The 57,671-nt window shown below is 34.5% G+C and carries 56 protein-coding genes, 2 riboswitches and 1 other annotated feature (2 of these 59 cut by a window edge); of the genes, 8 read left to right on the top strand and 48 right to left on the bottom strand.

Annotated features, from left to right (window positions below; translation table 11 throughout):
* From EC501_RS02035 to EC501_RS02000, 8 genes are all read right to left on the bottom strand, one after another.
* On the bottom strand, positions 1-276 hold the 5' portion of the coding sequence (locus tag EC501_RS02035; protein ID WP_122970627.1) for a CcdC family protein. It extends 216 nt beyond the left edge of the window; only the first 276 of its 492 coding nucleotides appear in the window; its start codon is at positions 274-276; its stop codon lies beyond the left edge, outside the window.
* A gap of 130 nt (positions 277-406) precedes the next feature.
* Positions 407-766 carry a response regulator gene (locus tag EC501_RS02030; protein WP_122970626.1) on the bottom strand — a complete coding sequence of 120 codons (360 nt, stop codon included), beginning with the start codon at positions 764-766 and terminating at the stop codon, positions 407-409.
* A 48-nt stretch (positions 767-814) separates the two neighbouring features.
* Complete coding sequence (locus tag EC501_RS02025) at positions 815-1,525, bottom strand: cytochrome c biogenesis CcdA family protein (protein ID WP_122970625.1); 711 nt, start codon at positions 1,523-1,525, stop codon at positions 815-817.
* A 191-nt stretch (positions 1,526-1,716) separates the two neighbouring features.
* Positions 1,717-2,643, bottom strand: a complete 927-nt coding sequence (gene rarD / locus EC501_RS02020; RefSeq protein ID WP_122970624.1) for an EamA family transporter RarD — start codon at positions 2,641-2,643, stop codon at positions 1,717-1,719.
* A gap of 173 nt (positions 2,644-2,816) precedes the next feature.
* Positions 2,817-4,586 (bottom strand): ABC transporter ATP-binding protein, encoded by a 1,770-nt coding sequence (locus EC501_RS02015; RefSeq protein WP_122970623.1) that lies wholly within the window; start codon positions 4,584-4,586, stop codon positions 2,817-2,819.
* Positions 4,583-6,340 (bottom strand): ABC transporter transmembrane domain-containing protein, encoded by a 1,758-nt coding sequence (locus EC501_RS02010; protein ID WP_122970622.1) that lies wholly within the window; start codon positions 6,338-6,340, stop codon positions 4,583-4,585. The genes EC501_RS02015 and EC501_RS02010 overlap by 4 nt, the downstream gene beginning before the upstream one ends.
* A gap of 215 nt (positions 6,341-6,555) precedes the next feature.
* Positions 6,556-7,794, bottom strand: a complete 1,239-nt coding sequence (locus tag EC501_RS02005) for an ABC transporter permease (RefSeq protein WP_122970621.1) — start codon at positions 7,792-7,794, stop codon at positions 6,556-6,558.
* On the bottom strand, positions 7,787-8,686 hold the full coding sequence (locus EC501_RS02000; RefSeq protein ID WP_122970620.1) for an ABC transporter ATP-binding protein: 900 nt from the start codon (positions 8,684-8,686) through the stop codon (positions 7,787-7,789). Before EC501_RS02000 ends, EC501_RS02005 begins: the two co-directional genes overlap by 8 nt.
* A gap of 515 nt (positions 8,687-9,201) precedes the next feature.
* Here EC501_RS02000 and EC501_RS01995 point away from each other — a divergent pair.
* The gene (locus tag EC501_RS01995) at positions 9,202-9,558 is read left to right on the top strand and encodes a CotD family spore coat protein (protein ID WP_122970619.1); all 357 of its coding nucleotides are present in this window, start codon (positions 9,202-9,204) and stop codon (positions 9,556-9,558) included.
* A 49-nt stretch (positions 9,559-9,607) separates the two neighbouring features.
* On the opposite strand, the gene EC501_RS01990 is transcribed toward EC501_RS01995, so the two are convergent.
* The 5 genes from EC501_RS01990 to EC501_RS01970 all read right to left on the bottom strand — a co-directional run bounded on the left by EC501_RS01990 (position 9,608) and on the right by EC501_RS01970 (position 14,665).
* Positions 9,608-10,756, bottom strand: coding sequence for a toxic anion resistance protein (locus EC501_RS01990; protein ID WP_122970618.1), 1,149 nt, complete (start codon positions 10,754-10,756; stop codon positions 9,608-9,610).
* 248 nt (positions 10,757-11,004) lie between these two features.
* Positions 11,005-11,787 (bottom strand): SDR family NAD(P)-dependent oxidoreductase, encoded by a 783-nt coding sequence (locus EC501_RS01985; RefSeq protein ID WP_122970617.1) that lies wholly within the window; start codon positions 11,785-11,787, stop codon positions 11,005-11,007.
* Positions 11,788-11,857: 70 nt separating this feature from the next.
* The gene (locus tag EC501_RS01980) at positions 11,858-13,993 is read right to left on the bottom strand and encodes a DUF2339 domain-containing protein (protein WP_122970616.1); all 2,136 of its coding nucleotides are present in this window, start codon (positions 13,991-13,993) and stop codon (positions 11,858-11,860) included.
* Positions 13,994-14,223: 230 nt separating this feature from the next.
* Positions 14,224-14,340: a YjcZ family sporulation protein gene (locus EC501_RS01975; protein ID WP_122970615.1), complete on the bottom strand. Its 117-nt coding sequence runs from the start codon at positions 14,338-14,340 to the stop codon at positions 14,224-14,226.
* A gap of 148 nt (positions 14,341-14,488) precedes the next feature.
* Positions 14,489-14,665, bottom strand: coding sequence for a YjcZ family sporulation protein (locus EC501_RS01970; protein WP_122970614.1), 177 nt, complete (start codon positions 14,663-14,665; stop codon positions 14,489-14,491).
* 463 nt (positions 14,666-15,128) lie between these two features.
* Here EC501_RS01970 and serC point away from each other — a divergent pair, with 463 nt between their 5' ends.
* On the top strand, positions 15,129-16,226 hold the full coding sequence (serC, locus tag EC501_RS01965) for a 3-phosphoserine/phosphohydroxythreonine transaminase (RefSeq protein ID WP_122970613.1): 1,098 nt from the start codon (positions 15,129-15,131) through the stop codon (positions 16,224-16,226).
* A 315-nt stretch (positions 16,227-16,541) separates the two neighbouring features.
* Here the strand turns inward: serC and proS are convergent, their stop codons facing one another.
* From proS to EC501_RS01905, 12 genes are all read right to left on the bottom strand, one after another.
* On the bottom strand, positions 16,542-17,978 hold the full coding sequence (gene proS / locus EC501_RS01960) for a proline--tRNA ligase (RefSeq protein ID WP_122970612.1): 1,437 nt from the start codon (positions 17,976-17,978) through the stop codon (positions 16,542-16,544).
* A gap of 114 nt (positions 17,979-18,092) precedes the next feature.
* Positions 18,093-18,316, bottom strand: a binding site (T-box leader).
* An 87-nt stretch (positions 18,317-18,403) separates the two neighbouring features.
* Positions 18,404-19,168, bottom strand: coding sequence for a coiled-coil domain-containing protein (locus EC501_RS01955; RefSeq protein ID WP_122970611.1), 765 nt, complete (start codon positions 19,166-19,168; stop codon positions 18,404-18,406).
* An 89-nt stretch (positions 19,169-19,257) separates the two neighbouring features.
* Positions 19,258-20,076 carry an MBL fold metallo-hydrolase gene (locus EC501_RS01950; protein ID WP_122970610.1) on the bottom strand — a complete coding sequence of 273 codons (819 nt, stop codon included), beginning with the start codon at positions 20,074-20,076 and terminating at the stop codon, positions 19,258-19,260.
* 286 nt (positions 20,077-20,362) lie between these two features.
* The gene (gene thiE, locus EC501_RS01945) at positions 20,363-20,992 is read right to left on the bottom strand and encodes a thiamine phosphate synthase (RefSeq protein WP_122970609.1); all 630 of its coding nucleotides are present in this window, start codon (positions 20,990-20,992) and stop codon (positions 20,363-20,365) included.
* Positions 20,982-21,806 carry a bifunctional hydroxymethylpyrimidine kinase/phosphomethylpyrimidine kinase gene (gene thiD / locus EC501_RS01940; RefSeq protein ID WP_122970608.1) on the bottom strand — a complete coding sequence of 275 codons (825 nt, stop codon included), beginning with the start codon at positions 21,804-21,806 and terminating at the stop codon, positions 20,982-20,984. The genes thiE and thiD overlap by 11 nt, the downstream gene beginning before the upstream one ends.
* Positions 21,791-22,555 (bottom strand): hydroxyethylthiazole kinase, encoded by a 765-nt coding sequence (gene thiM, locus EC501_RS01935; protein WP_122970607.1) that lies wholly within the window; start codon positions 22,553-22,555, stop codon positions 21,791-21,793. Before thiM ends, thiD begins: the two co-directional genes overlap by 16 nt.
* A gap of 117 nt (positions 22,556-22,672) precedes the next feature.
* A riboswitch (TPP riboswitch) is annotated at positions 22,673-22,772 on the bottom strand.
* A gap of 95 nt (positions 22,773-22,867) precedes the next feature.
* The gene (locus EC501_RS01930) at positions 22,868-23,404 is read right to left on the bottom strand and encodes a GNAT family N-acetyltransferase (RefSeq protein WP_122970606.1); all 537 of its coding nucleotides are present in this window, start codon (positions 23,402-23,404) and stop codon (positions 22,868-22,870) included.
* A gap of 82 nt (positions 23,405-23,486) precedes the next feature.
* Positions 23,487-24,389: an NAD(P)/FAD-dependent oxidoreductase gene (locus tag EC501_RS01925; RefSeq protein ID WP_122970605.1), complete on the bottom strand. Its 903-nt coding sequence runs from the start codon at positions 24,387-24,389 to the stop codon at positions 23,487-23,489.
* A gap of 154 nt (positions 24,390-24,543) precedes the next feature.
* A complete protein-coding gene (locus EC501_RS01920) occupies positions 24,544-25,161 on the bottom strand; it encodes a nitroreductase family protein (protein ID WP_122970604.1) in 618 nt (205 codons plus the stop codon).
* A gap of 93 nt (positions 25,162-25,254) precedes the next feature.
* Positions 25,255-25,689: a MarR family transcriptional regulator gene (locus EC501_RS01915; protein WP_122970603.1), complete on the bottom strand. Its 435-nt coding sequence runs from the start codon at positions 25,687-25,689 to the stop codon at positions 25,255-25,257.
* A 272-nt stretch (positions 25,690-25,961) separates the two neighbouring features.
* Positions 25,962-26,618 (bottom strand): potassium channel family protein, encoded by a 657-nt coding sequence (locus EC501_RS01910; RefSeq protein WP_122970602.1) that lies wholly within the window; start codon positions 26,616-26,618, stop codon positions 25,962-25,964.
* A 17-nt stretch (positions 26,619-26,635) separates the two neighbouring features.
* Positions 26,636-27,973 (bottom strand): TrkH family potassium uptake protein, encoded by a 1,338-nt coding sequence (locus EC501_RS01905; protein ID WP_122970601.1) that lies wholly within the window; start codon positions 27,971-27,973, stop codon positions 26,636-26,638.
* Positions 27,974-28,145: 172 nt separating this feature from the next.
* Positions 28,146-28,284, bottom strand: a riboswitch (cyclic di-AMP (ydaO/yuaA leader).
* A 173-nt stretch (positions 28,285-28,457) separates the two neighbouring features.
* Between EC501_RS01905 and EC501_RS01900 the strand changes: the two genes are divergently transcribed.
* A complete protein-coding gene (locus EC501_RS01900) occupies positions 28,458-29,057 on the top strand; it encodes a YitT family protein (RefSeq protein WP_122970600.1) in 600 nt (199 codons plus the stop codon).
* 45 nt (positions 29,058-29,102) lie between these two features.
* Here the strand turns inward: EC501_RS01900 and EC501_RS01895 are convergent, their stop codons facing one another.
* Entirely contained in the window at positions 29,103-29,306 is a 204-nt protein-coding gene (locus tag EC501_RS01895) for a hypothetical protein (protein WP_122970599.1), read from the bottom strand.
* A 103-nt stretch (positions 29,307-29,409) separates the two neighbouring features.
* Positions 29,410-31,362 (bottom strand): elongation factor G, encoded by a 1,953-nt coding sequence (locus EC501_RS01890; RefSeq protein WP_122970598.1) that lies wholly within the window; start codon positions 31,360-31,362, stop codon positions 29,410-29,412.
* A 191-nt stretch (positions 31,363-31,553) separates the two neighbouring features.
* Here EC501_RS01890 and EC501_RS01885 point away from each other — a divergent pair, with 191 nt between their 5' ends.
* A complete protein-coding gene (locus tag EC501_RS01885; RefSeq protein ID WP_122970597.1) occupies positions 31,554-32,009 on the top strand; it encodes a GNAT family N-acetyltransferase in 456 nt (151 codons plus the stop codon).
* 38 nt (positions 32,010-32,047) lie between these two features.
* Here EC501_RS01885 and EC501_RS01880 read toward each other — a convergent pair whose 3' ends face one another.
* The 3 genes from EC501_RS01880 to EC501_RS01870 all read right to left on the bottom strand — a co-directional run bounded on the left by EC501_RS01880 (position 32,048) and on the right by EC501_RS01870 (position 35,266).
* Positions 32,048-33,556 (bottom strand): succinate CoA transferase, encoded by a 1,509-nt coding sequence (locus EC501_RS01880; RefSeq protein WP_122970596.1) that lies wholly within the window; start codon positions 33,554-33,556, stop codon positions 32,048-32,050.
* A 187-nt stretch (positions 33,557-33,743) separates the two neighbouring features.
* On the bottom strand, positions 33,744-34,400 hold the full coding sequence (locus EC501_RS01875; RefSeq protein ID WP_122970595.1) for a ribonuclease H family protein: 657 nt from the start codon (positions 34,398-34,400) through the stop codon (positions 33,744-33,746).
* A gap of 128 nt (positions 34,401-34,528) precedes the next feature.
* The gene (locus EC501_RS01870) at positions 34,529-35,266 is read right to left on the bottom strand and encodes a hypothetical protein (RefSeq protein WP_122970594.1); all 738 of its coding nucleotides are present in this window, start codon (positions 35,264-35,266) and stop codon (positions 34,529-34,531) included.
* A gap of 164 nt (positions 35,267-35,430) precedes the next feature.
* Between EC501_RS01870 and EC501_RS01865 the strand changes: the two genes are divergently transcribed.
* Positions 35,431-36,258 carry an EcsC family protein gene (locus EC501_RS01865; protein WP_122970593.1) on the top strand — a complete coding sequence of 276 codons (828 nt, stop codon included), beginning with the start codon at positions 35,431-35,433 and terminating at the stop codon, positions 36,256-36,258.
* 68 nt (positions 36,259-36,326) lie between these two features.
* Here the strand turns inward: EC501_RS01865 and purU are convergent, their stop codons facing one another.
* Positions 36,327-37,226: a formyltetrahydrofolate deformylase gene (gene purU / locus EC501_RS01860; RefSeq protein WP_122970592.1), complete on the bottom strand. Its 900-nt coding sequence runs from the start codon at positions 37,224-37,226 to the stop codon at positions 36,327-36,329.
* 128 nt (positions 37,227-37,354) lie between these two features.
* Here purU and EC501_RS01855 point away from each other — a divergent pair, with 128 nt between their 5' ends.
* The 3 genes from EC501_RS01855 (at position 37,355) to pabB (ending at position 40,056) form a co-directional block, all read left to right on the top strand.
* Positions 37,355-37,573, top strand: coding sequence for a hypothetical protein (locus tag EC501_RS01855; RefSeq protein ID WP_122970591.1), 219 nt, complete (start codon positions 37,355-37,357; stop codon positions 37,571-37,573).
* Positions 37,574-37,727: 154 nt separating this feature from the next.
* A complete protein-coding gene (locus EC501_RS01850; RefSeq protein ID WP_122970590.1) occupies positions 37,728-38,291 on the top strand; it encodes an anthranilate synthase component II in 564 nt (187 codons plus the stop codon).
* Between the two features lie 16 nt (positions 38,292-38,307).
* Positions 38,308-40,056, top strand: coding sequence for an aminodeoxychorismate synthase component I (pabB, locus tag EC501_RS01845; RefSeq protein WP_122970589.1), 1,749 nt, complete (start codon positions 38,308-38,310; stop codon positions 40,054-40,056).
* Positions 40,057-40,221: 165 nt separating this feature from the next.
* Here pabB and EC501_RS01840 read toward each other — a convergent pair whose 3' ends face one another.
* The 17 genes from EC501_RS01840 to EC501_RS01760 form a co-directional block, all read right to left on the bottom strand.
* The gene (locus EC501_RS01840) at positions 40,222-40,821 is read right to left on the bottom strand and encodes a DUF1062 domain-containing protein (protein WP_122970588.1); all 600 of its coding nucleotides are present in this window, start codon (positions 40,819-40,821) and stop codon (positions 40,222-40,224) included.
* A 464-nt stretch (positions 40,822-41,285) separates the two neighbouring features.
* On the bottom strand, positions 41,286-41,861 hold the full coding sequence (locus EC501_RS01835; protein ID WP_122970587.1) for a TetR/AcrR family transcriptional regulator: 576 nt from the start codon (positions 41,859-41,861) through the stop codon (positions 41,286-41,288).
* A gap of 45 nt (positions 41,862-41,906) precedes the next feature.
* Positions 41,907-43,082: a thiolase family protein gene (locus tag EC501_RS01830; protein ID WP_122970586.1), complete on the bottom strand. Its 1,176-nt coding sequence runs from the start codon at positions 43,080-43,082 to the stop codon at positions 41,907-41,909.
* 26 nt (positions 43,083-43,108) lie between these two features.
* Positions 43,109-43,882, bottom strand: a complete 774-nt coding sequence (locus EC501_RS01825; protein ID WP_122970585.1) for an SDR family oxidoreductase — start codon at positions 43,880-43,882, stop codon at positions 43,109-43,111.
* 88 nt (positions 43,883-43,970) lie between these two features.
* Entirely contained in the window at positions 43,971-44,369 is a 399-nt protein-coding gene (locus tag EC501_RS01820; RefSeq protein WP_122970584.1) for a MaoC/PaaZ C-terminal domain-containing protein, read from the bottom strand.
* On the bottom strand, positions 44,366-44,815 hold the full coding sequence (locus tag EC501_RS01815) for a MaoC family dehydratase N-terminal domain-containing protein (RefSeq protein WP_122970583.1): 450 nt from the start codon (positions 44,813-44,815) through the stop codon (positions 44,366-44,368). Before EC501_RS01815 ends, EC501_RS01820 begins: the two co-directional genes overlap by 4 nt.
* 21 nt (positions 44,816-44,836) lie before the next feature.
* Positions 44,837-45,601: a 3-oxoacyl-ACP reductase FabG gene (fabG, locus tag EC501_RS01810; RefSeq protein WP_122970582.1), complete on the bottom strand. Its 765-nt coding sequence runs from the start codon at positions 45,599-45,601 to the stop codon at positions 44,837-44,839.
* 106 nt (positions 45,602-45,707) lie between these two features.
* The gene (locus EC501_RS01805) at positions 45,708-46,697 is read right to left on the bottom strand and encodes an MBL fold metallo-hydrolase (RefSeq protein ID WP_241559250.1); all 990 of its coding nucleotides are present in this window, start codon (positions 46,695-46,697) and stop codon (positions 45,708-45,710) included.
* Positions 46,698-46,815: 118 nt separating this feature from the next.
* Entirely contained in the window at positions 46,816-48,438 is a 1,623-nt protein-coding gene (locus tag EC501_RS01800; protein ID WP_122970580.1) for an ABC transporter substrate-binding protein, read from the bottom strand.
* Positions 48,439-48,475: 37 nt separating this feature from the next.
* Positions 48,476-49,381 (bottom strand): ABC transporter permease, encoded by a 906-nt coding sequence (locus EC501_RS01795; RefSeq protein ID WP_122970579.1) that lies wholly within the window; start codon positions 49,379-49,381, stop codon positions 48,476-48,478.
* A 43-nt stretch (positions 49,382-49,424) separates the two neighbouring features.
* Entirely contained in the window at positions 49,425-50,372 is a 948-nt protein-coding gene (nikB, locus tag EC501_RS01790; RefSeq protein WP_122970578.1) for a nickel ABC transporter permease, read from the bottom strand.
* Entirely contained in the window at positions 50,365-52,410 is a 2,046-nt protein-coding gene (locus EC501_RS18710) for an ABC transporter ATP-binding protein (RefSeq protein ID WP_122970577.1), read from the bottom strand. Before EC501_RS18710 ends, nikB begins: the two co-directional genes overlap by 8 nt.
* 31 nt (positions 52,411-52,441) lie before the next feature.
* On the bottom strand, positions 52,442-53,992 hold the full coding sequence (locus tag EC501_RS01780) for a class I adenylate-forming enzyme family protein (protein WP_122970576.1): 1,551 nt from the start codon (positions 53,990-53,992) through the stop codon (positions 52,442-52,444).
* Between the two features lie 118 nt (positions 53,993-54,110).
* Positions 54,111-55,301: an MFS transporter gene (locus EC501_RS01775; RefSeq protein ID WP_241559249.1), complete on the bottom strand. Its 1,191-nt coding sequence runs from the start codon at positions 55,299-55,301 to the stop codon at positions 54,111-54,113.
* Positions 55,302-55,408: 107 nt separating this feature from the next.
* The gene (locus tag EC501_RS01770) at positions 55,409-55,810 is read right to left on the bottom strand and encodes a Zn-ribbon domain-containing OB-fold protein (protein ID WP_206613370.1); all 402 of its coding nucleotides are present in this window, start codon (positions 55,808-55,810) and stop codon (positions 55,409-55,411) included.
* 1 nt (position 55,811) lies between these two features.
* Positions 55,812-56,957 (bottom strand): acetyl-CoA acetyltransferase, encoded by a 1,146-nt coding sequence (locus tag EC501_RS01765; protein ID WP_122970574.1) that lies wholly within the window; start codon positions 56,955-56,957, stop codon positions 55,812-55,814.
* 174 nt (positions 56,958-57,131) lie between these two features.
* Positions 57,132-57,671: the 3' end of an acyl-CoA dehydrogenase family protein gene (locus tag EC501_RS01760; RefSeq protein ID WP_122970573.1), read on the bottom strand. 627 nt of this gene lie beyond the right edge of the window; only the last 540 of its 1,167 coding nucleotides appear in the window; the start codon falls outside the window, past its right edge; it ends in the stop codon at positions 57,132-57,134.

Raw genomic sequence — 57,671 nt, 5'->3', positions numbered from 1 at the left:
TTGCCTTACTTCAAATTTAGATGTGGCAATTAATACGGTTGAAAAGATAATTCCAACTACGACAGCTTCTAATATTTGTAACGGTGTAACACGGAATTCCTCAAAAATAAACATCAGAGCACCTGATGACATAGCGATGGGAGGAATTAAGATTTTCTTAGCAGTAACTGGTTTTTTTTGAGATCGGATACGAACAAACATTACAAATAATCCCATAAATATTGCCATTACTGTTGAACCGATTATTAAATATTGAGAAGGTATATTAACGAACATAACTCTTCCCTCCTCTTGCAATCTCTATATAAAATAACGTATTGATAATACCTTATTTTCTAAATAAATTCCACAATATGCTCAATTAAAATCCTGCTAAAAGATTAGCAGGATTCTTTATAGTTCATTATTAATCAAAAATATTATCAACGATCATTTTCAAATGGTTTTGTTCAAAAGGTTTTGTAATAAAATCCTTTGCACCCGCTTCAATTGCTTCAACTATAATTTTTTGTTGATCGAGAGCTGATAGCATTATTATATTTGCATTAGGATATTGGGGCAGTATTTCTTTTACAGCATCTAATCCAGACATAATCGGCATTGTAACATCCATTATGACGAGATCAGGCTGTAATTGTTTATACAATTCTACAGCTTCTTTACCGTTTGAAGCTTCTCCAACAATTTCAAAACCCCATTCCTTCAACATATTGCCAACTTTTACTCGCATAAAAAGTGTATCGTCTACTATTAATACTGTTGGCATAATATATTCCCCTTTTTTCTATATTACAGGCAATTTTCTTTTAGTTTATTAAAAACCGGTAAATCCTCCAAAGAAAGGAGAAAGCAGGCGAATAATATAATCTAAACCGTCGAAAAATAGTAAAACTCCGACAGCAATCATAATAACCCCACCGACTTTAACGATTTTTTGGCTATGTTTACGAATCCAGCCAAGTTTAGAAATGAAGAATGATAATATAAAGAACGGTATTGCAAAGCCAAAGTAGTAAGCTAACATATACCATAGTCCAGATTGTGGATTAGCTCCTGCTAAAGTAATAATAGACATTAAAATCGGACCTGTACAAGGGGTCCAACCTGCAGCAAATGCAAGGCCAATTAATAATGAACCTAAGTATCCAGACGGTCTATTTTTAAATTGAAATTTATGATCTTTCATTAAAAAATCAATTTGTAATAACCCTACAATCATTAACCCGAAAATGACAATTAGAATTGCACCAATTTGTCTTAATAAATCTTGATACGAGATGAAAAAATCTCTTGCCAACGAAGTTCCAAAACCGATGGCAATAAAAATGATGGAAAAACCAATTAAAAAGAATAACGTATGTAAAATGGCTCTCTTTTGTAACATCCCTTTTTCATTTTTCAGCTCATCATAGCTCATCCCCGTTATGTAGGATAAAAAAGCTGGATAAAGGGGCAAAGTACAGGGTGAAATAAAACTTAAAAACCCTGCACCGAATGCTAAAAAGACATTAACATCTGTGTTCATGTAGTTCTCTCCTTACAATTAATGTCTTCATCGTACCAAACTTTTCATCAAAATGCCTTTAAAGGAATGTGAAAATTTCATGTCCAATTCATTATGAAGACAATATGATGTTCATTTAATAATGATGTGTTAAGTATCTATATACTTCCCCTTATAAGTTCTAAAAAAGTCCAAATTATTAAAATAAATAACTACACTTTACTATTTACGGTTTGTTGGTTTAAAATATGTTTCTTTCTCGACTCTATAATCGTTGATATCGTAAAGAGCAGGATTGCTAACCAAATGAAACTAAAGGATACTAACTCCGTTGATGTAAAGGGCTCGTGATATAAAACGATTCCTAAAATAAGTACAATGGTAGGAGTCATATATTGGATAAAACCGATTACGTATTGCGGTAGCAATTTCGCCCCTTTTGCAAATAATATAAGAGGGTATGCAGTTACTACCCCACCTAAAATTAAATAAAGATCCGTTTGCCAATTAAAATGTAAAAAGGACATCTTATTAGTAGACATAATATAAATATAGTAAGCTAAAGCGAAAGGTAGCATAAATAACGTTTCGATTACTAACCCACGCGTAGCATTCAGGGTAATTTTTTTCTTTAATGCACTATAAATTGCAAAACTAAAGGCAATTAAAAGGGCTATCCATGGTATTTTTCCATAGCCGAAAGTTAAAAATAGCACACCCATGAATGCGACAAGTACTGAACATAATTGAAGCTTCGATAACTTTTCGTTAAAGAAAATCATTCCAAACACAACCGTAATTAATGGGTTAATATAATAACCTAAACTTGCATCTACTACATGGTCATTATTAACTGCATAAATATATAAAAACCAGTTGCAAGAAATGACGAAGGAAGCTGCTAGAAGAGATAGAAATAGTTTTTTATTTTTCCATAAAGATTTTAAATCTTCCATAAGTAAATGTCTTTGTTTAATGATTAAAATAAAAATAAACGTAAAAACAAAGGACCAAATTACTCTGGAAACTAATACTTCTAAACTATCAACATGATTTAGTAGCTTCCAGTAAAGGGGAAAGATCCCCCATATTCCATATGCTGCGAATGCATAAAAAATACCTTTTTGATTTTCATTCATTTTGACACCTTCTTCAATTTATATCTGTAGAATACACCAATTATAGTCCTCGAAAATAATGAAGTAAATGACTATGACTCATTCATTCCTTTAAAACCTTTAGAATAGAAAAAATGCGCAATATTGATTGGAAAGAAAGGGATGTTTCAATTTGAAACATCCCCTACTCCCCTTTATTGTACGATTCCGTTTTGTAATAAATACATTTTATGGTAAAGCCCTTGTTGTGCTAACAATTCTTGATGGGTACCCTTTTCAATAATTTCCCCTTGATGTAAAACTAAAATTTGTTCAGCATCTTGAATAGTTGAGAGACGATGGGCGATTGCAATGGTTGTTCTCCCTTTTCTCATCTTCTCTAAGGAAGATTGAATAGCTGCTTCCGTTTCTGTATCAATCGATGCTGTTGCTTCATCTAAAACTAATATTTTTGGATTGGTTGCAATCGTTCGGGCAAAGGCTACAAGTTGGCGCTGACCACTTGAGAATGTCGAACCTCTTTCCGTTACCCGTTGCTTATATCCGTTTGGTAATTGTTCGATAAACGTGTCGGCTTGAACAAACTTCGCTGCATCGACTACATCTTCTTCTGTCAATTCATCATTAAATAGTTTAATGTTACTTTCTATCGTTCCATAAAATAGAAACGGATCCTGAAGTACTAAACCAATTTTTCTTCTTAACTCATTTTTACTATAGGATTTAATCGAAACTCCATCTATGAAAATATCACCTTGTTCAAATTCGTAAAAACGCATTAATAAATTAATAATCGAACTTTTCCCGCTTCCAGTATGTCCAACAAGAGCAATCGTTTCACCAGGTTTCACTGTAAAGGAAATATTTTTTAATACATTTGTTTTGCCATCATAACTAAAAGTAACATTTTTAAATTCAATCAAACCTTCAGTGATAAGTTCATTGCTTTCCCCTTGTTTTGGTTCGATTTCTTCTTCATCAAGTAAAGTGAACACTCGGGATCCAGCAACGATGGCTTGTTGATAAATCGCTAATCGTTCCATTACATTATTAACAGGTTCAAAAAATCGATTGATATATGTGATAAACGCATATACCGTTCCGACTTCAATGGCCGTTTCAAAGGACGTAATTCCGAAATAGGTTAATAAAATGACAATGGCAGTAAAATAGATTAGATCAATAACGGGACGAAGTAAAATACTATTCAACTTTGTATTATTCATCATCGCTATGTAATGCTCATGATTAATTTCGTCAAATTCGTCATTAAATCGTTTTTCCTGCCTAAAAGCTTGGATAATGCCCATGCCAGATAAACTCTCCGCTAATTTAGCGTTCAATTGACTTAACTTTTCCCTCATCGTCATATAGACAACGGAACTATATTTTCGATATAAATAAACTACTAAGAAAATAAGCGGGAGTAAAATGAGTGTAAACAATGCTAACAATGGATTTAATAAAAACATCGCAACATATATCCCTACAATTAGGAAAGCAGCTTGGACGAAAGTACTTAAAACGGAAACAAATAAATCTTTAATTGCCTCTGTATCATTTGTCGCCCGGGATACAATCGTCCCTGCCGGCGTATCATCGAAATAGCGCATACCTAGTTGATGAATTTTCTTAAATACATCGATTCTTAGTTGCTGTATAATCTTTAAAGCAATCTCTTGGAATTTTACTAACTGCAAATAGGAAATAACGACATTTAACACTTGGATGATAAAATAAGATACGGCTAGAAGAATTATTGGTTGGAAATCAAAATTCCCAACTGCTAAGTGATCATCTAGGAATACTTTTATTATATAAGGTCCTAAAACGTCGCCAATAACCGTCAACAATAATAAAAATAGGGCGAAAGAAACTGCTTTTTTATGAGGTTTCAAGTAACTAAAAAGTCTAATAACAATTTGTCTTTGTTCTTTACTAGAAAAGGCTGGTTGTTTATTCATTTGACTTCCCCTCCCTTCTCTACTAATTGTTCCAATTGTTGAAGTTGATACATTTCATAATAACGTCCTTGGAGTTCCATTAATTCCTCGTGGGTACCCTTTTCTACAATTGTTCCTTCATGCATCACAATAATGAGATGAGCATGTTCAATGGCACTTAAACGATGGGATGTAATAATCGTTGTAGAATCTTCTCTTGCTTCTTTCAAAGATTTTAAAATGGATTCTTCCGTTTTAGCATCTACTGCAGATAAAGAATCATCTAAAATTAATAGTTCAGGTTGCATCATTAAAGCACGAGCAATCGATATCCGCTGCTTTTGACCACCAGACAGCGAAACTCCTCGTTCACCAACAATTGTGTCGTATCCTTCAGTAAAACGTAAAATGTCAACATGTATATGGGCAAGCTTTGCAACTCGTTCCACTGTTTCTTTGTCCGCTTTAGGGTTAATAAATGCGATATTTTCATAAACGGATGCTGAAAATAGAAAATGGTCTTGAGGAACGTAACCAATGGCTTCTCTCAATTTAATTTTTTTATATTCATCGATAAAGTAATCTCCAAATTTTATTACACCGTCAAAACCTTCAAATTCACGGAGTAACAGTTTTAAAATTGTCGTCTTTCCAGAACCTGTTTTACCGACGATTCCTAATGTTTGACCTTGTTTTAATTCAAAGTGTACGTTATATAATGCGCTAGCTTCATCATCAGGAAATTTAAAATCATTGACAGAAAATACGATATCACCGTTCGGTTTTGTATCAATTGCCTGTTCTTTATCATCGATTTGAACTGGAACAGATAAAAGTTGTTCAATTCGATCATAGGAAGCAGATCCCCGTTCCATAATGTTAAACAACATACCAAAGGCAAGCATTGGCCAAACAAGTAAACCTAAGTATGTGTTAAAAGCAACTAAGTCTCCGATTGACATTGTACCTTCATGAATAAATTTTGCTCCAAAACCGAGACTTAACATGAAACTAAATCCAATAATTAAACTAATGGTCGGATCGAATAAAGAATCAATTTTAGCTACTTTCATATTTTTTTCTACTACATCATTGGAAAGTCGGGTAAAGTCATCAGTATCCTCCTTTTGTTGACCAAAAGTTTTAATGACCTTGATACCTGAAATACTTTCCTGTGTTTTATCGTTTAGATCAGAAAAGGCAGCTTGTGCATCACGAAACTTTAAATGTAGTAATTTACCATAGTAACTAGTAGATATGGCCATAAGTGGCATTGGAATTAAAGCAATTAAAGTTAATCGCCAGTCGATCGTAAAAGCCATCGCAATAATCACAAATCCACCAGTCGTCACAGAGTCAAATAAAGTTAATACTCCGCCTCCTGCAGTTTGTTGTACCGCAGATATGTCGTTTGTTGCATGGGCCATTAAGTCCCCAACTCGACGTTGTTGATAGAAGGACGGACTCATTTTACTAAAATGACGGAAAAGTTTTTCCCTTAAATTTTTCGCAAGATAATTGGATGAACCAAAGATCATTAGTCGCCAATAGTAGCGAAGCATATATGCTAAAATGGCTACAATTACAATAAGACCAACCCATTTCCCAAGGGAACCAGGTGTAAGTTTACGACTACCGATTTCATCGATGACATAACCTATAACCTTTGGCGGAATTAAATTTAATACCGCTACTAAAGCAAGCATCGTTAGCCCAATAAGATACTCTTTTTTCCTTTCTTTAAAAAACCAACCTAATTTCAAAAAGACTTTCATCGATTCACCTTCTTCTTGCCTCAGTTTAAATTTTTAATTTCTAGAATTTTCAGTTCTTTGAATGAGACCAACTTATTTTAGCAAATAATGTATAATGCGTGAAGATAATTCCGAAAAATAATTCAATATTCGAAACATTTCGGTCGAAAGTTGTATAAGCAAAAAAAAATATATGTTCAAAAAGCGAACATATATCTTTTTTAAGTTAGAATTTTTTAAGTTGTTACTTTTAAAACGGTTTTAATTTTTTCAATAATGCCACCTGTACTATAAGTTAATACACTTCGTTTATAGAATGAAAGGCTCAATATATAAGCAGCAATACACGTTACAATAAGAAGTACTAATGAAATAATAGGTTCAATTGTTGAAATGTCAGTTGCTCCAATCCGCATTGGCATAACCATTCCTGAAGTCAATGGGATATAGGAGAATATTTTGATTAATATCGTATCAGGGTTACCTATACCTGAAATCATTACATAAAAACCGATTAAGGTAATCATCATGGCAGGCATCATTACTTGGGAAGCTTCTTCTACTTTCGAAACAAGGGAACCGAATAAAGCTCCGATAATTAAATAAAGAACAACCGTTAACAATAGGAATGCAAGAACGTAAAATACGTATGAATAGGAAATATCACTTAATATAGACTGAACGATTTCCCATTTTGAACCGCCATCCGTAAATCGTAGGAGCACAAATAGGAATCCGAAAATAACACCAAACTGAGTTAATGCGACTAACATTGTACCTAATATTTTCGATTGGAAATGTGTTCCTGGTTTCACACTAACTAATAACATTTCTAAAGCACGGGATCCTTTTTCGGAAGCGACATCTGTTGTTATGATAGATAAGAAGCTCATAACAAAGAAATAAATAACAATACCGACACCATATGATACCCATAATCCAGATTGTTTTTGATCTTCACTTTTTGCATTTCCACTTTCTTCATTAATATTTGTTGTTGTAATAATCGGTTCAGAGTTTAATATTTTCTCTGCTTCCTCAGCTGTTAAATTTAGTTGTTGAATACCATAAATACTACCTGCATATTGGATTAAAGATGAAATGGTAGATTGATCATTTAACTTTAAAGGAGTGTATGTAGCAATTTCCGCTTTTATTGATTCATTTTCATCTGAAACAATTACAACCGCATCTAATTTTTCATCTTCTAATTGTTTATATAGATTTTCTTTTGACTCGGTCGGATAACTAAACGTAATGTCATCATTGGAGGCGAAAATTGGTTCTAATTCCACTGGTGTTTCATTTACTAAAGCGATTTGAAGAGCTTCATCGTTAACAAACAGTGCTTTAATATCGGACCAATACATTACTACTGTAATAATAGCTAAGTATAAAAGGGTCATTAAAATAAAGGATTTCCCTCTTACCTTTTCTTTATAAAGTTGCTTAACGAGTATGGATAATTTACTCATTATTGCCACCTACCTTATCTTTGAAGATTTCATCAAGGGATAAATAATCAAGACTAAACTTTTCAATATATTGACCGTTTGAAATCAACTCAAAAATAGGTTTTGCAAAGGATTCATCCATTAACGTTAAGACATACTCATCCCGCACTACTTTTACGTCTTTAACCCCTGCCATTTTTTCTATTTCTTCCTTCGGTACAGTTGTACGGATGGTTAACTTTGTTTTCCCGTATTGTTTTTTCAAATCTAATAAACTACCAGAGAACAATGAAACACCTCGTTTTAATATACAAAGATGGTCACACAACTCTTCTACATTGTCCATTTGGTGACTAGAGAAAAGAATCGTAACACCTCTTTCTTTTAAAAGTAATATGGCATTTTTTAAAAGATCGCGGTTTACTGGATCAAGGCCACTAAAAGGTTCGTCTAAAATTAGAAATTTCGGTTTGTGAATGAAACTAGCTATTAATTGTACTTTTTGCTGGTTTCCTTTAGACAATGTTTCTGCTTTTTCATTTCTTTTCTCTTCTAATTCAAATCGTTGAATCCAAAAATCAATTTCTTTTTTCAATTTATCGCGGTTCATGCCTCGTAATTTACCGAAGAAAATCAATTGGTCTTCAACTTTCATTTGTGGGAAAATACCCCGTTCTTCTGGTAAATATCCTAACCAATCACGGTTAATTTTATTAATCGGTGAACCATCCCATGTTATACTACCTGCTGTTTGTTCTTGCAAATCAAGAATCATACGGAAAGTAGTCGTTTTTCCAGCACCGTTTTGACCGATTAAACCAAAAATTTCACCTTTTCCTATTGTGAAATTTAAATCGTTAACCGCAGTGAAATCTTTATATTTTTTCACTACATGTTTTAAGGCTAAAGTCATTGTATAGCTCCTTCCTGAACTTTAGATTGCTAAGAGTATTGTACTAATAGCTGTCTTTTGTTATACGGATAACAATTAAAAAAGTTCCATGAATTATAAAATCCGCTTACTTTTTTCCAATTATAAAGAAATTTCCCTTTTAAGTGAGAATTTTTTGATATGAAATACCAATAAATTATTTTACTTTTAAATCTGACCATGAATTTTAAGAGTAAAATGGGTGAATTTTCTTTTCAAAAAGCTATGATTTATCAAAATTTAATAGAATTCTTATCTGTCTTTAGCTTTTGTTTTCCCTAAATATCATGCGTAAAATCGGCCAGTTTAAGCTTTTTGATTCCTTTAACATTAACTTCGACTCTTTTCATAAAAATAAGGTAATTTATCACAAAAAAATAAAATTAGAAAATTGTTATGCTAGTACTTTCAATATAATAGGTAAAAATCTAGTTCATTTACTTACAATTGAATACATTATTATTGCAGTAAATATTAAAAAGAGGAGGGGAAAATTTATGCATAGAAAACATCATCGTGGTCGTTGCAATAATCCAATTTGCTGTCCACCAAACGTTTTACCAACACGAGTTGCGCCTACACGAGTATCACCAACTCAAGAGGTTGTAAAAACAAATATTATCAACACTGTTGTTCCACATGTTCATCCTATTCACACTACTACAGTAAATAGACATGTAATTCATAATGAACACTTCTTCCCAAGAACAGAATCTGTTGTTAATCAATTCGTTCGAGGGGCAGATAGATTCCCAATGGGAACTGGCGGATTCGGTGGAAATGCCGGATTTGGTGGAACTGGCGGAGTAGGCGGTATTGGCGGAATGAACAGAAGAAGAAGATTTGGTTTCTAAATGAATAAAAAAGATTACCTTTCTTTAGTGGAAGGTAATCTTTTTTATTTTACATTCTTTTTAATTTTTCATATTCAAGTTGTAATTGTTCAATCCGTTTTCTACCTTCTTCTCGATTACGCACCGTTTCAGCTTGAATTTGTTTTGTCTCTTCGATACCCGCCATAATGGTCTGCCATGTTGTTTCAATTGTTTCAATTTTAATGCTTGGCTGACCCGCTGTGCGAGCAATGTTGACACTATTTGACCGTATATTTTCCGCATTACGGATTAACATTTCATTTGTCCGTTTGTCTAATTCATTCATCGAGTCTGCTACTAATTTTTGTCGTTGAATAGAAACGGCGTGGATTAATCCTTGTTTAAAAATAGGTATTGTTGTTACGAAAGCAGAGTTAATTTTTCCGATTAAATGATTATTCCCTTGTTGGATCATACGAATTTGAGGTGCAGCTTGAAAAGAAACTTGCTGTGCCATTTCCAAATCGTATCTGCGCTGTTCTAAGAGCTCTATGGAACGATTTAACGATTCTAACTCCATTATCGCTTCTTGATCCCCTTCGTTGGCACGTGCTTCAAGTATAGGAATTTGGGGTTGTAGTTGTTCTAGTTTTACTTCGATGGCAGCGATATGTTCACTTAAACTTTGAAAGTAATGTAAGTTTTGATCATACATTTGTTCCAATTCCATTGTATTTCGCTTCATTTCGATTTCATATTTTTGGATTTGATTGTAAATGACATCGATTTCTTTATTCATCGTATCGTATTTGGATAATAATCTCTCAAATTGTTCTTTCCCTTTATTGAGAAGACGTTTTATAAAGTTCCCTTTTTTCTCTTCTTTAAAATCTTGTGGATCAAACCGATCCATAATTTTATTTAAGTTTTGTATTAACTCACTTGATTTTTCTAACTTACTCGTTTTAATCGTAGCAAGCATCTTATCTGAAAAATTCGAAATCGCTGTAGCAGTCTCTTTCCCAAATTCTAAGACGGCAATTTGATTTTTTACATCGATTTTTTCAGCTAGGGACTGAACTTGAGGTTCTTGTTTTAGAGCGAGTTGTCGTTTTTTTATTTGGGACATTTCTTGCTCAGACACAAGCTGTGTTTGTGGCGTTTCCTTAACTTCAGCAGTAGAACCTTTTGCCATCGTATCTAAATCTTCGAATAATGGATTTTTTGTTTCAGACATCTTTTATCCTCCGTTCTAACAAATGGTATCTATTGAATCTAAAATAGTAAGTATACTCTTCTCTAATCATTTACCATATTCGTTTATATAAAACATACGATTTACATGGCAAAAAAGTTTCATTTTCGATTGAAAACTACAGAAACAATAGTCATAAATAGGCTCAATGTATATTCATAATATCTTTAAAATTTAACTAACATAATAGAAAAAATCCTGATTGCCGAAACAACCAGGATTGAACAGGATTATAACGCTGCACCAGAACCACCATCAATATTTACGGCAGTACCCGTTACATAGGATGCCGCATCGGAAACTAAAAATGTTATGACATTTGCAGCTTCTTCCGTATCTCCAATACGTCCTAGTGGAATAGATTTCCCTACTTCTGTTGAATATTCTTCCCAAGTATGATCTGGCATCTCCTTTTGCCATATTTCTTCGATTTGGCGACTGCGAATTAAGCCAATACAAACAGAATTTACCCGGATATTATATTTTCCTAGATCTTTACTCATTGCCTTCGTTAACGCAAGACCAGCTGATCGACTCACTGTAGTAGGTAAGCTGGAAGCTGGTGGCGTTTTTGCCAGTACGGCTGTTAAATTTAAAATCGCTCCACCCTTTTGTTCCTTTAAATATGGGAGTGCATATTTCGAACAATGGATTGCTCCGAATAATTTTAAATTTAAGTCTGCATGCCATCGTTCTGTATCGACATCTTCAAATGAGTTGGCAGATGATGTTCCGGCATTGTTAATTAAAATATTTAATTTCCCATAATGTTGTACTGTTTCTTCAATTAGACGTTTACAATCTTCTTCTTTTGAAACATCACAAGAGATCGTTAAAATTTCCTGCCCAGTATGTTGTTGGATAAATGCTTTTGCTTCATTTAAAGTTGATGCCGTACGGGCAGCAATGACTACTTTCGCCCCTTCTTTGACAAGTTGTAAAGCGGTATATAAACCAATTCCTTTACTAGCTCCTGTAATAATCGCTACTTTATCTTTTAATCCTAAATCCATATTCGATAACTCCTTTGTTCTTGAAAGATAATTAAATTATATAAAAAATATTTCAATTGTGGGAATTTTTCTATTTTTCTTCCACTTTACCATTCTTTGATAATAATTTGTTTGATAGAAATAAACCAAGACCTCCAATGGATATAAATAAAATGGCACGAATAAATAGATTTAAAGAACTTAAATCGAAAAATACAAGTTTAAAGATGGCGATAACAATGAGGGCATACCCCATTACTTTTACTTTCTTGTAATGATAAGTGGTACTGATCCATAAAGAAATGCTAGAAACGATAAATAAAAGTATTGTTTTACTAGCAATCACAAATATCGGATTTAACAATTGATCAAATTGTAATTGATTGAGTAGCCCATACAACAACATCATCCCAGCCAAAATACATACCGTATGAAGTCCATCTAAATCGATTTTTACTTTTCGAATCCAAGTTTCATAGAGAGTACCTTTCATTAAAATATCCACCATAAACCATATGATGAAACATATATAAATGAACCGCGCAAAAATATTTAGCAAAATTTCTAATCCAAATACGTAATGACTCGGTAGTAAGTTGATTGTTGAAATAGTAAAGGCGAAGATTAGTACATATTTTAATGCCCGCCCAGTTAATCGTTTTGGCATAAAGATACTTCCAAACGTTGCAACAGCTATTAATATAAAGGTTGCATATGGGTAATCGTTTGAAATGTAACTATAGTCAAATTGATTAACATAAAAGAAGAAAAAGCTTGTAATGATAATGGGCAATAGATCTCCTGAGAAAGAAATGGTTGCTTTTGAATTATCATTAACTTTAACGGCTCTTTGTTTTTGTACATATAAGAAAATAACAATTAAATAAACTAAAATGAATAAATAGTTTGCGTGTTCAATCGTCCAAAAAGGTTTAACATCACTTAGTAATAAATGATTGAAAACGGTAATCGTCATTAAAATACTATACGTTATTTTCATAATCGTAGCGCCAATTCGAATAGCCAACATGATTGATAAAAAAGCACTGAAAGGAAATAATACGATGTCTATTGTATTGGATAAATCCAAAGCAAGTAACATGTTAAATACGGTAAGTATTGATAACGTTCCAATAACATCTACGAGTTGTTTTATTTTATTTCGATAAGCTTGGTAAGCAAATTGTATATAAATAATCGTTAAGAAGAACAAAGCTAGTTCCGGTTCATTTGTAATGAAATTTACGATTGCAACGGTTAAGCCGCTTAAGCTAAACAATAAACCTTCGTGGAACGCAATATATTCCCCTCTTACTTTATTTTGATGCCACCAAACATAAAGCAATAAACCATTTAAAATAATGACACTAGATAAATAAAACCAGTGATGTTCTTGATTGAGTAGCCAAATAATTATTACTGCTAGTATGGAAAAACCGTATGTAATATAAAGGGCAATTTTTTGAACATGTTTAATCAATATAAACTGCATGGCAATAAAAATAATCAAAACGTACAGTAATATCCACGGTCCGTTAAAATCCATATATTCTAACAAGTACGGTAAAAGCAACGAAGTGAACATGACGAATATTGAAAGAACTTCATTCTTCTTCACATAGCAAATAGCTACTCCATATGCAATGTAAACGAAAGCAATCAATAAAGCAAAATAAAGTCCTAAAACTTCATAAATTATTGCTCCAGCTGCTGTTGTTAAGATCCCGATACAAAATGTTCCACCATATAAAACAACGGTTAAAACTTGTGAAGTATCCCTTTTCATTTTGTCCATTCTGTACGCAATTACAAATAACGCGATTGATAATCCATAAGCTAAGACGAGTTTAACTTCCGTTGAAAGCAATCCAAAGTCACTAATTAGTTTTAATCCCCATAAAACACCTAAAACGAGAATAATCATAAATATTTTTGGTAAAGACCAAACGATGATTTCTTCAAAGCTTTTTTGTTTTTTTGGTGGTAAAGCTTGCTTCTTGGAAGGTGGGACTGTTTGAATCTTTGGTCGAGTTTTTTCAGTTGAATTGACTGGATTAACTTTTGCTTTCTGTAATTCCATCGGTACTTTTTCAACTGTCTTTTTTACTTTAATTGGTAATGGCTGTTCAAAACCCGTTGTAGCTGATTTTAACTGATTTAGTTCTAATCGCAACTCACGTACTTCTTTTTCAAGATAATCAATACGTTTTTCAGTGTCATTTTGCATTTTTGTTCCTCCAAAACTGATTTATTACTTAATCATTTCAATCGTTTATGTATGTTTCTTTTCACACGGCCAACCAAATCCTGAAAACGCATGTTATAAATATACTCCTGTCTTAGCTCTGTATTCCTCTTTTCTATAATTATAATTGGAAATCCTTTCTAATTACAGACAAATAAAAAGGATTTTAAAGCCAACTAGCTTTAAAATCCCGTAAGGTGTTCGATGATATTTTAGTGGTTGAAGTAGAATGCTCCAACGATAATTAAAAGAATAAACAGAACGACGAGTAGAACAAATTCATTTCCATTTTTAGAGTAACCACCATCACCATATGAATTATAATGCATAACATTTCTCCCCCTTTATCTAAGATACTAACAATTTATGACTAATACCCGGCATTACTAGGGACAAATGTTTAGTTTTAAAAGGATTTTACAATTTATGTAGTAAAGAATGGGATAGCGCTCCCATTCTTTTGATCAATAAAAAATACTAATAGTATCTTTTATTGAATTGCGTACCGATGATAATAAGAAGAATGAATAGAACTACAAGTAATGCAAAGCCGCCGCCGAATCCGCCGGAACCACCATTACAATGATTGTCTTCTACTCCTCCTACATTATTACAGTAGTCGCCTACACCACCTACGTCATTAGAGTAACCCATGCCATATCCTCCTTTCCTCAGTTCTATTTCTACTTTATGACTTTAAGAATGTAAGGTTATGGACAAGTGTGGAGCTTCTTAAGAAAAAATAGATTCTTTTTCATAAAAAGCTATAAAACTGTAGATTTTTTTAACCTCAGATTAATAAATGCTTTGAAAAAAACTAGTAGCAAGACATACGTTTAAGAATCAAATATTTTTCTGAAATAGACTGTATTTCGAATCCGTTATTTTTCGAAAGGTTTTTGTACATCTTTTATCGAAAAACTATCATCACTTCAAAAGAATCTTATATATAAAATATTTTGAGTAAAAAAATTTAGTATAAATATGTATTATTTATTTACGATAAAATTCGAAAAATCAAAATTTTTATTACTTTTATCTAATATTCAAAACCACTTACGTAAAATTCAGTATATAATCAACTATATCAATTAAATTTCTTCAAGGAGTGGTTCATTTGAATTCAACCATTACACGTGCTTTTAATTTCAATGCAGGTCCATCAGCTCTACCACTAGAAGTACTTGAAAAAGCTCAACAAGAACTGATCAATTACAACAACGCTGGAATGTCCATAATGGAAATGAGTCATCGTAGTAAAGATTATGATGAAGTACATAACGAAGCAATCGCTCGATTAAAAGCGTTATATGCTATTCCTGATAACTATGAAGTTCTTTTTTTACAAGGTGGTGCTAGTCTTCAATTTACGATGGTACCGATGAATTTTTTAAAAGAAGGTCAAAGGGCGAGTTATGTATTGACAGGTTCATGGTCTGAAAAAGCATTAAAAGAAGCATTACTTTTTGGAAAAACAGCAGAAGCTGCTAGTTCAAAAGAAAATAAATATCGAAATATCCCCACTTTAAACGAAATTCAATTTGATCAAACAGATGCGTATGTGCACATTACTTCTAACAACACAATTTATGGCACACAATGGAAGGAATTCCCTCATACCGGCGAAGTACCTTTAGTAGCAGATATGTCTAGTGATATCCTTTCTAAGCCTGTTGATATTAGTAAATTCGGTCTTATTTATGCTGGTGCCCAAAAGAACCTTGGTCCATCAGGTGTTACCGTTGTCATTATTCGAAAAGATCTACTTGAAAAAGCGAACAAGAACATTCCTACTATGTTAAAATACACAACACACGCAGATTCAAATTCTTTATATAACACTCCACCAACCTTTGGTATTTACATGTTAGGGGAAGTTCTTAAATGGGTTGAAGCGCAAGGTGGGCTCGAAGGTATTGAGAAAAACAATGAAGCCAAAGCAAAATTAATCTATGATGTAATCGATCAAAGTAATGGCTTTTATAAAGGACATGCGGAGTTATCATCACGTTCATTAATGAATATAACATTCCGTGTTGCTGATGAAGAGCTAGAAAAACAATTCCTTGTTGAGGCAAAAGAAGCTGGCTTTGTAGGTTTGAACGGTCACCGTTCAGTGGGAGGATGCCGTGCATCAACTTACAATGCTGTTCCGGTTGAAGCATGTCAAGCCCTTACTAATTTTATGATTGAATTCCAGAAAAAACATCAATAAATGAAATGGCCCAATTTTAATAATTGGGTCTTTTTTATTTTAAAACTACTGAGTGCAAAAACTAGCAAACAAGTATGATATTTATTAAAAGAACCAAACTGAATAATGATTCGAACAATTAATCATTGATACTATTTTTCATTTTTTCCTAACAAGGGAGCTGATTTAATGTCACATACTAAGTTAGAATCTTTCTTACTTTCTCTACTTTATAGTCTGTGCTAAATCGTATGAAATAGTGTTCGAATCATCTAAATAATAAAATCCACCTAAAAATTCTCTTCATGGAGGATTTTTAGGTGGATTGTCATTTAATTAATAAGCTCGGCCAAACCAAACTGTATGTTTCGCTTCTTTACCACAGTTAATACATGTATGTTTTTCAGTTGGTGGATTAAACGGTATGTTACGAGTTGTAAATTTCGTTTGTTCTTTTACATTAGATTCACAAGCATCGTCACCACACCATCCTGCTAAAATCCAACCTGGAATCGTTCCGTTTTTCTCAGAATCAGATAAATGTTGCTGTAATTGCTCTAAAGAATCAATGTGAGTATGAGAATTCGCATCGCGGAATGCTTTTGCTTTGTCATAAAGTCTTGTTTGCATCACTTTCAACTCTTTTTCAATTGCTTCGACAACAGAGTTTAAATCTACAGTTTGTTTATCGGATTCATCACGCATTTTTAATAATACTTGATTATTTTCTAAATCACGAGGACCTAGTTCAATACGTGCTGGTACCCCTTTTAATTCCCATTCATTAAATTTATATCCTGGTGATTGATCAGAATCATCAAGACGGACACGAATACCCTTTGCTTTAAGTGCTGCGAAGATTTCATCTAATTTCTCGATAATAGCTGGGTTCTTCTTCCATGGACCTACTGGAATTAATACAACTTGTGTTGGAGCAATTGTTGGCGGTAGGACTAAACCTTGCTCGTCACCGTGTACCATAATGACTGAACCAATTAAACGAGTAGACGTACCCCATGATGTCGTATGCACATGAACATGTTTATTTTCTTTATTTAAATATTTAATATCAAAGGCTTCAGCAAATTTTGTCCCTAAATAGTGTGAAGTACCAGCTTGTACTGCTTTACCATCTTTCATCATTGCTTCGATCGAATACGTATCAACAGCCCCCGCGAAACGTTCAGATGGCGTTTTTTGTCCATCATATACAGGAATCGCTAAAAAGTTTTCAACAACTTCTTTATAAATGTTTAACATTTGCATCGTTTCTTTACGAGCGTCTTCTTCATCCACGTGAGCTGTGTGCCCTTCTTGCCATAAAAACTCAGAAGTACGGATGAAAGGAAGAGTTTTCTTTTCCCAACGGAAGACGTTCGCCCATTGGTTAATTAAAACTGGTAAATCACGGTAACTTTTAATCCAATCAGAATAAAGGTGGCCAATCATTGTTTCAGAAGTCGGACGAAGAGCTAATCGTTCTTCTAATTTTTCTCCTGCTGCTTCTGTTACCCATGGAAGTTCTGGCGAAAATCCTTCAATGTGATCCTTCTCTTTTTGGAAGAAAGATTCTGGAATTAACATTGGGAAATAGGCATTACGGTGACCTGTTTCTTTAAAACGACGGTCCATTTCCGATTGAATATGTTCCCATAGTTCATAACCGTCTGGTTTAAATGCAATACAGCCACGAACGGGTGTATAGTCCATTAAATCTGCTTTTTGAATTGTGTCAATATACCATTTAGAAAAATCATTCGTTTGTTGTGACATTGTTATTTCCTCCTAAAACTTTTTACAATTTTCATTTTCCCTATCTAGCGCTACAATTTATGGTTCCGACTCGTTCGTATTTTTTGAACAATAAAAAGCACAAAGAGTCCTAATCAAAAGGACGTCTTTGTGCTGAATAGACGTGGTACCACCTTAGTTCGGTAAAAAGAAAAAATTCTCCCTTCTACCCTCTACGCGTTTGTAACGATAACGACTCGGCAAGCTTTAACTCGCATCTCCGTGATAGGTTTCAATAAGAAGCGGTGATATAGCTCTCAGCAAATGCTATATTTTCTGTTTCACAATTCTTATTTACTTGGTCACTTCATTGATTCCATATTTCTTATACTGTATCAAATAAAAGAAATTAATTCAATCTAAGTGTAATATTTTCTAAAAAAATGAATAATGAAAAAAGAGAAAAGTTATTTTTTGAAAAATGTTACTGAATTTTGTAATACTTTCTCAATTTTTTCTTCTAAATCGTTTGTACGTTCAAATAAAATAGACCGCAGATGATCAATTTGTCGCATAACTTTTTCGATTAATCCTTCATTATTATCAACCCGATCTAAAACATCTTTTTGAGCTTCTTCGATAAAGGTCATTTGATGAACTAACTGTTGATTATGTTCACTATGGGCTTGAATTTGTTCTTCCAACTTTTCTTTTGTCATGGCAACTGTTTCTAAACGGGTAATTAACGCTTCGTTTATAGCTGAGTAATCTTTTAAAATCGTAACAATCTCTTTATATTCATCATTTAAAACATCAATTCGACTTACAATTTCTTTTTGAGAATAATTGATCGCATTTACTTGATCAAATAGATCCTGATGGATATGTTGTTCCTGAAGGATTGATTCGTTTAATGTACGATGTTGATTTTCAATATTTTCCAATCGAATGTCGACTTGTTGATCCAATGTTTTTTGATGATGCTGGAATTCCCTTAGTTCATCTAATCGTCCATTTAATTTTCTCAATCGATTTGTTTGATGCTCATTCCAATCATTTTGAGAATAGTGTATTTGATTTAAGGAAAATTGTAAGTTTCGAGTTGCATTCACTTGTTGTTCAATTAACTCGGATAAGTAATCTCGCTTAAATTCCACTTGATTCGGCTCTACTAAATGATTCGACTGACTAAACACTCTTGGGTGTTCTTTATTATTAATATACAATCCCATTTGAGGACACCCCCTTTTGCTCGCCTCACCTAGTTTATGCGGCAATTGTCTAGAGGGTTCAATGATGGATTGTTCACTTCATTACTATGCTAGGTTGCTTCAACTTGCAATTCTTTTTTAATTAATTGATAGTTTTCTTCATGGCTTTTAATTTGTTCTTCTTTATATTTATAACCTTGTATTAAAAAACGATGATCTCTGTTTTCTTTAATGGCATTTCGTAATTCCTGGATATAACGATAAGAAGTTATTTTTCGGAAAATGACTTCCTCTTTAATATTTGTTGGATCACCATGTCCCGGTACTAGAAGGTGAAAAGAATGATTGTCTAAAATTTTATTGGTTTTTCGTAATGTTTCTTCATACTTTTCACTATTAAAATAAATGAAGGGAAATTCAACATTTGACAAATAGTCCCCAGCAATCCATACACCTAAAGGTTCTACTACAATAAAAATCCCATCATTTGTATGACCTTCTGCCATATAAAAGGTAAATTTCGTTTCACCTACTTCTAATACTTGTCCATCAAAGGTTACTGGGATATTAACAGGAGGATAAAGAATAGGATAATCTCGATCTAAATAATATTGATCATCAAACTGTCTAATTTGATGAAGTATCGCTTCTTTATCCTGTCGATTTTCGAAACGCTCACTTGCAATAACAATTCCGTCTTGAAAAGCACCGTAACCAACAATATGATCCCAATCGGAATGGGTAAAAATTAAATAGATAGGGCGATTTCCTCTAATCTCTTCTACATATTCTTTTATTTCATTTACTTCGATAGGGAGCAAATTTGGATCCACAATAATGATACAATCATTGGTTCGGATAACAAGGGATGTCGTTTTGTAAATTAAACTTTGAAAAACAGTTACATTGTTTGATTGATATGCTATCAATAAGTATCACCCCTATAGTAAATCTATCATTATTACTAATAAAAGAAGTGCACGCATCATAGGAAAATGATGGTACACTTTTTATTTATGCTATTATATTGTATTCTACTACTATTTTGTGAAATGTTCTTTAATTATACTAGAACATTACTAGATTTTTTCCATACTCGGAAAATCGTAGTCATTGGTATTTGATAGACTTTATATGTCTATACCTCTTAATATGCTATATTTTCTCAACATCCTTTCTCCTCCATTACTAATCAACGGAGGATTTCTATTGATTTTAGTAATTTTTAGTTTTAAATCTATTAACAGTCTCTCTTCGGTTTGAACTTTGACAAATAGCGGAGATAACTGCTACTCCGTCTGCACCAGCTTGAAGAACTTCGTTAGAATTTTCCGTTGTGATGCCACCTATCGCGACTATTGGATAATTCGGATACTTGTTACGTATTTCCTTTATAAAACTTACACCAGTAGGAGGTTCTGCATCTGGTTTTGAAGTTGTCTTGAAAATAGGTCCAATTCCAACATAATCCGCTCCATTTAATACGGCTTTTGACATTTCCTCTTCATTATGGACGGAAACACCAATTATTTTTCCTTTAAATTGTTCACGAATGTTTACTAACGCCATATCTTTTTGTCCCACATGGATACCGTCTGCCTGTAATTTCAAGGCTAGCTCCACATCATCGTTCACTATAAATGGCACATGATAATGGTTGCATAAACGTTGACATGCTCTAGCAAACTCTACATATTCCTCCCCTTTTAATGCACGAGGACCTTTTTCCCTAAATTGAAACATTGTAATTCCTGCCTGCAAAGCATCTTCTAATACGTTTAAAGGCTCCTCTTTACAGTTTTCCGTTCCCATTATAAAATAAACTGCTAAATCACTACGATTCATCTACAATCACCTCATATTGGCCTTTCCTTTGTTGATAAGCAAAATGGTTGGTAGGTCCATGCCCGTGTCCGATATTTAACGGATTTTCAATCGCTAATTGAACAAATTTTTTCGCTTCAATCATTGCTTCCTTAAGGGATAATCCTCTCGCTAAAAAGGAAGTAATGGCTGCCGAAAAAGTACATCCTGTTCCATGGGTATGTTTTGTATGAATTCTTTTACTTATCATGGAAAAAGATGTTCCGTCGGCTAAATAAACTTTATCTGTTGCTGTATTTAGCTCCTTCGAATGACCGCCTTTCATTACAACACACTGCACTCCATATTGCAGCATTGTATGGGCTGCCTTTGTCATATGATCCTCGTTTTCTATTTTAATGCCGCTTATTACTTCTGCTTCAGGAATATTGGGTGTTAACACAGTAGCGATGGGCAACAAAGTATTCTTTAATGCATCTACCGCTTCTTTTTGTAGTAGACTTTCTCCACCTTTGGCAATCATCACAGGATCAATTACAAGTTGAACGTCTTTCTGTTGTAAGTAATTGGCGATGACTTCAATAATTTCAGCTGAAAAAAGCATCCCTGTTTTGACCGCTTTTACATGAAAGTCAGAAAAAACGGAAGTTAATTGTTGAAGTACGAAATCAGGTGAAGTAGGAAAAATCCCTTGTACACCTAATGTATTTTGAGCAGTAAGGGCCGTAATAACGGTTGTACCAAATACTTTTAGTTCTTGAAAGGTTTTTAAATCTGCTTGTATACCTGCTCCACCACCACTATCTGCACCTGCAATTGTCATGACAACGTCCATTGTTTACCACCTCTAGATAATAAATGAATACTGTTTATGATTTCTTCTTGAAATGTACCGAGTAGAAGGTGGTCACTCGCCAACTCCGCTACACGTTTATAATCCATGAATAACTCACATAAATTGGATAATGGGTTCCCTTCAAGGGTTAAAGCTGCAGCGCTTAACGCACTTAGTAGACATCCAGTACCAGTAACTTGGGTCATTAATTCATGTCCACCAACTGTCCAATATTCTAGATAGCCATCTGTTAGAAAATCCTTTGATCCTGTAACAGCAACAAGACAGTTATATTTTATTGCAACTTGTTTTGCTACAGTTGGTAGATCCATGTCCCCGTTACCACTATCCACCCCTCTACCTTGCCATTCTACCTCTGCGATGGTTGCTAATTCGCCCATATTACAGCGTATTAGTTGAACGTTTACTTTTTCTAGAATATCTTTAATCGCTCGTTGTCGATATTTTGTAGCTCCAACACCGACGGGATCTAGTACAACTGGGATGTTTAACTCATTTGCTTTTTTTCCAGCAATCATCATAGATTCTAACGTTCGAACATTTACGGTTCCTAAATTAATTAATAAGCCATTTGCTATAGAAACCATTTCTTCTACTTCTTCCATTTCATCTGCCATTACTGGTGATGCGCCTGTAGCTAATAATCCGTTTGCTGTAAAATTAGCTACAACATAGTTTGTAATACAATGAACTAATGGATTTTTTTTTCGAATACTCGACAACGTCATATTACTTTCACCTCGGTATTTTTTTCGATTCCTTTGTATAGCTAATTTTTATAAATAAAAACGCCCTTTTGTTCAAAGACAAAAGAGCGTTTAAATTCCAAGATATCATTATGTATTCTCGAAAAAATCTTTGCTCCCTACGTCAGTCTTAACTGTCAGGTTCAAAGGGTCAGGTTTTAACCTTCTCAACGCAAATTGCGTCCCCCTGCAAGAGTATTTGATTGATTTCATATTAACATAAAACTAGTTTTCTACAAGTTAAATTAGGAACAAGAATTAAATAATGAACTAAGTCCTATAAAAAATTTTAGATTAAAAAGGTATTTCGTTAAGTTTTATAGGAGTTATTTGATCCTTTTCCCAATCTTCACGGATGAAAGCATAGCATAACGAGTCGTAAATCGTACCATTATCATTTTCCCATGCATTTCTGAAATAACCTTCTTTCACAAACCGACAATTATAGAGAGTTTTTCTCATCGCCAAATTATCCCATCGTGTATGAGCCTCAATTCGAATTTTTTTATCCGGTAAAGAAAAAAGATATTGAACAATCCAATCGACAGCTTGTGTCCCATACCCTTTTCCCCTTACCGTTTTATCTAACCGAATATCAAACAATGGTATCGTATCATTTATATCATCGATTACAATGAGACCAATTTTTTTATCTCCCTTTAAAATCCAAAATGTTTCTCGATTATGAAAATAACAGCCATTATGATAATTTTCAATGATTTGTTCTTTTGATGGATTGGGAATTGAATGGAATTCCCATGTATTTTTTGTCATAAAAGAAACTAAATCATCTAGTTCGTTTTCAAATTTCTTAAAACGAATATTATTCATTGGTATCACCCCTATCTTCTACATTCGACAAAAAGGGAATATTTTCCTTGTTTAAAATGATATTAAGATTGAATCCCATTCATTAAAATCTTTCTTCGGATAAATCTTGATTAATAGACAGTGCCACTTTATAACCGTCTGCAGCAGAATTAATTAGTGAAGATGGGCTTATTCTCTTTAATTCACCTGCAATATAAACATTTTGACAAGACGTACGACCAAGTCCATCCGTTATAACTTCACCGTGTTCGTTTATGTCACAATTGAATTGTACTAGAAAAGGATTCGGACGATAAAAGGTTGGTACAACAAAACCACCTGAACAGTTGACTTTTTCTCCAGATGCTAATTCGACTTGTTCAATATAGCCACGATCTCCGATTAAATTTCTAATAGGTTCCATTTTTACTAGTATGTTTCTTTTTTCTAGTTCACGAATTCCTCTTTTTGAAAATTCTCCACCGTTGGATAATACAACGAAATCCTTGGACCAATTATAGAGTAATTTCGCCATATGGAGGGCATGTTCTTCCTTTTCTGCAATAATAATGAGCTGCTTATCCCTTAATTCCCAACCATCACAATAGGGACAATTAAATAAACTTTTACCATAATAATCCCTAATACTCGGTACAGAAAAATGTTCTTGGATTCCGGTTGCAAGTAAAAGTTTGTCGGAAATAAACTCCTGCCCATCTTTTGTTTTGGCAATAAATTGACCATTTTGATTCTTCGAAAGTTCTTGAACAGTCGTTTTGAAATAATGAACGGATGGATAGCGGGTTATCTCCCTCATTCCGATTTCTTTAAATTCCGCTGGTTTGATGCCATCACGGGTAAGAAAACCGTTGGATTGATTTGCTACTCGATTCCGATTTGTTCCATCATCAAAAAGAGCAATTTTTCTTCTAGCCCTACCTAAAGTCAAGCTCGCACTTAATCCCGCTGGACCTGCACCTACAACTACACAATCAAATACATTCACTACTCTTCGATCCTTTACAAATTATTATTTATTATGTTTGCTTTTCAAATTCTTTCATTTCCTTATTTCAACATAAAAATAGCGTTGACCTTTTCGATCAACGCTAAACAAACTTTTAGTTGTATTTTATAAACTAAGTCTATCCAATATTTTATTAAATAAATTTTGTAATTTGTTCAAGTGGCAGACGGGATGAACCATAAGCAGGAGCAGCTGCTTCACCAATAGCAATTAGGATAATAGGTACTTCATTTTTTGGTAAGTTGAATTTTTCCGCAAATTTCGCTTTATCAAAACCACCCATCGGTACCGTATCATACCCCATTTCTTTAGCTAACAGCATAATTTGCATTGAAACTAAACCAGCATCGAAATGAACAATATTTTTAATAATATCTTCTGGTAAACTACCATACATCGAAAGGGAATTTTTTATCATTAAATCCGCTAATTCTCTTGGCATATAACCTTTTTCATAATTGGTATTATAAATTTGTTCTGAGTTTTTGTACATTTCCAAATCACCAAGAACGGCAATAATCGCTGAAGATGTTTCAACTTGTTCTTGGTCATTTGCAATTGGGCGCAACTCTTTTTTCACTTGTTGATCATCAATTACAATGAAACGCCATGGTTGCATATTACTTGAAGATGGAGCTGAAATGGCATTTTCTAATAAAGCTTGTAATTTTTCGCGTGGGATTACGACATCCTCTTTATATTTACGAACGGATTTTCTTTCATGCATGATTTGTTGAATTGTGTTTGGCATTTTTATACCCCTTTCAATATGTCAATATCATTTTTAATAGGAATTGTTTGTTCAATGGGATTAGCTGTATCATTTATCATGACTATTAAAAATCTAACCAGTTTGTTTTCCGGAATTAACCATTAATTTTTTTAACATCATTTGTAGCTGTTGTTTTTCCTTCGTTGTAAAGTCGTGAAATAATTCATCGAAAAATTGTGTTTTATTTGAATCACAGTTTTCTAAAATAGCCATGCCATTATTTGTTATTTCTACTATCACTTCTCGATTATTTTGTTTGTTTCGATTTCGATAGACCAAATTTTTCTCTTCAAGAATTTTTAAATGTCTTGTAATTGCAGCTTGATCTATCTTCAACTTCTTCTGTAATTCGATTTGTGAAAGTTGTCCACTATTCAATAAGGTATACAATATTTCATATCGAGTTAGACTAATCCCTGTACACTTTTCAAAGTTTTGTGTAACTTGTCTATCAATATTTTTGAACATAAACATCATATTTTTTACATCTTCGCAAGATTGATCCATTTCATTCCTCCTTATCAATTGATTAATCAATCATTGACTAGTCAATTATAATATAAATAATCTATTAATCAAGTTTTTTGTTTTAGTGAATTACTATATTTAGTATCAAACTTTTCTTTTCAAAATATACTTCATTTTTTTATCCAAATAATAGATTCTTTTCCTTCTAACAATTTGGCTTTTAATGTAAATTATATTTAAAAATAACATAAAAAAGCCCATACAATTTAGATTTTTTTCTAACTTGTATGGGGAGAAAATTAGGAATTTTTTTATTCTAAGTTGGAGAATTTCGCTAAATCCTTTCGATTTCCGATCGTTACTAAAATATCTTCTATTTGAAGTAATTCATCAGGAGAAGGTGAAACAATAATCTCACCGTCTCTTAAAATAGCAATAACACTCACATTATATTTTGCCCGAATATCCAATTCTCTTAAATTTTTCCCAGCCATTCTAGAAGGAATCATAATTTCTTCTATATTATAATCCTTAGAAAGTTCAATATAGTTTAACATGTTTGGTGAAAGAAGTTGATTTGCCACTCTTTCTCCCATATCCCTTTCAGGATAAATAATCCAACTCGTACCAATTGCCTCTAAAACTTGACCGTGACGTTTACCTACCGCTTTTGCAATAATCTTTTTCATACCAAGGTTCTTCAAAAGCATGACGGTTAGAATGCTTGCTTGAATATCGTCCCCAATTGCGACAATAACACAGTCAAAGTTTGTAATTCCAATAGATGTTAGTGCTTTTTCATCTGTAGAATCGGCGATTAAGCCGTGGGTAATATAAGGTTCTGCATCTTCTACTCTTACTTCATCTAAATCAATACCTAGTACTTCTTGACCTGCTTCATGCAATTTTCTAGCTATACTCGTACCAAAACGGCCTAATCCAATTACGGCATATTGTTTTCTACTCATTTTTTTACTCTCCTTTGTTACCCAATCATAATATTTCCTTTTGGATGATGATAAGCCTCTTGTTTACGTTTTTTTGTTAAAGCAAAACCGATCGTTAATGGTCCTAATCTTCCTGCAAACATTGTTAAAATAATTAAAATACGGCCAACTGATGAAAGTTCCGGCGTTAACCCCATAGAAAGGCCTACTGTTCCAAAGGCGGAAGTTGCTTCAAATAAATACATAATAAACACATGACCTTTGTCTGTAATGCTTAATAAAAAAGTGACGAGCACAACAATGATCATGCCACACATGGCAACTGTAAAAGCTTTTAATATGTTTTCAATCACAATGCGACGTTTAAATAAAGTAACATCTTCTTTACCCTTTAATTGTGAAATGGCAGTTGCAATTAAAACGGTAAAAGTTGAAACTTTAATTCCTCCAGCCGTAGAACCAGAACCTCCTCCGATGAACATAAGAATAATCGTTAAAAACAAAGTAGCATGAGTTAAATCTCCCATAGACAATGTATTCGCACCAGCGGTTCTTGGAGTCACACTATGGAACAAGGCACCTAGCGTTTTTCCAGTTGTTGATAAAGGACCTAATGTTTTTTCATTACTAAATTCGAAAAGGAAAATTAAAATCGCTGCCCCTACGATTAAAGTAAATGTTGTCGTTAAAACAACCTTTGTATGAACAGATAATGTTTTCGTTTCGCGATATTCATATAATTCATTAATAACAATAAACCCGAGTCCACCTATTATGATAAGGCTACAGATTGTAATGACGACAAAGGGATCATCTACATAGTCAGTTAAACTTTTAAATTGCCCCATTAAATCGAAACCTGCATTGTTAAAAATGGAAATAGAATGAAAGAAGCCGAAATAAATCGCTTTTGAAATTGGCATATCAAGGGAGAAGCGAATGGCCAATATAACTGCTCCAATAAATTCTGTTACCAACGTAAAAATCAATATTCTTTTGACTAATTTCACCATTCCTGCTGTTGATGTAGCATTAAATGCTTCTTTTAATAACAATCTTTCTTTTAAAGAAATTTTTTTCCCAAGTAAAGTAAATAAAAATGTGGCAAAAGTCATAAATCCTAAACCGCCAATTTGTATAAGAAATAGAATGACAAGTTCACCAAAAACGGAAAATGTATCTCCCGTATCTACTACAACAAGTCCCGTCACACAGGCAGCAGACGTAGCGGTAAAAAGGGCATCTAAAAAAGGTAAACTCTCTCCTGTTTCCGTTGCGATTGGAAGATTTAATAATAAAGCACCGAATAAAATTAAAATAACGAAACCTAGTACTAGAACCTTTGAAGGGTTTAGATTGTCTTTAAAGTTTTTCATTTTCGTTTCCTCACTTTGAATGTTTCTTACCTTAAATAATTATCTCTTTTGCCTGAGGGAAATAATCCTTTTAATCTAAATGTTCTCGTTTTTGACATCAAAAAAAGACCGATTTAAACAAGCTCCTTTGTATAAAAACAAAAAATACTTGAATAAGGCGGTCTGTTCCTATGACCTCCTTCGCTTTAGCCGACGAAGTTAGCTGACGGGTAGGATGGCGAAAGAGTGATCTCATCCCTTCTGCAATGGCAGAATTAACCCCAAAATAATGGGTCCTCCGTTCTCTATATGAGATTAGGCCGATAATATGAAACTTTGAAATACGGGATTATTCTACTCCTCCATTTGAGATTTGTAAATATAAAAATAAAAAATTAAAACTGTGTATCATCTTATATAAAAATTCATAGTTTGATAGGGGTATCACTTACATTTGCTCACTAATTTTTATTAATATTATTCTTAATACATAAGGAGAACTTACTTGAAATCTACAAATTCGTTTAAATTTTATGTATTAGATCTCCTCTTTAAAATACCTTGGATTATTATAGGGGCACTCATGGCAGCCATTAGCCTGGAGGTAATTCTTATTCCTAATGAATTAATTGATGGAGGTATTACCGGTATATCCATGATGCTATCTGAAATGATGGGATTTTCATTAAGCTTTTTACTGTTTTTATTAAATATCCCCTTTGTTTTATTAGGCTATAACTATTTAGGGAAACGCTTTGCCTTTTCTACTTCATTAGGCATCATTTCATTAACCGTTTCTACGGGTTTACTGGAAATATTTCCACCTTTCCTTAATGGTAATCCCATTTTATTAATTTTTATTGGAGGTATTTTACTTGGATTAGGTATTGGGATTGTTTTACGTAATGGCGGAGCATTAGATGGGACAGACGTACTTGCTTTACTTATTTCCAGTAAAACATCCTATTCTGTTGGTGAATCAATTCTTATTATCAATTTTTTTATCTTTCTTTTTGCTCTTATATTGTTTGGTTGGAAAGGGGCATTAATTTCTATTATTACATATTTTATTGCAACAACTATCGTAGATATGGTCCGGACGTGAAAAAAGTAACAAAGAGCAATTGCATATAATGCAATTGCCCTTATTTTAACTTAATGGTTCATCTTTCACTCGTTCTATTGCGTGTTTACGACGTTCATTTTTTTCTTGAAGGTGTTCAAGCTCTTCTTCACCAGCAAATTCCATACTAATTTCAGCTTCGCGTATATTTTCTTCCGTATTACGAATCATTTCCTCTTTACTTACAAATTTTTTCGGTCTACCAGGAACTTGTTGTGGATTTTGTTTCATCCAAAAAACCTCCATTTGTTATTTCATTTTCAATTTAGTTTGGTATTCTTTCATTCATTTATACTCAAATTAAATCGATGAAACGAATAATCAAATGGTGATGTTATCCTTTTTTTAAGCAATGCATCGCTTTTTCCGCTTCATACCAAGGGACCGAATAACCTTTTCCTTTGGCACAAAAAATACTAGATGAGGAATACTCTGGATCCGCGTTTTTATCGTAACCTATTTGCTCGATAACCTCATCTGTATTATGGCAAAGATCATAACCAGCAAATTGCAAGGATAGTGAACCTTTCCCATTTGTATAGGTCGCAAAAGTTGTACTGTAATTCATGAAAGTGGATACAGGTACTTTTCCAATAATGGTAACTTGATCTTCATTAATTATTGGGGGATCGAATGTACCACTTCCTTGTTGAATATCTGTCATCATTCGCCCCATTAAATCAATGGAGGCTTTCATTTTAAAACGGTAGTAAGGCTCTAATAAAAGGTTGTCAGCTTTCTCCAATCCTTGGCGAAGGGCACGGAAAGTTGCTTCTCGAAAATCTCCACCTTCTGTATGTTTTTGATGAGCTCTTCCCGTTAAAAGTGTAAAACAAATATCTGTAATGGGATATCCCGTTAGTAAACCGTGATGTTCCCGTTCAAATAAATGTTTTTCGATTAATCGTTGATGACCAACGGACAAATCGTCTGCGTGACACTCATTTTTAAATTGAATACCTGAACCTCGTGGAGCGGGTTCCATTTTTAAGTGAACTTCTGCATAATGTTTCAATGGTTCAAAATGTCCATAGCCAATGACTGGTTGTTGAATCGTTTCCATATATAGAATTTTTGGATCTTCAAATTGAACTTGAATACCAAATCGGGATTCTATTACTTCTAATAATACTTCCAGTTGGATAACACCCATCACATGGACGTTTATATCTTGAAATTTTTCATTCCAAACAACTTTCAACGTTGGTTCTTCAGCTTCAAGAATTCGGAAGTAACTTAATATTTCTTTTATATGCTCACTACCTTCATACACAACTTTGGCCTGAAGGGTTGGTATAAGTTCATATTCGTCCTGATTCACTACACTATTGCCAATTACTTGTCCTATTTGAGCTCTTGAAATGCCTTTAATTGCAAAGATTTCACCAGCTTCTACCCTTTGAACTGTTTCAAAGCGATGTCCGTTGTAGAGACGGATTTCTGTTATTTTTTCAGTAACATCGTCAAAGGAAAATTCATCGCGAACCTGTAAAGTTCCTTGTAATGCTTTCAAGAATGTTAACCGTTGATTTTTTTCATCGTGACGAATTTTATATACTAATCCTTTAAAAGGATCATCCGTATGATATGAAGTTTTTGTTAATAATGCAAATTGCTCAAAAAATTCTTTAATTCCAATATCTTTCAGGGCTGAACCAGCCATACAAACAAAGGCTTGTCTATGCTGAATCATAGAACAAAAAATGCGGAAGCAATTTTCAAATTCTATTACTCCTTCCATATATTGTTCCAAAAGAGTTTCGTCTCTTTCTGCGAGCCATTCTATTACATCTTGAGAAATGTAATCTGATGTTACTTTTTCTGTTATCAATAAGACATCGTCAGTCAATTCTTTTTGAATCGAAGCCATGATCGCCTGTAAATCTGCCCCTTCCCTATCCATTTTATTAATAAAAAGAAAGGTTGGGATTTCATATTTTTTTAATAATTGCCAAACGGTTTCTGTATGACCTTCAATGCCATCCACCGCACTTATAATAAGGATGGCATAATCCATTACCCGGATGGCTCTCTCCATTTCAGGGGAAAAATCGACATGTCCGGGTGTATCAATTAATGTATAGGTATCATTGTTATAATGAATCCGTCCTTGTTCAGCAAAGATGGTGATGCCTCTTTTACGTTCAATGGAATGATTATCTAAAAAAGCATCTTGATGATCCACTCTACCTCTTTCTTTAATACTTAACGTATGGTAAAGGAGCTGCTCTGAAAAGGTTGTCTTTCCAGCATCTACATGGGCCAGTACTCCAATTGTTTTATACATAAAAATCCTCATTTCTCGTTGTTTCATTAATTTTATTGTAGCAAATTGTCAGCCTTTTATTAAATTCCTCTGTTTTAAGGGGAAAGTTGGATAAATTTACGAAGAACTTCAATTTTATTCTCATTTATTTCCAATAAATAGTAGTATAATTAAAATACGCTGTTTAATTGAAATAAAAAGGAGGAATTATATTGGAATTACATACAAAAAATTTAAAAATCCTACCTTGTACAAAACAATTTTTTTCGTCTGTTTCAACAAATTATCCATTAGGTCAACATATAAAAAACTATCTGGACGAACTGAATAAGGACCCCTCACTATTAGGATGGGGTGTTTGGTTTGTAATAGAGAAAGAAACAAATCAAATAGTTGGGGATATTGGGTTTAAAGGTAAACCAAATTTAGAAAATACGGTCGAAGTAGGTTATGGAATATTGCCTTCATTTCAAAATAAAGGTTATGCAACAGAAGCAGTGAGAGAACTACTAAATTGGGCATTTTCCAATTCAAATGTGACAAAGATTATCGCAGAGTGTATAGAGGATAATGATTCTTCCATTCGAGTATTAGAAAAGTTAAATATGGAAAAAGTTGGTTTGCAGAATCACATGATAAAATGGCAATTAGAAAAGTCGTCTGAATGAAAAAATGCGTGTTCAAAGTGGGAACACGCACTTATTTATTATGAAAGTTTCATTGAACCAGTTTTTGCAGCATTCACATGCCAAGAAAGCGCTTTTTCCAAATTATGTGGTGTTTGGGCATTTCCAGTTAATTCAACAGCTTCGTTATAATAATCCCACAACTGTTGTTTAAAGTCAGGATGTACACAGTTTTCAATAATTAATGGTACCCTTTCTTTTGGTGCTAATCCTCTTAAGTCTGCAACACCCTGTTCCGTTACAATGACATGAACATCATGTTCTGTATGATCATGATGGGCTACCATTGGAACGATTGAAGAAAGTTTACCACCTTTCGCATAAGACTTTGTTACAAAAATACTTAAACGAGAATTGCGAGTAAAATCACCTGAACCGCCTATTCCATTCATCATTTTCGTGCCGCCAACATGAGTTGAGTTAACGTTACCATAAATATCGACTTCAAGGGCTGCATTAATGGCGATTAATCCTAAGCGACGAATGACTTCAGGGTGATTTGATATTTCCTGTGGTCGAATGATAATTTTGTCAGCATACTTCTCAATATTTCCATAAACCTTTTTCTGTAATTCTTCGGATATCGTAATAGAAGTGCAAGATGCGAAGGAAACTTTTCCAGCATCGATTAAATTAAAGACGGCATCTTGTAACACTTCGGAGAAAATAATCAAATCTTCGAACTCCGAAACTTTAAATCCTTCTAAAACCGCATTGGCAACAGAACCAACCCCCGATTGCAAAGGAGCTAATTTATTTGTTAAACGCCCTGCTTCAATTTCACTGCGAAGGAAGTTTATTAAATGATTAGCCATTTCCTGTGTTTCATCATCTGGATCAACAATTAAAGATGGAGCGTCTTGTTCGTTGGAAATGACAATAGCTTTTATTTTTTCCGGATTAATTTTAATGCCAATTTCACCTATACGATCTGTAGCACTTAAAAGTGGAATGGGTTGTCGTTTACCTTGTACTTCTGGAATATAAATATCATGAACACCAATTAATGATTCGGAATGGGCTAAGTTTAACTCAACAATAATATTATTTGCATATTGGGCGAAAATTGGAGAGTTCCCTACGGATGTTGTTGGAACGAGATAGCCGTCCTTTGTTATAGCGGTTGCTTCGATGATGGCATAGTCAATTGGTCCAATAATTCCTTGACGAACGAGTTCAGCATTATGGGAAAGATGTGCATCTACATATAACACTTCCCCTGTATTAATTAAATTTCGAATAGCTGCGTCGCCTTGATATGGTCCACGTTTACGTATTCCACCTGCTTCAGCTAAAATTTTATCTACTTCTGGACCAAGGGATGCCCCTGTATAAACATCTAGTTTCAAGTTTTCATTTTTTGCCCGTTCAGCTAAAGCTAAAGGCACTACTTTTGCATCTCCCGCCCGGGTAAAACCACTCATCCCGACTATATTGCCATCTTGGATAAACGATGCTGCCTCTTCTGCTGAAATTACTTTGTTTAATAAACTACTAATACCAATTCGTTTTTCAACTACTTGTTCCAAATATCTTTCCTCCTAATCTATTTGGTATAAAAATAATAGAACTTCTCACCTATTTTATTTATGCTAAGAACAAATAAAATAGAACAAAATTGTAGAAAAATACTAGAAAAAGAATAATATCATTAGTTTACATAATAATATTATGTATTAAAAAAGACTTGTTTTATTTAACAAGTCTTTTTACACTTTATTGCAATTCAATCTGGCCGGTAATATCTGTACCTTGTAAAGCTTGTGTGGCAAGTCGGTCGGCTTCGGTATTTAATTTTCGAGGAACGAGTTCAAATTCTGGCGTAATACCTAACTCATTTAATTTAATGTCAATTCGATCTGCCCAGCTAACTAATTCTTTCTCATAGGCTGGCCATTCCCCACTCATTTGATTAATGACTACTTGTGAATCCCCAATAAATTGTACTGTTTGATGATGAACATCTAATAAATCAAGTTCAACAATTGCTAAGTGCAATGCTGCATATTCAGCTTCATTATTCGAATTTAATCCCACAGCTGGAGCATTACGACGTAATCGATAGTTCTTTCCATTTTGTTCATAATAAATAACGATACCTAAACCAGCTTGACTTGTTTGAATATCATATCCACCATCAAAGTAAACACGAACGTTGTGGGGTTCTGTATCCATTTCTTGTATATATTTTTTTAATTCTTTAACCATCCATGTACTATCATGTTGGTCGATATACGTGATGGATTTCGCTCTACCTGTTTTCTCTAAATCCTCACCTATAGTTAAAGCATGGGCTACCGGCAATTCATCGGATCGAAAAACGGTTTCTACTCCATTATTTGTTTTATATGTCCATTCGATTGTAATTTTCATCGAAGTCCTCCTAATTTTGTTCCAGTTACCTATTATTATGGTCAACTTATTCCTTCTTTTACTATAGTAGTCGAATAATTAATGGACATTTATTTCTTCCTTTTTCAAAAAGAATATCCTAAAAGTAATTAGTTTTCGTCATTCAATTTTTTCAACAACCAATAGTTGGCTTGGTCAGCTATATATTTTTCGTATTTATTTTTACTATATAAGTAAACCGTTTTAAAGAGGGATTGAACATCTTTCCAAGTGAAAACTTCAATTCCTTTTAAATTAGAGAGGGTTTTTCTATGTGGTAGTAAACCTACTATTCCTTCTATAGAATCACGGTACTCTGTTGTCATACGATAACCATATGGACTATAATATTTATCCATTATGATTAAAGAAAAATAAAAATCTTTCTTCCTTGCATAATTTGTTCCGACATCAATATTTCGTAGTATTTGGTCTCTTTTTGAATGATGCGTAGTACTGAAACTAATGTCAGATTTATATTTTGCTTCTAAAAACCAAACGAATTCATCGGATTCAATAATAATATCAATTTCCGACAGCCCTTCTGGTAATGGGTAACTTTTTGGTGGTCTAATTCTTTTCCATAGTTGGATTTTTATCGAGTCCATTGAATAAGGGAAGTTCAAATGAAAAGAAGTTTGAAATAATGGTTTTATCCAAAGGGCTCGATCGATTTGATTAAACGTCCGAAATACATTCCATACTACTGCATCTTCAATATGTTGACTTCTTAATTGTTCCTGTTTTCTTTTTCGTAAAAGTTCCAATTGTGGATCATAGCGGTCAATGATTAAAGAATCTCGAAAATGTTCCTGAAGATACACACCACTTACTGTTTGTTCAGCCATCCACTTCCCCCTTACTTCTCTCTAGCCTTAGTTTACCAAAATTCACCGCTTAATTGTCAGATTTTTATAAAAAATGAATATTCATTTATTGTACATACTTTGAATGAAACATTTTAGTTAAAATTACGTAAAACAATAAAAGACAATAGATTGGGGAAATCACATTGGAATCGAAGGAACAATTGCAAACCTATTTAACAGAAATTGAAAAATGGGAAGAAGATCAAAAAGGATTATTCTTTTGGGAAAAACTTGGTCGTTTACCTTTTAAATTAATTGATAAGCTAACACCTAAATTTTTACAAGAGAAAATCGGCATTTTAGTAAATGAACTAGGAAGTTATATTCAAACAGGTGGTAAATATTTAATTAGTGAAAATGGAATGATTAAAAAGATAAAAAAATCTACTACTCATCCAATTGAAACAATTGATGATATAGCCAAAATGCCAATTCAGGACATGACTCAAATTAGTCACCAATTACAAAGTGAACGAAGCAAATTAGCGACTGTACAAGGTGCATCTACTGGATTTGGCGGAATTTTCACTTTAGTAATCGATATTCCATTAATTTTAGGAATGGCATTAAAAACGCTACAAGAAATCGCGATTATTCATGGGTATGATCCGAATGAGAAACAAGAGCGGGTCTTTATCGTAAAATGCTTACAATTTGCCTCAGCGGACATTGTTGGAAAAGAAGCGATTTTAAAGGAATTGGCAAATATGCATCATTCTAAAAATCAAGGGCCAGAGAGTATGATTAGCCAATTAAAAGGTTGGCAAGAAGTATTTTTCACCTATCGCGATCAGTTCGGATGGAAAAAGCTGCTACAAATGGTCCCCGTTGCAGGAATGATTTTTGGTGCTTTTGTCAATAAAGGGATGATAGAGGATGTTTCGGAGACGGGCATGATGCTCTATCGAAAAAGAAGAATAAATGAACGATTATATGAACTTGATCAGATCGAAAGTAGTTCAATGGAATAATATCCATCAGTTAAAAAGGATGTCCCATTTTTCAAAATAGGACATCCTTTATTTAATCTCTTAGCTATTTAGTGGAATACAATGGTTTTGTTATTCTCAACAATAATTCGATTTTGCAAATGCCATTTCACTGCTTTTGTTAAAACCCGACGTTCAATTTTTCGTCCGATTTTTTTTAATGTGGCAACATCATCCCGATGATCTACTCGTTCTACATCTTGTTCAATAATCGGTCCTTCATCTAAATCATTTGTTACATAATGGGAAGTTGCTCCAATTAATTTAACTCCTCTTTTATAAGCACGGTCATATGGATTTGCCCCGATAAATGCTGGTAAAAATGAATGATGAATATTAATAATACGGTTTTCAAAATAATCGACAAAATCAGGTGTTAATATTTGCATATAACGGGCCAAAATTAATAAATCCACATGATATTGTTCCATTAATGTGATTTGTTTTGCTTCCACTTCTTGACGGATATCTTTGTTTGCAGGTAAGTAATGGAATGGGATGCCATAAGACTCGACTATAGACCGGGCATCTTCATGATTACTAATAACTGCAACAATATCTGTTTCCAAATCACCATTTTGCCATTCCCAAAGTAATTCCAATAAACAATGTAATTCCTTTGAAACAAAAATGGCAGAACGTTGTCGGCGATTTAAATAATAAAACTGATAGTTCATCTCGTACTCATTGGCGATTTGGGTAAATTCCTGTTCCATCATAGGTGATTTTTGTTGTAAATTTTCACAGTGAAATTCAATGCGGATAAAAAACGTTCCTTCTTCTGGATCACTTGAATATTGGCTTGATTCAATAATATTTGCTTCGTACTTAAATAAAAAAGTAGACAACACTGATACGATTCCAGGTTTATCTGGACACTTTACTAATAACCGCGCTTTATTCTCTAGATTTTGACTTATTTCATTTCTGTTCCCCTGCACTCCTTGCATTGCTTACACTCCTAGCCTTTCATAATTTTATTATTATCTATTATTTTCTGAAAATGAGCAACCATTACTGCTTTCATTACATAAACGAAAAGAAAATTCCCATAATAAAACTGAAAGGAGTTGAGATAATGACTAATAAAAAAGAATTTGATGATTATTCAAACTATGATGATCGTGGTTTATTAAATGAAAGTAGTGCAACTGCGAAAAGTTCTCAACCTAGTGCAAATAGCGCAAATAAACAACGGGAAGAATTCGGAGCAGAAAAAAATCCATTACTGAAAAAAATTAAAAATAACCCGATTATGAAAAAAGTTGAGCAATTATTCGATAACAACAAACAATAATTCGAACAATACCTCGAAAGAGCCTTCGAGGTATTTTCATTTAAAAAGATACTATACATACTCCTTAAACTTCATTTATAAAATTCTTCCCATTGATGTTCCACTTCTTCTATAATAAATGTCAGATCACTAACGAGAAATGGAGAAGTTTAATTTGATATTAGTTATCGATAACTACGATTCTTTTACATATAATTTAGTGCAATATATTCAAACGGTTGGACACGAAATAGTCGTCCGGCGAAACGATCAATTTTCAATAGAACAAATAAAACAGTTCGCTCCTGACTATATCGTTCTATCACCTGGTCCCGGGAATCCTAATACAGCGGGTATTTGCTTAGAACTTGTTAAAAAGTTTTATCGGGATATTCCCATTTTCGGAGTATGCCTTGGTCATCAAATTATTGCGCAAGCATTAGGTGGAACTGTAAAAAAAGCGAAAGTACCTATGCACGGAAAAACTTCTAAGATTGAACATGACGGACAATCTATTTTTTACAATCTCCCTTGTCCAACGGAAGTAGCACGCTATCATTCTCTTATTGTTGATGACGCTACATTGCCGGACTGTTTTGACATTACTGCCAAAACAACCGAAGGAGAAATAATGGCCATACGTCATAAAACTTACAAAGTAGAAGGTGTTCAATTTCATCCTGAAGCCATTTTAACGAACATGGGCTTAAAAATGGTTCAGAACTTCTTTATAAAATGAAAAGGACTTTATCATCATGGAAACTAATCACAAAAGACAACCAATTTTAACTTTTGATTTTGCATCTTCCAATGGAGATGTAACTCCATTAACGTTTAAAAATCCATTAAAAGTAATTGTAGCTTATACAATTGAGGAAGTTTTACCATGCTTTCAATTAATTCAAGAAGCCATTGAAAAAGGATTATATGCAGCTGGCTACGTATCTTATGAAAGTGCACCAGCTTTTGATCAAGCGATGAAAGTCCATAACAATCCGACAATGCCTTTACTATGGTTTGGTATTTTTAAAGAACCTCTTCATGAATCTTTAGATAGCGATGGGACTTATGTACATACAAAATGGATGCCAAAAGAGACGATGAATCAATACCAGTCGTCTATTGCATCTATTCAAAATGCCATTAAAAATGGTGATACGTATCAAACAAACTATACAATTCGTCTTCAATCCCAGTTTCAAGGAGATGATATTGCCTATTTTAATCGTCTTAAAAACGCCCAATCGTCCAATTATTGTAGTTATATTTATACAGGTGATTTCAGTATTTTATCTGCCTCACCAGAACTATTTTTTCATTTAAAGGATAATCAAATTACGACAAGGCCGATGAAAGGTACGGTCGCCCGTGGTAAAACAGTGGAAGAGGATGCCGCTAATCGGCAGTGGTTGTATAACTCAGAAAAAAATCGAGCAGAAAATGTAATGATTGTGGATTTACTTCGGAACGATTTAAGTATGATAGCCGAACCGATGACAGTACAAGTTCCAAAACTTTTTCAAATTGAACAATATCCAACGGTTCATCAAATGACTTCTACTGTAACAGCAACGATAAAGCCGAATACAACCTTTTTTGAATTGTTTAAAGCTCTCTTCCCTTGCGGTTCCATAACCGGAGCGCCGAAAATAAGTACGATGGACATAATTGCTTCATTAGAATCAACGCCGAGGGACGTGTATTGTGGGGCAATTGGTTACATTACACCGGACAAAGAAGCTATCTTCAATGTTCCAATAAGGACAGTCGTTATTAACAATAAAACGGGGCAAGCCACTTATGGAGTTGGTGGTGGTATTACGTGGGACTCTAAAACAGATGAAGAGTATGAAGAAATTTTAGCAAAAGCAAGCTTTTTAGAAGTTCAAAGACCTAAATTTGAACTATTGGAAAGTATCTTGTTACAAAATGGAGAACTTGTTTTGCTTGATGAGCACTTAACTCGACTTCAACGTGCAGCGGGATATTTTGGCTATTCTTTCAATATGGAAGAAGTAAAAGACAGTGTATTCAAAGTTGCAAAGGAAAACAAAACGGGACAATACAAATTACGTCTCTTACTTGAACAAAATGGAAAAGTTTCGATTAACACTCAAACATTACAACCTGTAAAACCTCTACAAGTTGTTTCATTAGCAAAAACACCAATCGATAAGAAGAATGTTTTCTATTATTATAAAACGACCAATCGAGACCATTATGAATATTTTCAACAGCAACACCAAGATGTTTTTGATGTCCTTCTTTGGAATGAAAAGAAAGAACTAACCGAATTCACAAATGGGAATGTTGTTCTAGAAATAGACGGGGTACTTTGGACTCCCCCTATTGAATGCGGTTTATTAGCTGGTACTTTCCGGGAAAAATTATTAAATGAAGGAAAAATTCATGAAAAAGTTCTCACACTGGATCATCTTAATGCATGTTCGCAAATCTGGTTCATTAATAGTGTTCGAAATTGGATGAAAGTAGAAATAAAATAAATCTAATAAGCTTGTCACCATTTATTGAAAATACCCCCGTTCTAAATTTAGGACGGGGGTAAGCATTTTGATATTTACTTTAATATAAGCATTCAATTCAATTGGAAATTAGTTTTTTAAAATCATTCCACCTTCTTTTTACAAATAGGTATTTCCATTATGCCCTTAAAATAAAGATGGGGAAACATACTCATGCCAATTCCCTTTCACTGTTACTTGTAAATTATCTATAACTTTGTCGCTTATCGGAACATTTGGGTTTAGTAAAAACATTTTTTCCTTTGCCATTGTATTTACTTTGGACCTTGAAATATTCAATATTTCAGCTAGTAGTTTATCGATTCTGAGACCAAAATCATATTTACAGCAAATTCTTACTGTCATTTCACTAGATATTAGATTTGACTTCTCCTTTATTAACTCATATTGAATGTCTTTTTTCACAGCATCACATAGTTTTCTTAATTTGTTAATTTGAAAAGCATAATACCATATTGTCTCTTGATCATTATTCATAAATTTTTGATGGAGTATTGGATCAATTCGATTCACATGTACTCTCGATAATATAGGATAATTCCATGTACTTTCACAATGTAAACATTTATAAATAAGCCAAATATCAATCATCTTCTGATTTGCATTTACTCTAAATTTATCACTACAAAAGTATTCGGTACTCCTTTTACAGTGTCTACAATTTCGTATTACGTTAGGTTTTTCCTGAGCAATAACCTTAAAAGTAATTATATTATTAAAACTCATTACCTTCTCCTCCAATTTATCCAGAGGAACACCAAATAATAGCTGAATGGAGAATGATTTCCCATCAAAAAAGCGGAATACCTTATAGGTATCCCGCTTGGAATGAACTCAACAGTTTATCCTGCGTTCCCTGTAATGGCTAAAAATAGGCACACTCCTCCCGTCGTTGAACAATCATGTTCAAAAAGAAGTGAACTATTTAATTACTTAACCATTACATGTATGTTGGCAAATCTAATTCCACCTTCCATATTTCTCCTATTCTGAATTATACAATAATTTAATTTGTTGTCAATATCGATTTCCTATGTCTAGGGATATTCTAGAAATACCTGTAGGAAAAACACTCTATATGTAAATGTTTTACCTACAAGTACTATTTTATATCGTTAGATTTATCATTTTCTTCTTGTAAGCGTATACATAAAAATATGCACGCCAACATTCTTTTTATCATCTATCTTTTATATTTCTGATTTATTTTTCAAACCGTTAATAATAATATCCATATATATATCAACAAGCTCTTCCTCTGAAACCTCTCCATCAGGGTTATACCAATTATACGAGCGATTCACCATGCCAAGAATTCCAAAAATGACAATATCACTCCTTAAATCTTTTCGAAATTCCCCTTTATCGATTCCATCTTCCAAAACCTTTTGAAAGTTTAACCGAAATTCACGCTTAATGGAATTGACATTTTGGATATGTTCCTCTTCAAGATGACGTATCTCCCTCGTAAATACTCTTGCACTTTTACCATGGGTTCGAATCTTACGAATAATTAATAAAATTAATTTTCTAATTTTATCTTTTGAAGTTAAATTTTGATCGTGTAAAATGACTTCTTGTTCTTGTAAAAGTTCTTGGATATAGCTTAAATGAATATCCCTTAACAGCTCTTGTTTGCTATTAAAATAGTAATAAAATGTTCCCTTAGTAGCACCTATGCTATTGACGATATCCTGAATTGAAGTTTTACTATATCCTTTTTTATCAAACAAATCGATACTTTCTTTTATGATTGTTCTTCTCAAAGTTATTTCCCTTCAATCAGTGATAGTTTCAAAACATCATAACAATTAATATACTTCTCTTTCAATGACCATGGAAATGCCTTGACCACCACCGATACATGCTGTAATAAGGGCTTTGTTTTTGTTTGTTCTTTTTAATTCATATACTGCTTTTGTAATTAAAATGGCTCCTGTAGCTCCTAGTGGATGTCCGTGGGCAATGGCACCACCATTAACATTTAATTTTTCTGGATCGATGTCTAATTCTCTGTTACACGCAATTACTTGGGCAGCAAACGCTTCGTTTAATTCAACAAGATCCATATCGTTTAAAGAAAGTCCTAATTTCTCCATTAACTTTTTCGTTGCAGGTACAGGGCCAATTCCCATAATATTAGGATCAACTCCAGCCACTACGGAACCTTTTATCGTTGCTAACGGTTGGAGGCCTAATTCTTCAGCCTTTTCTCTAGACATAACGACTAGTGCTGATGCTGCATCATTTAAACCTGAACTACTTCCAGCGGTTACAGTACCATCTTTTACGAAGGCAGGATATAATTTAGCCAGTGCTGAAAGAGTTGTACTAGGACGTGGATGTTCGTCTTTATCAAAAACAATTGGTTCTCCTTTTCGAACAGGAATTTTTATCGGAACAATTTGCTCATCGAATCGTCCTTCTTCCATTGCAATGGCCATCTTTTGTTGACTTTTATAGGAAAACTCATCTTGTTCTTCCCTCGAGATATTATATTTTTTTGCTAAATTCTCAGCAGTAATCCCCATAGGTGGATTGCCGATTTCTTCAGGTGCAAGTAAAGTAGTGCGATATTTCGGTGGGATGGAACTATACGCTTTTTCAGGTCGTTCATATTGATAAGGTGCCCGACTCATACTTTCGATACCGCCAGCCACATATATATCACCGGCACCTGACTGAATTGCTTGTGCTGCTAATGCAACGGCGTTTATGCCAGAACCACATTGGCGATCGACGGTTAACCCAGGTATTTGTATTGAAAGCCCTGTTTGTAATGCAGATAATCTGGCTATATTTCCCCCACCACTTAAAACATTACCGATAATTACATCATCGATCAGTTCAGCTGAAATATTTACTCGGTTTATCGCTTCTTTTATTACTTCAGCGCCATAAAGATGGGCTGGAATACTTGCTAATGCTCCACCTTGTTTACCAATTGCTGTTCTAACTGCAGATACAATAACTGCATCTCTTTTCATTTAAACATGCCCCCATGCGTGATTTTTTACATTGCATTTGTACCACCATCAACTACAATCGTTTCGCCTGTTATAAAATCTGAAGCTTTCGATGCTAAAAATAAAGCAACTCCCTTTAAATCCGTATCCGAACCAAATTTGCGTAATGGATTTTTGCTTTGCACCGAATCACCGCCACGATCCAACAATGCTTTCGTCATTTTCGTTGGGAAGAAACCAGGTGCAATAGCGTTCACATAAATTCCCCTCGGTCCCCATTTCACAGCTAAATCCTTTGTAAAAGTAATGACTGCCCCTTTACTCGTGTTATACCCTATAGCATCCATTATTTCAGGGTTGGAACCTTTAAGACCTGCAACAGATGCAATATTAATAATTTTTCCATAACCTTGTTTCAACATTACTTTTCCAACAGCTTGAGACATTAAAAAAGTTCCGGTAACATTTACATTCATCACTTTATAAAATGCTTCTAGAGGCATCTCTTCCATTGGAGCTCCCCAAGTTGCACCACTATTATTAACAAGAATATCAATCGAAGGAAATTCTTCTAACGTTCGTTCAACTAAATTTTCAATTTCGTCTTTGTTCGTTAAATCACATTTTAAGGCAAGAGTTTTTACTGCATATTCCTTTAATCTTTCAGCTACTTCCTCACAATTGTTCAACTTTCTCGAACAAATGACAACATTGGCTCCAGCTTCGGCAAACCCTTGGGCAATTTGCTCTCCCAGCCCTCGTCCTCCTCCGGTTACAATGGCCGTTTTTCCGGAAATATCAAATAGCTCTTTCACGTGCATTCCGATATCCCTCCCATTTTCCAATCTTTTTAAGTAAGAAGGATTTGCCTCTCATTCTTTATTAAAATTCGAGACAAATCCTTTCACTTTAATATAGGGTAAATTTTACTTTTCCCTTGACAACCTCTTTATCGTGTTGATTCGTGACATTCACTTTAAAATGTAATGCTTCATCTGTTTGTTCGACTAATTGGGCATTTAATGTTAATACATCGTTTAAAAATACCATACCTGCAAATCGGATTGAATAATCTTGAATGTAGCCTTCTTCATAATAAGGGGTAAATAATTTTGATAGATTCCCCATCGTCCACATTCCGTGAGCAATAATGCCTGGTAGACCCGCCTTTTTTGCTTCCTCATCTATCGTATGAATAGGATTAAAATCACCAGATGCTCCGGAATATTTAATTAAATCCATTCTAGTTACAGGTTCAAGGGTCATTTTAATTGTTTCCCCTTGAACTAATTCTTTGAGATGCGTCATACGTTCATCGACCTCCTTACTGTCTCAGTAATAATAATGATCGATTCTTCTGTAAAAATGATATTGCCTTCAGTGTCTTCACCATATCGTTTCATTTTTAAGAAGCCCATTTTCCCAGTACTTCCTTCTTTTTCAAAGTAATCTTCTATTTTGGAATAGCAATACACTTCTTCTCCTACGAAGAGTGGTCGATTATAATGGTAAATTTGTTCACCGTGAATCAATCCTTTATTAGGTAGATTTAATCCATCGACTTCCCCTGATCGAAAAACACGAGGAAACGTAACCGGTGCAATATTTTTCCCATATCTAGAATTTTTTCCGGTTTCTTCATCTATATAAATTGGATGCAAATCTCCAATTGAATCTGCAAAACGCCTTACTAGTTCTTTTTCAACCACATTTTTCACTTTTTCCGACGTAACACCTATGAATTCTGTAATCATCTCTATTATCTCCCTCCTTTATTAGTTAGTAGGTCCACCTGCAACATATAAAACTTGACCGTTTACGAAAGAAGATTTTTCATCTGCAAAAAAAGCAACGGCATTGGCAATATCAGAAGGTTGACCAGATCTTCGTACCGGAATACGACTAGCTGCACCTTTGACGAATTCATCGAACGGAATACCAACCCTTTCTGCTGTTGCCTTCGTCATATCCGTTTCAATAAAACCAGGTGCTACTGCATTTGTTGTAATGCCAAATTTACCAATTTCTTTGGCTAGGGTTTTTGTAAATCCTTGAATTCCCGCCTTTACAGTTGCGTAATTAGCCTGACCAGGATTTCCAAGGGCTGAAGTAGAAGAAATGTTTATAATTCTTCCATAGTTTTGTTTCACCATATATTTTTGGGCAGCACGGGATGCATTAAATGTTCCTTTTAAATGAACATCAATAACTTGATTCCAATCACTATCCGTCATTTTAAATAGCAAATTGTCGCGAATTATTCCCGCATTATTCACTAAAATATCTAAGGAACCAAATTGAGAAACGACTTGTTCCATTGCCGCTTCAACTTCTTCCGCATTGACGACATTTGCTTGCATAGTTAAAATTGTATAGCCCTTTTCTTTGAATTCAGCTTCTACTTCGTTCAAAGCTTCTTCATTAATATCAATAATTGCAATTTTTGCCCCTTCCTCCGCAAATGTTTCAGCAATCCCTTTTCCAATGCCTCGGCTTCCACCAGTAATAAATGCAACTCTATTATCGAATCTTCCAGTCAAATGAAATCCCTCCAAATAAATTAGTAGTTAAAAATAACTTAATATAATATTTCTATTAATTGATTTATAGAAATATTCAATGATAGATGTCATTCGTTTTCACTTTTTAAACAATCTTATTTGAAGTAGTTTTATAATTAACTAATCGATATTGATAAACACCATTTGCTTTCTCTGCGACTACAACATTTCGTTTTTGTAATAGATCGAGTACCGCGACAATTTCAAACACAAAGGTAATAACCGCATTCTCATAGCGACCACGATACATCTCTTGAATAATTTCAAACCCGCTAGCAACACCATTTGCTTTCTCTAATGTACGAATTACCCGTTGTGCTCGATTTTCTATATTTCCTAATTGACTATCAATTGCTTCGTTTAAATTTTCAATATTAGGACCATGACCTGAGAAGGTCAATTGAACGTTTAACTTTCGACATTTCTCTAAGTTATCTAAGTATTGTAGTAATGGCTTCGACCGTTCTTTTCCCCTTTTCGGCGCATCTAAAAAAATGCCTGCATGAATACCTTGAATGATATTATCTCCACATATAAACAATTGTTCCTTTTCGTTATAAAGGGAAATGTGATCTTGGGAATGACCTAACGTTTCAATTACTTTCCAATTAGGTAAGCCTGGGACAAAATCTCCATCTGATAACGTCCTATTGACATTTAAATAATCGTATCGATCACGATCTCCTTTTCGATATGCCCATTTATAAGCCATTTCTTTTGTCAATCCGAACTCAAGAAATAACTTCTCAAAAAACTGGGAACTCCATTCTAAATAGTCTTCGTCCTTTAAAATCATTTCCGTATCTTGATGAGCAAAAACTTGTATCGATGGGTTTTCCTCAAGAATCCAATCAATCATAGCTGTATGATCATTATGATGATGCGTTAAAACGATTTGCTCAATATCATTTAAATTCAATCCTAGCTTCAGCAAACCGTTATTCAACTCTTTCCATGCCAGTTCACGATTTAGTCCTGTATCTATAAGGGTCAATTTTTCACCAAATAGAACATAAACATTCACTGGACCTATAGGAAAGTTCGTTGATAGTTCTATCTTTTCGATTTTTTGCAAAGTACTCAATCCTTTTATTAGAATCTGTTCTCACATACCTTTCATGAAACGCTTTATTCGTAAAAGGAAAATTAATAGAATTTATATACTAATAATTTTCCTTTCTTGTAGCATCAAATTATTTATCTAACCAAACGTCTTTTAAATATCCATATCCATAGGAAGCATGTGGATAAGAATCTCTTATATACGGTTGTCGCGGTGTTTTCGTGTAATAAGTCGAAATAGCGATAGGGTTCACTAAATTTTCTAAAACATATCGTTGAATGTCGTGTACATATTCCCTTCTTTGATCTACATCAAGAATAAGTCTTTGTTCATCGAGCATTTTATCTAGTTCCGGGTCACTAATGTTATACCAATTTCGCGCTCCATTAGTGTGTAACTGTGTTCTTAACCATTCATCTGGTTCTTGGAAGTAAGTTTGATATCCAACCCCCATATCATAATCAACATTCGGCCATCTTTCAGAGAAGTAAGTAGCATATTCAACCACTTCAATTTCTGCATTAATGCCAATATTTCTTAAATCTTCTGCAATCCATTGGGCAACACGGACTAATTGTTCACCGTAACCATTAGTTACCATTAATGTTGTATCAAAGCCATCAGGATAACCTGCTTCTTCTAATAGTTTTTTCGCTTCTTCTGGGTTATATGGTTGCAGTTTTTCCCTTTCTTCTAATGGTAATGACCAGTCTCCTAAAGATGGATTAACAGGACCGCTCGTTTCTCCCCCACCATAAATTGCCTTTACCATCGATTGACGGTCAATAGCCATACTAATTGCTTTACGGACTTTTAAATCATTAAATGGTTCCTTTTCCATATTTAAATACAGTTGTTCCTGTGTAGCGAATAAGGCTTCAAAGACCGTAACATCAGGATTCGTTTTTATGAGTTGATCCAACTCTTCGGGTGATAAACTTCCGATTGTATCTGCCTGGCCAGTTCTAAATGCAGCAATACGAGAACCTTGATCAGGTACTACTTTAAAAATCACTTCATCTAAATATGGTTTTCCTTCTTCATAATAAGTTGGATTTTTTTTGAAAGTCGCTTGCACATTATCTTCCCATTTTTCCAATACAAAAGGCCCCGTACCAATTGCATCTGTTGCTAAGTCATATTTGCCCTCCACCCCTTCTTTCGGTAATATCCACATGAAGTGGTTAGCCATGAAATTGAGAAAAGGGGCAAAAGGTTGTTTTAATGTAAATACAACGGTTTGAGGATCTTTTGCCGTAATACTTTCAACTTCCGATAAAAGGGAAGCTTGATGTCCTGGTAAGTTGATAATTGTTTCCATAGTGGCGATGACATCATCAGCTGTGACCTGTCTACCGTTGACCGGTTCTTTATCATGCCAATAGGCTTCTCTTAAATAAAAGGTATAAACTTTTCCATCTTCGGAAACTTCCCATCGCTCGGCTAAATCCGGTACAACATTATAATCGGTATAGTCAACGTTAGGACCTGTTTCATAGGAAACTAATTTGTTGTAAACTAATCCAGCCAATTGATGGGTATAAATCGATGACTGACGATGGGGATCTAGCATGTCAGGATCCGCGGGTGAAAGGATCGTATAAGTTCCTCCACTTTTTGGTTCCGAAGAGCCTTCCGTTGTATTTTTTTGTCCCGACTCATTATTTTTTGTTTCCGAAGAACACGCACCAATAACTAGTACTACTATTCCTAAAATCAATATGTGACATATTGATTTCCACTTTTTATCCATAACCGTTTCCTCCTATGAAAATATATTCTTCCAATAGTTAAGACATTTTTGGATCGAGGAAATCACGGAGAGCATCCCCAAATAAGTTAAATGATAAAACTAAAATACTTAAAGCTAAACCTGGGAAAAGAACAAGCCATGGTGCGCTTTCCATATATCTGCTTGCATCACTTAACATTAATCCCCAAGATGGATTAGGAGGAGGCGTTCCAATTCCTAAAAAGCTTAAGGAAGCTTCAGCGATAATTGTCTGACCGAATGCCAAACTTGCCATTACAATTATCGGAGCCATCATATTAGGTAATCCGTGCTTCAGTATAATTCGAAATGAGCTAGCTCCTACTGAGCGAGATGCTTCCACATAATTTGATTCACGAATTCTCATCATCTCTCCTCGAACAATTCGGGCAAAACGAGGCACTTCAATAATGACAAGGGATATTATGACATTTTGAATAGCAGGTCCTAATAATGCAGCGATAAACAAAGCTAAAATTAAAGCAGGAATGGACATAATGGCATCCATTATCCGTTGAATAATCATATCGACAATTCCACCAAAATAACCCGATATCATTCCAATTAATGTGCCTAAAATAATGGATATAATAACGGTTGAAAATCCAACGATTAACGAGATCCGTGAGCCATATACGAGTCTACTTAAAACATCACGACCTAAATCATCTGTTCCCATCACATGCTCTGAATCGGGGGCGGCTAAAAAAGCGGCCCGATCTTGGGCAATTGGATCAAAGAGAGCAATTATTGGAGCAATAAGAGCAATTATGATGACGAGTAGTATGAATAAAAGGGAGATAAATCCAATTTTTTGTGTAAAAATAAAGCGTTTGCAGTCCTCTTTAAATTTTTTAATACTCAAACTTCTACCCGCTTTTAACTTGCCTTTAAGCAACTCAGAGTCTAATTGAACTTGGGACATGCGAATCACTTCCTTTTCCTAAAGACAATAATAATTTCCATTGTTATTTCGTTCTAATACGTGGATCTACCCAACCATACATAACATCCACAATTAAGTTGACTAGTAAAAACATCGCACCAAAGACCAATACGGCTGACTGTACAATCGGATAATCCCTTGCTAGCACGGATTCAAAAATCAAACTACCTAATCCAGGAAGTGCAAAAATTGATTCAAGTACAACCGTCCCTCCAAGTAAGTAACCGACTTGTAAACCAATTAATGTAATGACAGAAACTAAAGAATTTCTAAGGGCATGTTTAAAAATAACGATTCTTTCTTTAGCACCTTTTGCTCGAACTGTACGTATGAACTCAGAATGTAGCACTTCTAAAACGGCAGACCTTGTCATTCGAACGATACTAGCGCTTAAAGTAATGGCTAAACATATAGCCGGCAAAATCATTTGCTGAAAGTTAACTAATGGATTTTCTGCAAATGATTGAAACCCTAAAGGTGGTATCCAATTTAAAGCTAAAGAAAGGACAGTAAGTAGAACGAGTCCTAACCAAAAGTTTGGAATAGATAAACCACTTACTGAAAAGATTTTTAAAAAATGATCCATCCATGTATTTTGTTTTACCGCTGAAATGACACCAATTGGAATCCCAATTAAGATGGCAAGGATAATGGACATAATCGCCAATTGAATCGTAACTGGTAAACGATCTACTATAATTTGAGAAACTTCCTGACCGGACCATAAGGAATTTCCTAAATCTCCTTGCACAGCATTTGTAACCCAATCGGTAAGCTGCCCTAGTATACTTTTATCTAACCCCATCTCCGCTTTCATCGCTTCCATTTGTTCAGGGGTTGCACCAGAATTCGCTAACTGAAGTGTAACGACATCACCTGGAACAGCTCTCATTACGATAAAGATGAACGCCGTCATAATAAATAGAACGAATATTCCGAAAACGAGCCTCCTAATGATATACTCAACCATTTTCTAGCTCCTTTCCGTAAAGATGACATGAAACGGTATGTCCTTTTACTATTGTTTTCAATTCTGGCTTCTTCTGTTTGCAAATTTCCATTGCAGCGGGACATCTCGTATGGAATTTACAACCAGTTGGTGGATTGGATGGGCTCGGTACTTCACCACTTAATATCATTCGTTCAGGTTCGATGTTTGGATTTGGAATTGGTACTGCTGAAATAAGTGCTTTTGCATACGGATGCAATGGTTCTTTAAATAGTGTACCCGAATCCGTTACTTCAACGATTTCACCTAAATACATAACAGCTATCCGATCCGATATATATTTCACCACATTTAAATCGTGGGAGATAAATAAGTAGGATAATCCGAGTTTCAGCTGTAAATCTTTCAATAAATTTAAAATTTGAGCTTGAACGGATACATCTAGTGCTGAAACAGCTTCATCACATATTAATAACTCTGGTTCTGTCGCTAAAGCGCGAGCAATTCCAATTCTTTGTCGTTGTCCTCCCGAAAATTGATGGGGAAATTTATGCATATCTTCCCTTGATAGCCCAACAATTTCTAGTAACTCCGCTACCCGTTCCTGTTTTTTATGTCCTTTTGCTATGTTATGAACTTCCAAAGGCTCTCCTATAATATCTAATATTGTCATCCTCGGATTTAACGAACTATAAGGGTCTTGAAAGACAAATTGGATTCTTTTTCTTAATCCTTTCCGTTCCTTACGATGAGCCGTTGCTAACTTTTTCTGATCAAATGTTACTTCACCTTCTGTTGAATCGATTAACCCTGTAATTAAACGACCAACTGTAGATTTTCCACATCCTGACTCTCCAACAAGTCCAAGAACTTCTCCTTTGAAGATTTCGATTGAAACACCATCGACCGCTTTCACGTGACCGACCGTTCTAGATAAAATCCCTTTTGTTATAGGAAAATGTTTTTTTAAATTGTTTACTTGCAATAAAATTTGTTTATTATTCAAATGTTCATTTTCTTCAAAAATAGCTTCGTTCTCTTCGACTGTTGGAAACTCCCACTTACCTTCTGATGTTGGATCTGCCTTCCAACATTTACTCACCCGATCTTCCTTCATTTCAAAAAGAGGTGGTTCTTCACTTTTACACTTATCCGTTGCTAAAGGACAACGGGGATGGAATCGACATCCAGATGGAATATCTCTTAAACTCGGAACATTTCCTTTTATCGTTTGTAATCGGCGGTTTCGGTCTGTATCGATTTTCGGAATACTTTGTAACAAAGCTTGAGTATAAGGGTGTTCGGGATGATTAAATAAATCCTTCACTTTCGATTGTTCCACTACTTGACCTGCATAAACGACGACAACTTTGTCTGCCATTTCCGCTACTACACCTAAATCATGGGTTACAAGAATAATTGCTGTTCCAAATTGGGATTGTAAATCTTTTAATAATTGCATGATTTGAGCTTGCACCGTAACATCCAATGCTGTTGTCGGTTCGTCTGCGATGATTAAGTTTGGACGGCAAGCAAGGGCAATGGCAATCATGACTCGCTGTCTTTGTCCCCCCGATAATTGATGGGGATACGCATCAATTCGGCTTTCAGGATCAGGAAGTCCAACTAGTTTTAATAGTTCGAGGGCGCGATCTTTATATTCTTTTTTACTTAAGTCTTCATGAATTTTTATTGTTTCGATTATTTGATCGCCAATCGTATATACCGGATCTAAGCACGTCATTGGATCTTGAAAAATCATGGCGATTTCATTTCCTCTAATCTTTCGGATTTCATCGTTGCTTAAATCTTTTAAATTTAAATCGTTAAATAATATCTTTCCAGAAGTAACTTCGCCGTTACTATCTAACAATCTTAAAATGGATAAGGCGGAAACGCTTTTTCCCGAACCTGATTCTCCAACGATAGCAACGGTTTCCCCTTTAGAAATACTAAAGGAAACTCCATCTACGGCTTCCAAATTTCCTGCACGTGTTTTAAAGACCGTTTTCATTTCTTCCACTTTTAATAAAGATGGAGAGTTATTGACCAATGGCATTCTTCCTCCTTTCATTAATATTAAAAAATAACTATTGTTCTATATTAAAATCAGCAAATTGTTCTCGTAACTTTGTTTTTAATATTTTTCCGACTCCATTACGTGGGAGTTCATCAATAAAAACTACATGACGAGGAGTTTTATATTTTGCTAAATTTTTTTGACAGTAATCAATTAACTCCGATTCTCCAACCGATACCCCTTCTTTTTTTACGATACAAGCAAGAATTTCTTCACCCATTCTTTCAGAAGGGATACCGATAACGGCTGCTTCTAAAACGGCTTCATGTTTGACAAGTAGTTCCTCTAAATCCCGTGGGTAAATATTGAAGCCTCCACGAATAATTAAATCTTTTTTACGGTCGACGATATACAAATAGCCTTCTTCATCCACTTTTGCCATATCTCCAGTATGAAGCCAACCATTTTGCAATGCTTTTTTAGTAGCTTCTTCATTTCGGAAATAACCCGGTGTTACATTGTCCCCCTGTACTAACAATTCCCCAACTTCCCCAGCAGGTAATTCTTTTCCATCTTCATCGACAATTTTTATTTTGACACCCGGCATCGGAATTCCAACTGACCCTTCTTTAATCGGCATATCATTTCGTTGTGATGCTACACCAGGTGAAGCTTCTGATAACCCGTAGGCATCTCGTACTTCAGCTCCAAATTTCTCTTTAAATTTATGGCGTAAGCTAACGGCAAGAGCTGCGGACCCTGAACCAACTGTCTCCAAACTTGATAAATCATATTGATCTGCATTTGGATGATATACCATTGCGTGCACCATTGCTGGAACTGCTGCAAAGGATTTTACTTTATATTTTTCAATTACTTTAAATACTTCTTCCGCATCGAATTTCGAGAAAATGACAACTGAACTGCCGAGTAATAACATACTATTCATAATGCCAAATCCATAAATATGGGCTAACGGAAGTACACCAATTGTCGTGCCCCTTGTCTCATCATCTCTAAGAGATACGCCAGACATTGAATTTGCATATAAATTTTTATGGGTTAACATAACTCCTTTTGGCACACCTGTAGTACCTGAAGTATATAAAATGACGGCAATGTCCGTTTCTTCCATATCTAAAGGGTGTTTTTCAATGGCTGTAATATTTGCCAGCGCTTTTTCCCATTCAATAATTTCAATATCAACTTGTTCTAATTCACTAGTGTTTGGCTGATCAATACAAATAATTTTTGGTTTATTAGCTAAATCAGTTGATGCATTGATAATTTTCGGTAAAAGGGTAGATGAAGTAATAACAGCCTTTGCTTCTGAATTTTTTAAAATAAAATTGATTTCATTTTCATGTAATAAATACATGACTGGTACGATAATTGCACCTGCTCCTAGTACACCTTGATAAGAAAAAATGACTTCTGGGCAATTTGGAATACAGATGAGAACACGATCACCTTTTTCAATACCAAGAGAACGAATTAAACTAGAAACTTTTGATGAAATCATTTCTGTATCAATATTTGTATAAATTTTGTCATGATAGTATAGAAGATCATACTCACCAAACTTATTAATATTTTCTTTCAACAATTCAGTTAGTAGCATGTTATCCTCCTAATGATGATTTACTTTTTTCATAGTTAAACATAACTAGAAAACGTTTTCATTTTTATTTAACGAAACAACATAACAATTGATGAATGGGGCCATAAATTCCTGATTGTTATGCTTTTTTTGTTTGAAGATATTGTTGATGAGCACTGATGTATGTTATCCCTAAAAGTAAGGCAGTAATAATCGCCGAAGTAACAAAAGGACCCGATATAAAGAAAGTAAATATCCATCCACCCCAAAGTGGACCAAGTATTCTTCCTAAACTATCCATTGAATGCTGTAACCCCATGGTGATCCCTTGCCCCATTTCATTTTGTTTGGATAACATAGCTGTCGTAGTTGGGCGAACTAACGCCTGCCCTAAACCGGTTAACGTACAACCGAATATAACAGTCCAAACGTATGGTGAAAAACTGATAATACTGTAACCAACAACAACAATGACGAGGCCAATTTTACAAATTTTCTCTTCATCCAAGTACTCGTAAATTTTATTTAGGAAAAAAAATTGTACGATTACGGACATACCTGCTTGAGCACTAAAAGCTAAACTGACAAATAGTGAGGTAGCATCAAACTTCGCAATCATAAAATAGCCCAGCAGTCCGAAAAAACTCGATGCCGCAATGGATAATCCAAGAATAATCGTATAATGATTCCAATAACCTGTTTTAGTTATCATTCCTATCGATTTCCACAGGGACAGCGATTCTCTTTCCTCTTTCAATTTGTCTTCTTCTTCGTTTACAACACCAGATTCTTTAATAAACCACCATGCAAAAGGTAGAGTAATAAGTGCCAATGAGCCTGCAATGATAAATGGTACCATTACTCCTAAAGGGGAAAATACGCCTCCAATAGCAGGACCACAAAGAAATCCAAGACCGTTTACGGCCCCCATTTTAGCGATTGCTTTACTTCGATACATTTTGTCTGTTTGATCAGCCACCATGGAATAGGCTGCAGGTTGGGCACCCGATGACAATGCGGCTCCAATCAATCTTACGAATACTAATTGCCAATAATTTTGAGCAAAGATTAATAGTAAAAAAGCAATTCCAAATCCAAATACACCGAATATTAATACAGGTTTTCTCCCTATTTTATCCGCTAAACGCCCCCATAAAGGAGCAGTAATCAATTGGGAAATGGCCCAAATAATAATTAAGGATGACATTTGAACGGATGAGAGATGTAGATCATCTGCTAAAAATGGTAATGTAGGAAGTACTATTCCATAACCTGTCATCGTCAAAAACATAATGAATCCTAGTAAAAAGAACGCCTTCCTATCCATCATAATTTTCATCTTCTTTCTAATTAATAAAAAGGAAACGGAAGGAGGGATTCTTCCGTTTAAACTCTCATAACATTTGATTTAAACCTATATTGTTTTGGCTGGATTCATTATGCAATTAGTTGAAAATAAGGTAGAACGAAGTCTTCTTCTACTTCTTTATATACGACCGACACCCTTTTACCTATTGAAATTTCGTCTTTGTCCCCTATGATTCTTGTCATCATTCGAACCCCTTCATCCAGTTCAACAATCCCTACTACATAAGGGGGTTCGCCTTTGAACGGTCCGTATCCTTGATGGACAATAGTAAAACTGTATATGCTTCCAGTTCCATTTGCTTGAAACCAAGATAGCTGACCTGAAAAACAATGTGGGCAAATGGAACGTGGATAGAAAATAGACTGTTGACAGTCTTCACATTGTTGTATCAATAGCTTGTGATCTATTAATCCGTCCCAATAAGGTTTAGATTCTTCGTCGATCCCGGATTTTATTAAATCTTTTATCAATTTAATCCCTCCCTAAAATGACTGTAGAAGTAGATGAAAGCACTCCTCCTGTTCCATGAACTAATGCAAGATTTGCATCACTTACTTGACGAACATCACATTCTCCTCGGAGTTGTCTAACAGCCTCAATTAATAAAAAGATTCCATACATCCCCGGATGACAATAGGACAAACCGCCACCATTTGTATTCATCGGAAAATCTCCCCCCGGAGCAGTCCGTTGTCCACTTACGAAGGCACCACCTTCTCCTGGTTGACAAAATCCTAAAGCTTCTAAAGTTAATAAAACTGTAATCGTGAACGAATCGTAAATTTCAGCAACATCAATTTCGTGGTGGGAAATGCCCGCCATTTCAAAAGCCGCTTTACCAGATTCACGAGCACTAGTCATCGTTAAATCGGGCATGTTTGTAATGGTATTATGGGAGTGGGACTCCCCATGACCTAATATCCAAACAGGCTTCTTCTTTAACTTTGAAGCTACTTTGTTAGAAGCAACGATGACGGCACCTCCACCGTCAGAAACTAAACAACAATCCAATAAATGAAGGGGTTCTGCAATAAAACGGGAATTAAGAACATCTGCTATTTCAATTGGCTCTCTCATGTAAGCCTTTTCATTTAATGTGGCCCATTTTCTAGTTGCAACAGCAATTTCTGCAAGCTGTTCAGATGTTGTTCCATATTGATGCATATGTCTTGTGGCCGCTAATGCATATGCCCCTACTGGAGTAGGAAGACCATATGGAATTTCATATTGGGCAGTCAATGGAGATTGAAAACTTGAGTTTGTTGGTTTTGTTCGATTGGTGCTACCGTACGTGATAAGGGCAACATCGAATAAACCTGCTTTAATCCCAGCTGCCGCATGCCCAACATGGGCTTCAAAAGAAGAACCACCTATATTAGTTGAATCGGTATACTTTGGTTGAATACCCAAATATTCTGCTAACATTAAATTAGGAGCCCATGCCCAATTGCCCGCAGTAAAAATTGCATCCACATCATGTTTTGTTAATCCAGCATCTTCTAACGCTAACTTGGCAGCTTGTGCTTGTAATTGTAATACATTTTTACCTGGCGTCTTTCCAAGATCGGATTCAGCAACCCCAACGATTGCCGCAACTCTTTCTGATTTCAAAGACATTTCCCCCTTTCGATAGGGTTGTAATGAGCCTAATATTCTAGCAATTTAAAAGTCTATTAACTAACCGGCCAGTATTTTATGGTGAAATAAGAACTGACTGGTTAGTATGATGGGGCTTTTAAAAAACTGACTGGATAGTATGTTTTACTGATAATCATTTGAAAAACGCTACAATTATAGTAATTCCCCAACTTTTACATGACCTTTTAATAAGTTGCGTGCAATTGTACGGCGTTGAATTTCATCTGTACCTTCGAAGATGCGATGAAGTCTTAGCTCACGGTACCAACGTTCAATAGGTAATTCCTTCGTATAACCCATACCACCATGAATTTGTAATACTCGATCTACAACTTGGTTCGCCATAACCGCTCCATTTAATTTTGCCATGGAAGATTGATGACGAGCATCCATTCCATTTTCAGCCATCCAAGCAGCTCTAAATACAATCCATTTCGCCGCTTCAATTTCAACAGCTGAATCTGCAATCATCCATTGAATTGCTTGTCGTTCAGCAATTGGTTTACCGAATGTAACACGCGTTTTTGAATAATCAATGGCCATTTGAAGTAATCGTTCAGCTGCACCGATTGCTCCTGCAGGAATCATATAACGTCCTTGACCAATCCATTGCATACCAAGGTTGAATCCTTGACCTAATTCTCCTAAAATGTTTTCTTCTGGAACTCTAACATTATCAAATATTAGGGTTGC

It is taken from the genome of Lysinibacillus halotolerans, assembly GCF_003711845.1.
GTDB lineage: Bacteria > Bacillota > Bacilli > Bacillales_A > Planococcaceae > Ureibacillus > Ureibacillus halotolerans.
Note: the sequence above shows the minus strand (reverse complement) of the source record. Positions and strands in the feature narration are given on the sequence as shown.

What these genes read in the sequence shown, in the direction of transcription:
- EC501_RS02030 (WP_122970626.1), bottom strand. Translation starts at nt 766, where the DNA reads ATGCCAACAGTATTAATAGTAGACGATACACTTTTTATGCGAGTAAAA.
- EC501_RS02025 (WP_122970625.1), bottom strand. Translation starts at nt 1,525, where the DNA reads ATGAACACAGATGTTAATGTCTTTTTAGCATTCGGTGCAGGGTTTTTA.
- rarD (WP_122970624.1), bottom strand. Translation starts at nt 2,643, where the DNA reads ATGAATGAAAATCAAAAAGGTATTTTTTATGCATTCGCAGCATATGGA.
- EC501_RS02015 (WP_122970623.1), bottom strand. Translation starts at nt 4,586, where the DNA reads ATGAATAAACAACCAGCCTTTTCTAGTAAAGAACAAAGACAAATTGTT.
- EC501_RS02010 (WP_122970622.1), bottom strand. Translation starts at nt 6,340, where the DNA reads ATGAAAGTCTTTTTGAAATTAGGTTGGTTTTTTAAAGAAAGGAAAAAA.
- EC501_RS02005 (WP_122970621.1), bottom strand. Translation starts at nt 7,794, where the DNA reads ATGAGTAAATTATCCATACTCGTTAAGCAACTTTATAAAGAAAAGGTA.
- EC501_RS02000 (WP_122970620.1), bottom strand. Translation starts at nt 8,686, where the DNA reads ATGACTTTAGCCTTAAAACATGTAGTGAAAAAATATAAAGATTTCACT.
- EC501_RS01995 (WP_122970619.1), top strand. Translation starts at nt 9,202, where the DNA reads ATGCATAGAAAACATCATCGTGGTCGTTGCAATAATCCAATTTGCTGT.
- EC501_RS01990 (WP_122970618.1), bottom strand. Translation starts at nt 10,756, where the DNA reads ATGTCTGAAACAAAAAATCCATTATTCGAAGATTTAGATACGATGGCA.
- EC501_RS01985 (WP_122970617.1), bottom strand. Translation starts at nt 11,787, where the DNA reads ATGGATTTAGGATTAAAAGATAAAGTAGCGATTATTACAGGAGCTAGT.
- EC501_RS01980 (WP_122970616.1), bottom strand. Translation starts at nt 13,993, where the DNA reads ATGCAAAATGACACTGAAAAACGTATTGATTATCTTGAAAAAGAAGTA.
- EC501_RS01975 (WP_122970615.1), bottom strand. Translation starts at nt 14,340, where the DNA reads ATGCATTATAATTCATATGGTGATGGTGGTTACTCTAAAAATGGAAAT.
- EC501_RS01970 (WP_122970614.1), bottom strand. Translation starts at nt 14,665, where the DNA reads ATGGGTTACTCTAATGACGTAGGTGGTGTAGGCGACTACTGTAATAAT.
- proS (WP_122970612.1), bottom strand. Translation starts at nt 17,978, where the DNA reads ATGTCACAACAAACGAATGATTTTTCTAAATGGTATATTGACACAATT.
- EC501_RS01955 (WP_122970611.1), bottom strand. Translation starts at nt 19,168, where the DNA reads ATGGGATTGTATATTAATAATAAAGAACACCCAAGAGTGTTTAGTCAG.
- thiE (WP_122970609.1), bottom strand. Translation starts at nt 20,992, where the DNA reads ATGAATCGTAGTGATTTAGCAGTTTATTTTATAATGGGAACGGAAAAC.
- thiD (WP_122970608.1), bottom strand. Translation starts at nt 21,806, where the DNA reads ATGGACGTTGTCATGACAATTGCAGGTGCAGATAGTGGTGGTGGAGCA.
- thiM (WP_122970607.1), bottom strand. Translation starts at nt 22,555, where the DNA reads ATGACGTTGTCGAGTATTCGAAAAAAAAATCCATTAGTTCATTGTATT.
- EC501_RS01930 (WP_122970606.1), bottom strand. Translation starts at nt 23,404, where the DNA reads ATGAATAATATTCGTTTTAAGAAATTTGAAAACGAACTAGATGATTTA.
- EC501_RS01920 (WP_122970604.1), bottom strand. Translation starts at nt 25,161, where the DNA reads ATGCCAAACACAATTCAACAAATCATGCATGAAAGAAAATCCGTTCGT.
- EC501_RS01915 (WP_122970603.1), bottom strand. Translation starts at nt 25,689, where the DNA reads ATGGATCAATCTTGCGAAGATGTAAAAAATATGATGTTTATGTTCAAA.
- EC501_RS01910 (WP_122970602.1), bottom strand. Translation starts at nt 26,618, where the DNA reads ATGAGTAGAAAACAATATGCCGTAATTGGATTAGGCCGTTTTGGTACG.
- EC501_RS01905 (WP_122970601.1), bottom strand. Translation starts at nt 27,973, where the DNA reads ATGAAAAACTTTAAAGACAATCTAAACCCTTCAAAGGTTCTAGTACTA.
- EC501_RS01895 (WP_122970599.1), bottom strand. Translation starts at nt 29,306, where the DNA reads ATGAAACAAAATCCACAACAAGTTCCTGGTAGACCGAAAAAATTTGTA.
- EC501_RS01890 (WP_122970598.1), bottom strand. Translation starts at nt 31,362, where the DNA reads ATGTATAAAACAATTGGAGTACTGGCCCATGTAGATGCTGGAAAGACA.
- EC501_RS01875 (WP_122970595.1), bottom strand. Translation starts at nt 34,400, where the DNA reads ATGAAAATTACAATCGAATGGACATATAAAACAAATAATGGAGTAGAA.
- EC501_RS01870 (WP_122970594.1), bottom strand. Translation starts at nt 35,266, where the DNA reads ATGGCTGAACAAACAGTAAGTGGTGTGTATCTTCAGGAACATTTTCGA.
- purU (WP_122970592.1), bottom strand. Translation starts at nt 37,226, where the DNA reads ATGCAAGGAGTGCAGGGGAACAGAAATGAAATAAGTCAAAATCTAGAG.
- EC501_RS01855 (WP_122970591.1), top strand. Translation starts at nt 37,355, where the DNA reads ATGACTAATAAAAAAGAATTTGATGATTATTCAAACTATGATGATCGT.
- pabB (WP_122970589.1), top strand. Translation starts at nt 38,308, where the DNA reads ATGGAAACTAATCACAAAAGACAACCAATTTTAACTTTTGATTTTGCA.
- EC501_RS01840 (WP_122970588.1), bottom strand. Translation starts at nt 40,821, where the DNA reads ATGAGTTTTAATAATATAATTACTTTTAAGGTTATTGCTCAGGAAAAA.
- EC501_RS01830 (WP_122970586.1), bottom strand. Translation starts at nt 43,082, where the DNA reads ATGAAAAGAGATGCAGTTATTGTATCTGCAGTTAGAACAGCAATTGGT.
- EC501_RS01825 (WP_122970585.1), bottom strand. Translation starts at nt 43,882, where the DNA reads ATGCACGTGAAAGAGCTATTTGATATTTCCGGAAAAACGGCCATTGTA.
- EC501_RS01820 (WP_122970584.1), bottom strand. Translation starts at nt 44,369, where the DNA reads ATGACGCATCTCAAAGAATTAGTTCAAGGGGAAACAATTAAAATGACC.
- EC501_RS01815 (WP_122970583.1), bottom strand. Translation starts at nt 44,815, where the DNA reads ATGATTACAGAATTCATAGGTGTTACGTCGGAAAAAGTGAAAAATGTG.
- EC501_RS01800 (WP_122970580.1), bottom strand. Translation starts at nt 48,438, where the DNA reads ATGGATAAAAAGTGGAAATCAATATGTCACATATTGATTTTAGGAATA.
- EC501_RS01795 (WP_122970579.1), bottom strand. Translation starts at nt 49,381, where the DNA reads ATGTCCCAAGTTCAATTAGACTCTGAGTTGCTTAAAGGCAAGTTAAAA.
- nikB (WP_122970578.1), bottom strand. Translation starts at nt 50,372, where the DNA reads ATGGTTGAGTATATCATTAGGAGGCTCGTTTTCGGAATATTCGTTCTA.
- EC501_RS18710 (WP_122970577.1), bottom strand. Translation starts at nt 52,410, where the DNA reads ATGCCATTGGTCAATAACTCTCCATCTTTATTAAAAGTGGAAGAAATG.
- EC501_RS01780 (WP_122970576.1), bottom strand. Translation starts at nt 53,992, where the DNA reads ATGCTACTAACTGAATTGTTGAAAGAAAATATTAATAAGTTTGGTGAG.
- EC501_RS01775 (WP_241559249.1), bottom strand. Translation starts at nt 55,301, where the DNA reads ATGATGGATAGGAAGGCGTTCTTTTTACTAGGATTCATTATGTTTTTG.
- EC501_RS01765 (WP_122970574.1), bottom strand. Translation starts at nt 56,957, where the DNA reads ATGTCTTTGAAATCAGAAAGAGTTGCGGCAATCGTTGGGGTTGCTGAA.